We start from the raw sequence: 54,326 nt of genomic DNA, 5'->3' as shown, positions 1-54,326 counted from the left end.
CTATCCATTATTCAGCCGCTGCGGCGGTCGGGCCGCAGCGGTATTACCACTACTTGCCTAGCCGTCGATCAGCGCCGGATCCCAGGCGTGGACGGTCTGGTTCTGCTGGCCCAGGCCTTCGATGCCCAGCGCCATACGGTCGCCCGCGCGCAGGTAGACCGGGTCCGGCTTCTGGCCCAGGCCCACGCCCGGCGGCGTGCCGGTGCTGATCACGTCGCCGGGATTGAGCGTCATGAAGCGGCTGATGTAGCTCACCAGATGCGCCACCGTGAACACCATGGTGCGCGTGTTGCCGGTCTGGTAGCGCTTGCCGTTCACGTCCAGCCACATGTCGAGGTTCTGCGGATCGCGCACCTCGTCGGCGGTGACCAGCCACGGGCCCACCGGGCCGAAGGTGTCGCAGCCCTTGCCCTTGTCCCACTGGCCGCCGCGTTCGAGCTGGTACTCGCGCTCGGACAGGTCGTTGACCACGCAATAGCCGGCCACGTAGTCCAGCGCCTTGTCTTCGTCGACGTAGCGCGCGCGGGTGCCGATCACCACGCCCAGCTCCACTTCCCAGTCGCTCTTGACCGAGTCGCGCGGCAGCACCACGGCATCGTTGCAGCCGATGATGGAGCTGGTGGCCTTGGCGAACAGCACCGGCTCGGACGGCACGGCCATGCCCGATTCGGCGGCGTGGTCGGAATAGTTCAGGCCCACGCAAATCAGCTTGCCGATGTCGGCCACGATGGGCGCGTAGCGCACCGGTTCGGCGACCAGCGGCAGCTGCGAGGCGTCGATCGACGCGAGGCGGTCCAGGCTGGCGCGGCCGAGGTGGGCCGAGGTCAGGTCCGGCAGCACGCCGGACAGATCGCGCAGCTTGCCCTGCGCGTCGAGCAGGCCTGGTTTTTCATTGCCCTTGGGGCCAAAGCGTAACAATTTCATCGATATCCCTTATACGTCACTTCAAAAAATTCAGGTGCCTTGCGGCGTTGGTGCATTACGGTCGACCAGGCCCTGTTCGATCAGGGCTTGCCACAACCCGGCGGGCAGCGGCTGTGCGAACCACTCGGCATTCTGGCGCAGCTGCGCCGGGTTTTGCGCGCCGGGGATGCAGGACACCACCGCCGGATGCGCCATCGGAAACTGCAGCGCGGCCGCCTGCAGCGGCGCGCCGGCCTGCGCGCAGACTGCGGCGATGGCCTCGACGCGGGCGATGATGTCGGCCGGCGCGTCTTCGTAGTTGAACTTGCGGGTGCCGGCCAGGATGCCGGAATTGAACGGCCCGCCGATCACGATGCCGATGCCGCGCTGCGCGCAGCGGTCCAGCAGCGGCGCCAGCGCGGCTTGTTCCAGCAGGGTGTAGCGCCCGGCCAGCAGCGCGCAGTCGATATCGCAGGCTTCGATGGCGTCGGCCACCACTTCCCATTCGTTGACGCCCAGGCCGATGGCGCCCACGCTGCCCTCCTCGCGCAGCTGCGTCAGCGCGCGGAAGCCGCCGCCTTCCGTCAACTGCTGCCAGTAGTGCGCGTGCATGTCGCCATGCGTGACGCGGCCGATGTCGTGCACGTACAGGATGTCGACCCGGTCCATGCCGAGGCGCTGCAGGCTGTCCTGGTGCGAGCGCATGACGCTGTCGTACGTGTAGTCGAAATGCGGCCGCAGCGGCAGCGGCCGCGCCCAGCCGGATTCGCCGGGCCGCACGCCGGCGTCGGGCCGCATCAGCCGCCCGACCTTGGTGCTGACCACGAAGCTGTCGCGCGGACGCTCGCGCAGCGCGGCGCCCAGCCGGTGCTCGGACAGCGTGTAGCCGTAATATGGCGCGGTGTCGAAATAGCGGATGCCCAGGTCCCACGCGGCATCGACGATGGCGCGCGCCTCGGCGTCGCTGACCGCCTCATACAGGCCGCCCAGCTGGGCGCAGCCCAGTCCCAGGCTGCTCAGCGCTATGCCGCTGCGCGGCAGTGTGCGCGGGTCGTTGACATGCATGTCAGGCCGCTTTCAAGGGGAAGCATCCGGGGCCGGACGCTTCGAATTGTTTATAGGTGAGGATGAACTCCTGGTGCCCCAGCGCCTCCGAACAGCTTTGCGCGCCGTTGGCCACCTGCGCCACCAGCTGCACGATCTCGGCGCCGACCTGCTCCAGCGTGGCGTCGCCGCTCAGGATGCGGCCCGCGTTCACGTCCATGTCCTCGGACAGGCGCTCGAACGTGGCCGGGTTGGCGCACACCTTGATCACCGGCGAGATAGCCGAGCCTACCACCGAGCCGCGCCCGGTGGTGAACAGCGTGACATGGGCGCCACAGGCGATCAGCTCGACGATTTCGGCGTTGTCGGAAATGTTAGGGAAGCCAAAGCGCACCTCGCCGTCCGGCACCACGTCCAGCAGGTACAGGCCGCCGGTGTCGGGCTGGTCGCCCGGCTTGAGGATGCCGCTGATCGGCGAGGCGCCGCTCTTGGCGTAGGCGCCCAGCGATTTTTCTTCCTGCGTGGTCAGGCCGCCGTCCGCGTTGCCGGGGGCGAAGCTGCCGTGGCCCAGCACCGTGTAGTAGTGCGCGGCCTTGTTCACGCAGGCGACGATGGCCTCGCCCAGCTCGGGCGTGGCGGCGCGGCGCTTCATGTGGAATTCGCAGCCTACCAGTTCGCCCGTCTCTTCGAAGATGCAGGCCGCGCCGGCCGCCACCAGCTGGTCGAAGGCGACGCCGACGGCCGGGTTGGCGGTGATGCCGCTGGTGCCGTCCGAGCCGCCGCAGATGGTGGCCACCACCAGTTCATCGAGGCCCATCGGCACGCGCTGCTGCGCGTCAAGCGCTTCGCGCGCCCAGCGCACCCATTCGATGCCGTCGGCCACGCTGGTGCGGGTGCCGCTGTTCTGCTGGATGGTGATGGTGTGAACCGGCCGGCCGCTGGCCGCCACGTCCTCTTCCAGGCCGCGGCGGTTGAAGCTCTCGCAGCCCAGCGAGACGATCAGCGCGGCGCCGACGTTCGGGTGGGTGGCCAGGCGCTTCATCATGCGGTCGGCGTAGTCGTTCGGATAACAGCCGGGGAAGCCGATCAGGTGCACCTCCTGGCCGGGGAAGGCGTTGACGATCAGGCGCGCCACGTGGTGCGCGCACTCGACGGTGTAGGCAACGGCGACGACGTTGCGGATGCCTTTGCGGCCATCGGCGCGCAAGTATCCCGACAGTGCGGGCAGTGCTGGGTTGGACATCAGTGGGTGCTCCCGATGAAGGAATGGGCGTCCGACGCCAGAGTATAGGTCGGGATGTAGTCGCTGACGAGATTATGCGTGTGCAGCATGGCGCCGGGCGCCACGTCGACCGTGACGGTGCCGATGATGGCGCCGTAGCGCAGCACCTTGTCGCCGGCCTTGAGCGCGCGGCGCGCCACCTTGTAGCCCAGCGGGACGTCTTCGGCCAGGATCACGGCCGCGCCGTCGACCTCCAGCGCCTCGCCGGCCGCCAGCGGCAGGCGGGCGATCAGGCAGTTGTCTTCGGGCGCCATCAGCAGCAGGCACGGGGCCGAAAAGTGGGTGGGTGTGGACATGGATCGTTCCCTTACGGATAAAAGTCGGCAGCAACCTCTCGATTGTATGCGATATATCACGTACAATACAAGCACAACCAACCTCGATACGGAAAAATCCATGATGAAAACTGTTGTTTGCCTATCCCCCGGCGATCTGCAACTGGTGGAGCGTCCGGTGCCGCAAGCGGCGGCCGGCGAAGTGCTGGTGCGCGTGCGCCGCATCGGCCTGTGCGGCACCGACATGCATATCTTCCGCGGCACCCAGCCCTTCCTGCAGTATCCGCGCGTGATGGGTCACGAGCTGTCGGGCGAGATCGTCACCGCGCCCGAGGGTAGCGAGCTGAAAGCCGGCGACCAGGTCTATGTGATGCCCTACCTGTCCTGCGGTACCTGCATCGCTTGCCGCCAGGGCAAGACCAATTGCTGCACCAACATCCAGGTGCTGGGCGTGCACCGCGACGGCGGCATGACCGAATACCTGACGCTGCCCGAGCGCTTCGTGTTCAAGACCGACGGCATTTCGCTTGACGACGCAGCGATGCTGGAGTTCCTGGCCATCGGCGCCCACGCGGTGCGGCGCGGCAGCGTGCGGGCCGGCCAGAACGTGCTGGTGGTGGGCGCCGGCCCGATCGGCATCGCCGCCGCGCTGTTCGCCCGCCTCAAGGGCGGCAACGTGACGGTGCTGGACGGGCGCGAGGACCGCCTGGCCTTCTGCCGCGACGCGCTGGACATCCCGCGCACGGTGACGGTGGGCGAGCAAGACAAGGCGCAGCTGTCGGAACTGACCAACGGCGAGTTCTTCGACGTGGTGTTCGACGCCACCGGCAACGTCAAGGCCATGGAGCGCGGCCTGGAATTCGTCGCGCACGGCGGCACCTATGTGCTGGTGTCGATCGTGCTGGACCGCATTTCCTTCGCCGACCCGGAATTCCACAAGCGCGAGACCAATCTGCTGGGTAGCCGCAACGCCACCGCCGACGACTTCCGCGAAGTGCTGGCGGCGATGAAGGCGGGCCTGGTGCCGACAGGCCTGATGAACACGCACCGCACCACGCTGTCCGATTTCGTATCGGTGCTGCCGCAATGGATGGACCCGGCCGCCGGCGTCATCAAAGCCATCGTCGAGGTGTAAATGGCCTCGCCTATTCTGCAATTCGGCACCAGCCGCTTCCTGCAGGCGCACGTGGACCTGTTCGTCCACCAGGCGCTGGAAAGCGGACAGGCGCTGGGCCGTATCACCGTGGTGCAAACCACCGGCAACGCGCAGAGCGCGCAGCGGGTGGCGGCGTTCAACGCGCCGGGCGGCTATCCGGTGCGCATCCGTGGCCGCGCGGACGGCGCGGTGGTAGAGCAGGAACACCGCGTGACCGCCATCGAGGCCGCGCTGCAGGCGGACCGCGACTGGGCGGCGGTGCGCGCTCTGGCCGCCGGTCCGGTGCGGGTGATCGTCTCCAACACGGGCGACCGCGGCTACGAGCTGTCGGAGCAGGACGGCCCGGCGCTACTGGACGCGGACACGCCGCCGCGCAGCTTCCCCGCCAAGCTGCTGGTGCTGCTGCATCAGCGCTACCGGCAAGGCGCCGCGCCGGTCACGCTGTATCCGTGCGAACTGGTGGCCAACAACGGCAGCGTGCTGCGCGACCTGGTGTGCCGGCTGGCGCGCGACTGGCGCACGGACGACGGCTTCGTCGACTATTTGAATACCGCCTGCGTGTGGGTCAATTCGCTGGTGGACCGCATCGTCTCCGAGCCGATCGAGCCGGCCGGCGCGGTGGCCGAGCCTTACGCGATCTGGGTGATCGAGGCGCAACCGGACATGGTGCTGCCTTGCAGCCATCCACAAATCGTCGTCACGGACCAGCTGGAACCGTATGAGCGGCGCAAGCTGTTCCTGCTGAACCTGGGCCATACCTTCCTGGCCGAGCAGTGGCTTCAACAACGCCGCTCGCCTGACGAGACGGTGCTGCAGGCGATGGTCGATCCCGCACTGCGCGCGCCACTGGAAGCGCTGTGGGAAGAGGAAGTGCTGCCTGTGTTCGACGCGCTGGACGAGGCCGACATCGCGCGCGCCTACCTGGCGCAGGTGCGTGACCGCTTCACCAATCCCTTCCTGGCGCACCGGCTGGCCGACATCGCCCAGAACCACGAGCAGAAGAAGCAGCGCCGCCTGCTGCCGGTGGTGGCGCTGGCCTCCGAACTGGGCCTGACGCTGGCGCAACCGCGCCTGCGCGCGGCGCTGCAACAGGAAGCGGCATGAGCGGCGCCTTCTGGTCGGTGGGCGAATGCATGCTGGAGCTGCGCCCGCAAACGAAAAGCACCATCGCCCACGCGGCGGCCGGCGACAGCTACAACACGGCGGTCTACCTGAAGCGGCTGGCGCCGGCCATGCCGGTGCGCTACGTCAGTGCGCTGGGCGACGATGCGATGAGCGGTTTGATCCGCGAGCACATGCTGTCCGAGCACATTGACGACAGCCTGGTCGACATCCGCGCCGGCGGCACGGCGGGGCTGTATGCGATCGCCACCGACGGCAGCGGCGAGCGCCGTTTCACCTACTGGCGCGCGCAGTCCGCGGCGCGGTCCATGCTGTCGGGCGCGCACCTGGCGCGACTGGGCGCGCAGCTCACCGGCTGCCGCGTGCTGCTGCTGACCGGGATCACGCTGGCCATCCTGGACGACCAGCGGCGCGCCGCCCTGCTGGCGCTGGCGGCGCAAGTGCGCGCGGCCGGCGGCTGGGTCGCGCTGGACAACAACTACCGCGCCGCGCTGTGGGATGTGAAGACCGCGCGCGAGTGGATGAACCGCGCGGCGCAGGTCTGCACCCATGCCCTGTTCAGTTTTGACGACGAGGTGCTGCTGCATGGCGACCGCAGTCCGGCGGAGGCGCTGGCGCGCATAGGCGCCCTCGGCGTGCCGGAAGTGGCGCTCAAGCTGGGCGCAGGCGGCTGCCTGGTCGGCGGCGCGGCGCTGGAGGCGGTGCACGTGCCCGCGCTGGAAGTGCGTGCCGTGGACACCACCGCCGCCGGCGACAGCTTCAACGCCGGTTACCTGGTGCAGCGCCTGCGCGGCGCATCCAGCGTCAAGGCGGCGGAATTCGGTTGCGCAGTGGCCGCCGCCGTGGTGACGCATCCGGGCGCTATCATACCGTCGGCAGCCCTTCCCTCTTTGAACACGGAGTCATGATGCGCATCGACGCCCATCAGCATTTCTGGCAACTGGCCGCGCGCAAAGGCGCATGGCCGCCGCCGGAGCTTACCCCCATCTACCGCGATTTCCATCCCGTCGACCTGAGCGCGCTGCTGACGGAAAACGGCGTGGCCGCAACGGTGCTGGTGCAGTCCATGCCCAACGAGGCCGATACCCGCTACATGCTGGATCTGGCCGACCGTCACAGTTTCATCCGAGCCGTCGTCGGCTGGACGGACTTGAAGGCGTCCGACGCGCCCGAGCGCATCGCCGCCCTGGCCACCCATCCCGCGCTGCGCGGCCTGCGGCCCATGCTGCAGGACCTGGACGACAAGGACTGGATCGACGATCCGGCCCTGGCCCGGGCGGTGGACGCGATGCTGCGCCATGGCCTGAGCTTCGACGCGCTGGTACTGCCGCGCCACCTGCCGGCGCTGCTGGCCTTCGCGCGCCGCCACCCGGAGCTGCCGATCGTGATCGATCATCTGGCCAAGCCGGCCATGGATGGCGCGCCGCACGCACAGTGGCTGGACGATATGAGCAAGCTGGCGGCGCTGCCGCAAGTGGAATGCAAACTGTCCGGCATGGTCACGGAGGCTGGTGCCGGTTGGACGCTGGAGCAGTTGCGTCCCTACGCGCAGCATGTGCTGCAAGCCTTCGGGCCGGAGCGCGTGATGTGGGGCAGCGACTGGCCGGTGCTCACGCTGGCTTCCGACTACGCGGCATGGATCGGTGCCAGCGAGGCGTTGCTGGCGCATCTGGACGAGCGCCAGCGGAAAGCGGTATTCGGCCTGAACGCCCGCCGCTTCTACCGGATCGACTGATATGCAACCAGCCACTCTCACCGAATCCCAGGCATCGGCCAACCGCCAGTCCGAGCCCCGCACGTACCGTGTGGTCGCCGAGCGGATACAGGAGCTGATCGCCCGGCAAGGCATCGCCGCTGGCGAGCGCCTGCCCGCCGAGCGCGAACTGTCCGCATCGCTGCACGTCAGCCGCGCTGCGGTGCGCGAGGCGCTGGTCGCGCTAGAGCTGGGCGGTGTGGTCGAAGTGCGCGGCGGTTCCGGCGTGTACGTCTGCGTACCCGGGGCGTCGCCGGCCGCCGTGCCGGAAGCGGGGCCGGGCCCGTTCGAGGTCCTGTCCGCCCGCAGCCTGATCGAAACCGAAGTCGCCGCCATGGCCGCCAAACACGCCAGCGCCGCCGCGGTGAGCGCCATCCTGGCGGCGCTGCTGGAGATGGAGCGCAGCCATGAAGACCGCTCCAGCAACGAGCAGGCGGACCGCAACTTCCACCTGGCCATCGCGCGCGCCAGCGGCAACACGGCGCTGGTGGGCGTGGTCGACTACCTGTGGCGTCAGCGCAGCAGCCTGTGGCACCGGCTCAAGGAACACTACCGGACCGAGGAACTGCGCAAGACCACACTGCTGGATCACCGCGCGATCTTCGACGCCATCGCCGGCAGCGATCCGGTCGCCGCACGAAGCGCCATGCGCGCCCACCTGCAGCGCGTGAACCGCACCTTGGCGGGCGGCAGCTGAATCAGGCGCCGGCCAGTTGGTTGAAACTCGGCCCAGCCAGTCTGTAGCTGAGCCGGTCCTCCACCTGTCTGGCGCCCAAGCCTCGGTAGAAAGCGATGCCGCCGGCATTGCCTGCCTGGACCGGCCAATCGATGCGGCAGCATCCGTGCTCCACCGCATAGCGCGCCACCCATGCCATGAGCGCCCTGCCCACGCCCTGGCTTCTGCCGGACGATAGCACGTACAGCTCCTTGAGCCAGCATTGCCGGCGCTTCTCGGGAGCGAATTCAACCAGCGACCACGTCAGCGAGATCGCCGCCAAGCCCAGCACTTGGCCGTCGTCGCGGACGGCCACGGCAAGGCACAGCGGCGATTCGGCGGCAAGCAGGTGCTCGAGCAGATGGCTGCGCACCGCCTCGTGCGACGGCGGGATGCCCTGGTTGTAGTAGCTGTGCAGTTCGCACAGCAGGTCCAGCAGCGACTCGTGCAGCGGCTCGGAGACTAGTTCGACTCGCATTGATGACTTGGGAAAATGGTGAGTAAGCCAGCAATAATATACGAAGCCGGCGTGGCGGGCGCCAGCGGCAACGCGGCGCTGGTCGGCGTCATCGATTATCTGTGGCACCAGCGCAGCAGCCTGCGCACCGGCTCAAGGAGCATTACAGGACCGAAGAGCTGCGCCTGACCACACTGGTGGATCACCGCGCGATCTACGACGCCATCGCCGCGCGCGCCGCGGCCGGCGCGCGCCGCCATGCGTACGCACCTGCAGCGCGTGAGCCGCACCCTGGCTGGAGGGACTTGATCGTCCACTCCCCTCATGCGTAGCGGTTGTCGGAGTAATCGTTACGTGCCGATCTCAAGCCGAGTCACCCCTTTAAAATGAGCGATCACGTTCTCTTCTTCATACTCAGAAATCAAGTCGTCAAAAGCACTACCACCGCTCACCAACGCATCCTGTACGCGTTTTGCGTCTTCTTTTATCTGCGGCATGATCGGCGAATCGTCCGGCATGGCGAGAATCCGGCTAAGTCCAACTCGCCCTTCCTCCAGACGTCCAGCCAAGCAATGCGCAATAACATAGTCAAGTGCTACGTTTGGCCTAAAGAAATCACCTTTCGGCTCAAACTCACGTAAGAACGCATCCGGATCAGACATGTTTTTCAGATAGGGAAGATGTTCACGAACAATAGGTTCAAGAATCTCCCGAGCGGAATGTTCAAAAACAATAGGTTCGAGAATGCCTCCAACGACTGCGGCCCTGTCGCCGTCAATAGCCACCTTCGCATGCACGCGACCATCCAACGAAATGCGTTCGCTATAATTTAGCGTCATATTAGTCATTGCAGGGCTAAATAGAGGCACTACAATACGCCATATGTAAAAAACGCCCTTAACCGATGTTCTGTCAAGCAAAATTCCGCGAATGAGGTGCTTGGTCGGAACCACAATGACCATTCCTTTCACCTCTTCGGTGCCGCCTACTGCATCTGCAATAGATTTAGAAATTTTAGATAATAACTTCGACATTTTTTCTTCCCTCACTCGCCAGGAGGTTGCGGATACATAGCCATGATTTATCCCCAAAATTTGAGAAAATGGAACCACTGATCCGCTTGGATTTATTGGAGACTTTATGGTCACTAATCTAGTCTATACATTTCTGATCAGTCACCCGTTTTGCCGACACTACCCCGCCTACACTGCTGAACCAACTGTGCGATTCGAATCGGAGTATCTATTTCGCCAAATACTCCAAGTACCTCGGCTGAGGGAGCATCAATATCAAGACGCCGGAAAATTCCGAGAATCAGGTCCTCATCGAGTTCCTCTTCCGCAATCCCATAGATTTGGCTCAACTTGTCGCCAGGGTACGGTGTAAAACCAGAAACATACACCCAATCGAGCAGTTCTGCCCAGATTAGAGAGGCCGCAGCTTCGTCGCCACCAGCGCCACTGATCTGTCGCACAAATTCACCTTCGTCTATAGCAAGCCGCTGTGTTAAAAGACGTCGTTGCTGCAAGCTAAAAGGTAGTGCGAGCGCTGTTTGCAAAATACCATGTCCCATATTAGTCTTCATTGATAGTGCAACCGGTGATCATCGCGGCATCATAAGCATTCCCCATCCGAGGACTGGCATGGCTCGCCAACTTAACAACCCGGAGTCGGCGCGCGGCTTCCTGCTGCACTACCCGGCCGAAATGATGCGGGAATACCAAATGACCCGCACCAAGCCGGAGGGGGCTGATAGCCCAGCCCTCCCCCGAGGCTCTTTTCAGTGATCCGTTTCCGATGGTAGAAACAGTGATACGCCCTTCGATTACTCTTTGTAATTATCGTTGCAAAAAATAGAAACCACCTTCCCAGCTTCAAACCAAACTTGTACGCCGAGTTCAAAAAATTCGTAGGTTATTTGTTGAGTTCTGTCATCGACCCAAAGAGGATCGCCGATCTCATCGGGGGTACCAAGAATAGCCACGAGCTCTTCATGCACTTTTCCGATCAAATCATATCCCCGGAAATAACAGTTATTGAAACATTTAATGCAAACAAGTTTATGCTCTTTAACATAGCAATGTAACCCTTCGTACTTCGTGTAAGTGTGCCATCGCAAGATATCATTAAAACCGTCGATATCCTCAATATAGCCGAGCATTTCAAGGGCTTTATCTGTTGACCCAAACAAGACATCGCCGACACGCTGCAGAGGAACAATTTCATTGATTTTCATATATATTTCACCTCATCCACTCGCGCCTTCTCTTCGACTGTCACACAGGCCTCATGAATATTCAGGCCAGCATTCAGTAGGGCTAGCAATTCTTGGGTAAACTGCAGCACAGGAAAATGTCGCCAGCTTGAATTCGTGCCGCCGCTTTCGGACTAGCCTGCGTTCGCATTTCAACGACAGCCCATCCAAACGAACGGGCTAGACCGAGCACATCGGACTCGGAGTCCCCCATCAGCTTAATAGTCGTTCGCTCCGGTGAGCTTCCTTTTTGAACGACCAGGCGGCATTCCATTTACGGATCCTGCTGTATTTGGCAGAATTAGTATAAGCACAATACCCACACACATTCTCACACATACTCACCACCTCAAAATTAACGAGCCAGGAGCAGCAACGGCAATGCCGCCGAACGGGAACTGGCCGCGTCGCTGCGCCAAGCGCTGATCGCGCTGGAACTGGGCACGCCATCACCGCGCGCGACGCTGCCGGCGCGAGCACCTGCAGCATGTGACCCGTGCCCTAGCCGGCGGCTGACTGCGCAGCGCTTGGCAGGCGCTTACCTGGTGCTGGTTGACACCTGGCCCAGTGCCTGCTGCAGCGGTTGCGCCTGCGGATTGCTGACCGTGCCGGCGGCGATATCCTGCGGCGACAAGGTGCGGCCGTAATAGGCGTTGGTCAGGTCCTGATTGAAACGGATGTCGTTCAGCCCGACCGCCACAGCGTCGCCGAACAGGCCCTTGGTGCCGCTCCAGGCCACGATGTCGCCGCTGCCGGCCGTGCCCTGCGCCAGCTTGGACCAGTTGAGCACCGTCAGGCCGGCGTCCGCGCTCAACGAAAAATTATTCTTCTTCATGAACTCGCTGACGGCCTTGTCGTTGTTAAGTATCATCGCGATCGGCCCGCCCTCGGCGCCGATCTGAAGGCCCAGCGTCAGTCCGCCCAGGTCATAGAACGCCGGGCCGGTCCAGGCGCCGTCGGCGCGCTTGAGCAGCAACAGTCCGGCGCCGCCGTGGGCGCCGACACCCAGCGCCGCCTTGCCGTACGAGGGCACGATCAACACTCCCTTGGCCTGCTGCAGCAACTGCTTCATGCGCGGCTCGGCCTCCAGCTGCCGCACCACCGCCAACGCGTCGCTGACGCGCTGGGTCGCGCTTTGAGCCGGCTTGGCGGACATACCGCTCTGGGCGGTACGGCTGCCGGTATCCTGCGCCGTGGCGCCGGCGCTGGCCATCAACGCAATCGCGCAGGCCAGCGCGGCTCTCCTTGCTTGGTATTTGAAAGGCATGACATCCTCCTTCTAAGCGTGATCAGGCGTACGCGCGGGATGGCGTACCACACGATGCTAGCGCCGCGCGCCGGCGAGCAGCTCTGACTTGCATCAAGCGTGTGCGCTTGCGCTCCACATGGCCGGCGACTGGGCAGAACCACGCGGCGCGCAGCCTGTCCAACCCGGATTGACAGCAGAGGGAGAACAGCCATGAACACAACCACCAGGCTGGAGCAACACGTCTGGAAATCCTACTTCGACAAGGTATCCAGACTGCTGGAAGGAAAACGCGTTGAAATCGAGGTGGCCTCGCTCGCCATCGGCAGCCAGATCGCCGCCGAGTGGCTGCCGCTGCTGGGCGTGACCTACGACGAGAAAAACGATCTGCTGGCCATCATGGCCGATGGCCTGGACCACATGATCCGCCATCCGCGCGAGGTGTTTGTCCAGACCGAGGGGACGGATCTGCAAACCATCAGCGTCACCGACCAGGACGGCACGATCCAGATTATCCGTTTCGGGGAAGCGCCGGCGCTGCCGGCGCCATGAGCTGAGGCGCGGCCGTCACCGTTCGAGGTACTGTCTTCCCGAAGTGTGATCGAGACCGAGGTCGCGGTGGTTAGAGTGTTTACGCAAGCGGTAACTTTTTTAATTAGGCTGCGCGGGCTTATTCGCTGCCCCAGATATCCTTGATGCGCGTGGCGCTGTACTTCAGATCGGAAAAAGTGACGCTAGCCCCCGGACCTTCCGGGCATTGCGTGATCAGGCCGACCTGAAGCGGGCCCCGGTGCGGGAAACGGAAGATCCTGACCAGATACCAGCCCTTGCCTGCCGGCGCGGCATACAGTGCAAAGGCGTCGCCCATGCGCGCCACCCGCAAGTAGGCCGTGTCCGCCGCGACTTCGACCGAGTTCGCGTCGTCGGAAAACTCATTGGTTACCACCGATACGATGCGATGGGCGCCAGTGTAATCGCGCTCGAACTCGAACTTGAACCAGTGCTGGGGATCGGCCTCGACATACACTCCTCCGGCATCGTACTTGCTCGCAAACGGATGCGTGACGGCAGTGCTGAAAACAAAATCACTGTCGGCGGTGGTGAAGACCAGCCGTGGCGCGTTGTCCGGAGCGTGGCCGCCGCCCGACCAGACATAGCGGTCGGTCCTGGAGCCAGTGGAGATCCTGATGCCATTGCCGGTGAGCTGATAGTCCAGCGGCGCCGGCGCCCAGTGCAGCGTGGCGTCGAGGCCTGACACCCGCACCGCCTGCCCCATGTCGGGCGCGGCATGGACTGGAGGCAGGCACGAGACGGCCAACGCGCCAAGTACCGATATCATGATTCGTCGCATTCTTCCTCCAACAGGCGTTGTGGTTCGGCGTTCGCTCGATGCCGAGGCCATTATATTGCCGCCCGTTGAGGCCGAAAGTATCAATATCCGCCAATCCCACTAGCGAAATTTCGGGACTGTAACGCGGCGCGCCAAGCTCGGAGTGTGGCCCCTGGTAGCAACGGCTCAGCGCACGTCCAGCAGCTCGACGTCGAAGATCAGGTTGGCGTTCGGCGGAATCGGGCCGGCGCCGTTTTCGCCGTAGCCCATGCTGGCGGGCACGATCAGCGTGCGCTTACCGCCGACCTTCATGCCCTGCACACCTTCATCCCAGCCCGGGATGACCCGGCCAGCGCCCAGCGGGAAGCTGAAGGGATCGCGTCCGATCGAGGAATCGAACTGCGCGCCGTGCTGCAGTGGCGCGTTCGGCTCGTACAGCCAGCCAGTGTAATGGACCACGGCGGTGGCGCCGGCAACCGCTTCCTTGCCGGTGCCGGCCACGGTGTCGATCTTTTGCAGGGGTGCGGCGTTGGCGACGGCGGGAGCTGGCGCCTTGGCGCGGTCGCAGCCGGCCACGACCAAGGTGAGGGTCAGGCCTATAACACAGGAGGACAGCAATTGTTTCATGGTGTGCTTTCGTGGATGGTGGCGACAAAGCAAAAAGGGCAGCCACATCGGCTGCCCTTCTACATACTGGAGCGGGAGAAGAGTCTCGAACTCTCGACCTCAACCTTGGCAAGGTTGCGCTCTACCAACTGAGCTACTCCCGCTTGGAGTTCAAATTGTCTGGAGGCGAGGATCGGAGTCGAACCGACCTAGACGGCTTTGCAGGCCGCTGCATAACCGCTTTGCTACCTCGCCAGAGGAAACTTTTGACCAAGATGCACAGCGGGGTTACGCGCTGCGATCCGAAATTCTGGAGCGGGAGAAGAGTCTCGAACTCTCGACCTCAACCTTGGCAAGGTTGCGCTCTACCAACTGAGCTACTCCCGCATTGGAGTTACTGATTTTTACTGCGCCAGCCAGTCCCGGAGAAACTGGAGCGGGAGAAGAGTCTCGAACTCTCGACCTCAACCTTGGCAAGGTTGCGCTCTACCAACTGAGCTACTCCCGCATTTGGAGTCCAACATCATAGCAGCTAGCGGTCATTATTGCCAGTGCTACTTGGTTCTTGATAACTTGGAGCGGGAGAAGAGTCTCGAACTCTCGACCTCAACCTTGGCAAGGTTGCGCTCTACCAACTGAGCTACTCCCGCGTCGCTGTCATCAACAACAGGCCAGCATTGTATAGATGATCCACAGCATCTGTCAATGGCCTTGATGCCAATCTTATCGGTTCCACTCCAAAGCCGGCGGCCGGCCCTGGTCCGGCTGGCTGTAATCGCAGACGCCATGCGGGAAAATCCGCTGCATCCAGGCCTTTTGCTGCGCCGTCCAAACCACGCCAGCGGGATAGCTGCCGTCACCCAGCGCCTGGGCGACTGGCTTCAACGCGCACTTGAAGACGTCGCCCCTGATGGACTCCCCCGCCACCATGCGCGGGCTGGAAAACAACGGGAAGGCCTTGGTACATGCGCCCGGCGGCCTGGCGTCCAGGATGCCGTCCCAGACGGATGGCCCGGACGCGATGACAGCGCCACCGGTATCGATGCAGCGGTCGGTGAATTCGGCCGGCGCCGCGCCGCCGCCCAGGACCCGGTCCATCACCGACAAGGCTTCCAGCACCCTGCCCGGCATGTCGGCGTCGGAGCGGGTGAACCAGATCACCTGGCGCCTGGCCTCCGCGCGGTTGGCATGCAGCAGGCGGGCCCGCACCGAGAAGGCCTGACGCGCGTTGTGCATGTTCAGCTCCGGCTCCAGATAGGGCCGCAGATCGATCATCGGGATGCCGAGACGCTGGCCGGTGAATACCTGGCCTGAGCTGTAGGCTTTGCGCATCGCCTCCACGCTGCCGCTGCGGCGCGGCGCCGGCGCGCCGTCCGGATCGCGGCAGGTGGCGCTGCGCAGTATGTTGCGGCTGTCGTAGGGATCGTCCTTGCCCTGCCAGTCCACGAAGTCGGCCTGCTCCTTCCAGCCGCCCACGCAGGCGTTCAAACGCAGGAATTCGTCGACGCCGATGCTGCCCTGCCCCAGCGCTTTCAGGCCGTACTGCACGCCCTCGTTGTCGATGGAGATGGGGGCGTAGCCCTGGCTGTCGGTGCCGTAGATATCCGCCAGGTCGTTCCAGTGCGTCCATTTGACTTTATCAAACGCGCCGGCGGGATAGCGGTAGAAGGCCGCGGCAAGGTCGTAGCGGTCATCCTTGTAGCGCGGGTTCAGCACCGTCACGATCGCCATCTTCCAGCCGTTGATGCACTCGGTCGATCCGGCGCCGCCGGTCCAGGCGTGGCGCGCAGTGTCGCTGGCGTTCATGCCTTCGATCGCAATTTGGTTGGTCCACCTGGCCCATGGCGACGCGGGATTGAGCGCCACCTCGTCCTTGAAGTACTGGCTCAGTAGCGGGCAATCCGAGATCGGGATGGTCTGCGTGATCATGTCCGGATAGGACTGCAGCGGAATGCCGCCATCCAGCAGGCCGGGATGGTTTTGCGCGAACAGGTACTGCTGCACCGCGCCGCCCGATCCACCCAGGCCGATGGTGGACAGCGGCGCGCCATAGGCTTCGACAAAGCGGGCCTTGGTCAGCATGGCGGTCTGCCCGGCCAGGCGCATGTTGTAATGGACGCCGGCCTCATTGCCGGACGAGCTGACGATGGCGTAGCCCTGCTCCAGCAGGGGGATCATCAGCTGGCGCTCGTTGCCGCTCAAGCCTCCGGACTTGAACCACAGCGGCAGGCCTTGATGATGGCCGATGCCGACACCGCCGCCCAGCCAGTACACCAGCTTGCGGTTCCAGGCCGCCGGCTCGGGCGCGGCCGCCGGCGCCAGCATGGCGATGGTGTAGACGAAGCGGTTGATGGTCCCAACTTCAACCCGCACCACGAAGGGCACGACGGCGCCGTTGCGCTGAATTGTCGTCAGGTCTGTTGGAGGCGCCGCGTAACCGGTGGCGGGATCGAAGGGTTTAAAGCGGCTGCCGGCAAGGTAGAAGTACTGCACCCGTGTCGCGATGGCGCAATTGCGGCTGTAGCCGACGATGGCGCCGCTGCTTTCATCGACCACGGGGTGGCCGATACCGTCCTGGTTGTCGACGCTGGGCTGGCCCAGGCCGGATTCCTGCGTGCGGCAGACGAAGGGTTGTTGTTGCTGCGCCTGCGCTGCCAGGCAGATTGCGGTTGCCGCGCAAGCGGCCAGGAATCTCCAAAGCGCCATGGCGTATGCTCCTGATCTGGTGGGGTGAGCTTCACCAGATCATAGCATTTTGCCATTAGTTCAGCGTGCCCGCCTTTTCCTTGATCAGCGGCCACGCCAGGCGCAGGTAATAGAACATCGACCACACCGTCAGCACGGCCGCCACTTCCAGCAGGCGCGAGCCCCAGAACTGGGTGTCGATAGCGCCCCACAGCACGTCATGGAACAGCAGCAGCGGAATCGCCATCATCTGCGCGGTGGTCTTGATCTTGCCCAGCGAGCTGACCGCCACCGATTTGGAGGCGCCGATCTGCGCCATCCATTCGCGCAGCGCCGAGATGGCGATCTCGCGGCCGATGATGATGAACGACAGCACGGCGTTGGCGCGGTCAAGCTGCACCAGCACCAGCAAGGCGCCCGCCACCATCAGCTTGTCCGCGACCGGGTCGAGGAAGGCGCCGAAGGCCGAGGTCTGGTTCCAGCGGCGGGCCAGGAAACCGTCAAACCAGTCGGTCACGGCGGCGACGATGAACACCAGCGTGGCCGCCAGGTTCTGATCCGCCACGGGCAGCACGGTGGTGGGCAGGTAGTAGACGCCTACCACCAGCGGAATCAGCGCAACGCGCAACCAGGTCAACAGTATCGGTATATTGATGGGCATAAGCTAGGAAATAAGTGCGGCCATGAAAATTGTTAATGCGCCGCTAGTCTACCTTGCCGCAGCACATTAAACCAGCGCACTGTTGTTGTGCACGTTTTGAGGGAAGCTGAGCGCGGTCATTCCCGCGCAGGCGGGAATCCATGCTTCAGGGCTGAAGTCGGCGAGCTATGGGTTCCCGCCTTCGCGGGAACGACGGCTTTTCGAACTGCCTTTAGTGCAGTTGGCGGTAGATTTCTTCTGCTAATGCGCTGGAGATGCCCTCGACCTGCTTCAGATCCTCGATACTGGCGTCGACCACGCCGCGCAGTCCGCCGAACCGCGCCAGCAGGCGCTGGCGGCGCTTGGCACCAATGCCTTCGATCTCCTCCAGGCGCGAGGTCTGGCGGGTCTTGGCGCGCTTGGCGCGCATGCCGGTGATGGCGAAGCGGTGCGCCTCGTCGCGGATCTGCGCCACCAGCATCAGCGCCGCCGATTCCTTGCCCAGCTCCTGCGCCGGCCGGCCGTCGACGAACATCAGCGTCTCCAGGCCGACCCGCCGCCCCTCCCCTTTGGCGACGCCGACGATCAGGCTGATGTCCAGCCCCAGCTCGGCGAACACCTGGCGCGCCATCTCGATCTGGCCCTTGCCGCCGTCGATCAGCACCACGTCCGGCATGACGCCGTCGCCGTTGGCGACCTTTTCGTAGCGGCGCATCAGCACCTGGCGCATCGCCGCGTAATCGTCGCCGGGGGTGATGTCGTTGATGTTGTAGCGGCGGTATTCGCCGTTCTGCATCTGGTGGTGATGGAACACCACGCACGAGGCCTGCGTGGCCTCGCCCTGCGTGTGCGAGATGTCGAAGCATTCCACGCGCAGCGCGTCGATGTCTTCCGGCTCCAGCTGCAGCGCCTCGACCAGCGCGCGCGTGCGCGATTGCTGCGAGCCCTGCTCCGACAGCAGCCGCGCCAGCGAGATCTCGGCGCCCTTCTGCGCCAGCTCCAGCCATTTGCGACGCTGGTCCTGTGGCTGGAAGATCAGGTTGATGCGGTGGCCGCACTGATCCTGCAAGGCCTGCATCAGCGCCGGATGGTCGAATTCGATGTTGAGGATCAGCGTGCCGGGGATGAACTTCTCGGTGTAGTGCTGGACCAGGAAGGCGGCCAGCACCTCGACTTCGATCGCCTCTTCCGCGATGGCGGCGGCGTCGCCGATGTGGTTGGGGAAGTAGGCGCGGTCGCCCAAATGGCGGCCGCCGCGCACCATCGCCAGGTTGACGCAGGCGCGTCCGCCCTGCACCAGCACGGCGATGATGTCGACGTCGGCGTCGCCGGTGGTTTCCATGCTCTGCTGGTGCAGCACGCGCGACAGCGACTGGATCTGGTTGCGCACGCCGGCAGCCAGCTCGAATTTGAGCTCGCCGGCGTAGGCGTGCATTTTCTTTTCCAGGTCGGCCATCACTTCGCTCTGGCGGCCGCGCAGGAAGCGCGCGGCGTTTTCGACGTCGGCCTTGTAGTCTTCCTTGCTGATCAGGTCCACGCAGGGCGCGCTGCAGCGGCCGATCTGGTGCAGCAGGCACGGGCGCGTACGGTTGGAGTAGACGCTGTCTTCGCAGGTGCGGATCAGGAACACCTTCTGCAAAATCTGCATCGATTCCTTGACCGCCCACGAGCTGGGGAACGGGCCGAAGTACTGGTTCTTCTTGTCCACTCCGCCGCGGTAGTAGACCATGCGCGGCGCGTCGCCGCCGGTGATCTTCAGGTAGGGATAGGATTTATCGTCGCGGAACAGGATGTTGAAGCGCGGGCTGAGGGCCTTGATCAGGTTATTCTCAAGGATCAGCGCTTCGGCTTCGCTGTGGGTGACAGTGGTCTCCAGCCGCGCGATGCGCTCGACCATCATGGCGATGCGCGGGCTGCTGAGGTTTTTCTGGAAGTAGCTGGAGACGCGCTTCTTCAGGTCGCGCGCCTTGCCGACGTAGAGCACCTTGTCTTCGGCGTCGAAATAGCGGTACACGCCCGGCAGGTTGGGCAGCTTGGCCACAGTGGCCAGCACTTGTTCGCGCGGATCGGGCGCGGAGATTACTTCGTCGGTCAATTCTCACCTCTAGCAGCCGCCCCGTCGTTCCCGCGCAGGCGGGAACCCATGCTGAGTGTACTCATGCGGCGCATGGATTCCCGCTTTCGCGGGAATGACCGGGTATTTCTTGTTCGACGATGACGAAGGCGACGGCGTATTCTTCCTCGTCGCTGACCGTCACCTGTGCAGACAGCTTATTCTTTTCCATGAATTCCTTCAGCACGCCACTGCACACGATCACCGGCTTGCCGCTGGGGGCGTTGAGCATCTGCGCGGCCGGCCAGGTCATCGGCATGCGCATGCCCAGGCCGATGGCCTTGGAGAAGGCTTCCTTGGCGGCGAAGCGCGTGGCGACGAAGCGGATGCCGCGCGCCGCGTTCTTGGCCTTGCGCGCCAGGTACTTCTCCATCTCCTGCGGGCCGAGGATCTTGGCGGCGAAACGGTCGCCATTGCGCGCCAGCGCCTCCTCGATACGCGGAATCTTGCAGATGTCGGTGCCTATGCCGTAGATCACTTGGCCCGTCCCAGGCGGGTGGAGACCATGATGGCCTTCATCTCGCGCACGGCGTTTTCCCAGCCGACGAACACCGAGTGGGCGACGATGGCGTGGCCGATATTGAGCTCGGCGATTTCCGGGATGGCGGCGATGGCTTGCACGTTGGTGTAGTGCAGGCCGTGGCCGGCGTTGACCTTCAGACCTTTCGATACGCCATACAGCACGCCGCGATGGATGCGCTCCAGTTCAGCGGCCTGCTCGGCGCCTTCGGTGTCGGCGTAGCGGCCGGTGTGCAGCTCGATCACCGGCGCGCCGATTTCGGCGGTGGCGTTCATCTGCGCTTCGTCAGCGTCGATGAACAGGCTGACGCGGATGCCCTCGGCCTGCAACTGCTTGACGGCGGCCTGCACGGCGTTGAAATGGGTGACCACATCGAGGCCGCCTTCGGTGGTGACTTCGGTGCGCTTCTCGGGCACCAGGCAGACGTCGGCCGGCTTGATGCGGCAGGCGAAGTCGATCATCTCCTGCGTGACGGCCGCTTCCAGGTTCATGCGGGTCAGCAGCTGGGGCGCCAGCGCGATCACGTCGGCATCCTTGATGTGGCGGCGGTCTTCGCGCAGGTGCAGCGTGATGCAGTCGGCGCCGGCCTGCTCGGCCAGCAGCGCGGCGCGGATCGGGTCCGGATACGTGGTGCCGCGCGCGTTGCGCAAGGTGGCGACGTGGTCGATGTTCACGCCGAGGTCGATGATGGTGCCGGAGGGTTGCAGGAAGCTCATTGGTTTATACCGTTTATCTAGTTATAACTGCATCAGGTCGATCAGGATCTGGCGCGTGTTCAGCGGCGCGCCGCCCAGGTGGTGCGCCAGCAGAAAGCGCATCAGCTGCTTGCTCTGCGCCTGGGTGGCGGCGTCCTGGTAGTCTTCGCGCTCCATGTCGAGCAGGGTCTTGCCGGCCACGCGCGGCCACGGGTCGGCGGCGCGCTCGGGGCGCGGGCCGCGTTCCGGGTCCACCACGTAGACCACGTCGGTCTGCACGGCGCGGCGGGTTTCGGTGCAGCGGGTCAGGTCGGCGGAGACGCCTGTCTCTTTAAGTAGGGCCCGTTCGAATTTTCTCAAGACGATGGGCGCAGGTTCATTGTGCGCCAGCTGGTTCAGCGTGGCGACGTAGTGGTCGAACAGGCGCGGGTGGGCGTCGTCGCGCGCCAGCAGCTTGACCAGCAGCTCGTTCAGGTAGAAGCCGCACAGCAGCGCGGTTTTCTCCAGCGGCAGCATGCCGCCCACCCATTCGGCGTCGGTCAGCGTGCGCAGTTCGGATTTGCCGACCCAGCTGGAGGACAGCGGCTGAAAGGTTTGCAGCACGCCGCGCAGCTGCGAGTGCGGCCGCTTGGCGCCCTTGGCGATCAGGGCCACGCGGCCGAAGTCGCGCGTGAACAGGTCGATGATGAGGCTGGTTTCTTTGTAGGGATAGCTGTGCAGGACGAAGGCCGGCTGGCCGGCGACCTTGGTGCCGAAGGTGCGCTCGCGCGACGGTGCGCGCGGGCGTTTGGATGTTGTGACTGGTGGTGCTGGTGATGCCGGCACCGGGACGGGCACCACTTCACGCTCCGCTTCAGTTACGGCCTGCTGCGGTGCCGCTGCGATGTCGGCGTCTAGCGTGGTGGTGGACATCGCCCCTCTTCTTTATTCGTAGCCGTAGGCGCGCAGACCCGCTTCGTTGTCGGCCCAGCCGGATTTGACCTTGACCCAGATCTCCAGGTACACGGGGCCGCCGAACAGTTTTTCCATGTCCAGGCGGGCCTGGGTGGAGACTTCCTTCAGGCGCGCGCCCTTGTTACCGATGATCATGGACTTGTGCGTGTCGCGCTCGACCAGGATGGCGGCGAACACGCGGCGCAGGTCGCCCTCCTGCTCAAACTGCTCGATCAGCACGGTGCTGGTGTAAGGCAGCTCGTCGCCGACGAAGCGGAACAGTTTTTCGCGGACGATTTCCGACGCCAGGAATTTCTCGCTGCGGTCGGTGATGTCGTCCGGTCCGAAGATGGGCTGGTTCTCCGGCAGGAATTTCTTGATCTCTTTTTCCAGGCCGTCCAGCTGGAAGCGCAGCTTGGCCGACACCGGCACGATGGCGGCGAAGTTGAACTTGGCCGCGACCTGCTGGGCGAACGGCAGCAGCACCGCCTTGTCCTTGACGCGGTCGGCCTTGTTGATCACCAGGACCACCGGCACTTCGGTCGGCAGCAGGTCCAGCACTTGCTGGTCGGCCGGGCCGAAGGTGCCGGCCTCGATCACGTACAGGATCAGGTCGGACGAGATCAGGGTGTTGGTGACGGTCTTGTTGAGTGTCTTGTTCAGCGCGTTCGCGTGGCGGGTCTGGAAGCCCGGCGTGTCGACGTAGATGAACTGGGCGTCGTCGTGGGTCTGGATGCCGGTGATGCGGTGGCGCGTGGTTTGCGCCTTGCGCGAGGTGATGCTGACCTTGGCGCCAATCAGCGTATTCATCAGGGTCGATTTGCCCACGTTCGGGCGGCCCACGATGGCGATATAGCCACAACGGAAGTTGGCGGAGGTCGTTTCGGTATTCATTTCAGTTCTCTTTTTACTTGTTTGCTGCTTTGGCAGGCGGTGGCGACGGTTCGTTACCGGCCTCGGTCGTCTGCACGGTGGCGATGCCGGCCAGCTTGAGCTGGGCGGCGCGCGGTTTGGACTTGCGGCCGGCGGCCGGGGTCTTCACCAACGCTTGTTCGGCCACTTCCAGCGCCAGCTTGGCGGCGGCCTGTTCGCCGGCGCGACGGCTGCCGCCGCGTCCGTAGACCTGGATGCCCAGCTTGGGCACCAGGCATTCGATTTCGAATTCCTGGCTGTGCGCGGCGCCATGGGTGGCAACCACATTGTACAGCGGCAGCGAAATCTTCTTACTTTGCAGGAATTCCTGCAGCAGGGTCTTGGCGTCCTTGCCCAGGGTTTGCGGGTCCACCGATTCCAGGATGGGAATATAGAAGGCCCGGATCACGTCGCGCGCGGGGTTGAAGCCGCCGTCGAGGAAGATGGCGCCCAGCAGCGCCTCCAGCGTGTCGGCCAGGATCGAGGGACGGCGGAAACCGCCCGACTTCAACTCCCCTTCGCCCAGCCGCAGGAACTGCGACAGCTCCAGCTTTTGCGCGATCTCGTACAGCGACTGCTGCTTGACCAGGTTGGCGCGCAGGCGCGACAGGTCGCCCTCGTCGATCGCCACGAAGCGCTCGTACAGGATGGACGCGACCACGCAGTTCAGGATCGAATCGCCCAGGAACTCCAGTCGTTCATTATGCAAACTGCTGTGGCTACGGTGCGTCAAGGCTTGCTGCAACAGGCCAGCATCCTGGAACGTATAGCCTAAACGGGTTTGCAATAACTGAAGATTCATTGTTCTGTTCGGTTCTGTCTGAGCTGTTTATTTAACTTATTGATCGGTCTTGGCCGGGGACTGGACGCCGCCCTTGGCCGTGGTGCCCTGGTATTCCAACAGCAGGCTGGCCGGCCCGACCAGCGGGATTTTCTTTTCGTAGGCGAAGCTGATTTCAAATTCGCCGTTTTCCTTGGCAATCAGCAGATCGTGGCTGGTGATCGAGCTGATGTAGCCGGTGGTCGCGTTGGCGTCGAACGACTTCTGCATCTCCAGCACGGAACCGCCGGTGGCCTTGGCCGTGACGATGGCGTTCTGGATCGCCCGGTACTCGGTGTAGGTCGGCACGATCTTCAGCGCCAGCACGCCGATGAAGCCCAACGCGGCCAGCACCACGATCAGTCCGACCAGGGAAACGCCCTGCTGCTGTTTCAGGCTTGCTTGCATCTTAGTCCCTTTCACCATGGTCCGCCGTCAGTGGAGGCTTAGTGGATGCTGCCGATACGGCGCAGGTTACCCAGGTTCATCCACACGAAGAATGCTTTACCAACAATGTTCTTGTCCGGCACAAAGCCCCAGTAGCGGCTGTCCGCGCTGTTGTCGCGGTTGTCGCCCATCATGAAGTAATTGCCCTGCGGAACTACGCAGGTGAAGCCTTCATACTTGTAGGTGCAGTTTTCGCTGTACGGGAACTTCTTCACACCATCCAGGCTCAGCGTAGGCGCCGCCTCGTTGTTGAGGATGCGATGGCTGACGCCGGTCAGGTCTTCCTGGAACTGTTTGTTATATTGCAAGTGCTCGTCGTCAAGGTAGTCGTCCAGCGGCGTGTACTTCACTTCCACGCCATTCACCGTTAAGCGCTTGTTTTCATATGTGATTTTATCACCCGGCACGCCAATGACGCGCTTGATGTAATCCTGGCTCATATCCAGCGGATATTTGAACACCATCACGTCGCCGCGCTTGGGGTCGTTGATCTGCACGATCTTCTGGTTCAGCACCGGCAGGCGGATGCCGTAGGTGAACTTGTTCACCAGGATCAGGTCGCCCACCAGCAGGGTCGGCACCATCGACGACGACGGGATCTTGAACGGCTCGTACAGGAAGGAGCGCAGGAAGAACACCAGCGCGATCACCGGGAAGAAGCTGCCCGAATATTCGATCCAGGTCGGCTGGCGCAGGATGCTGGACTCTATCTCGGCACGCTTGCCCTGGTTGTCGAGCTTGATGCCGTCGGCGGTGGCCCTGGCGGTGCGGGCGTCGTACTCGGCCAGCGCACGGTCGGCGGCGGCACGGCGCTGCTTGGCCAGGTAGAACACATCCAGGAACCAGATCACACCGGTGATCACCATCAGTACGAACAGGATTAAAGCAAAATTACCTAAGATCACTTGCAGGTTCATTTGTCGTCCACTTGTAAGATTGCCAGGAACGCTTCTTGTGGAATCTCAACCGAGCCCACTTGCTTCATGCGTTTTTTACCTGCTTTTTGCTTCTCCAACAGCTTCTTCTTACGGCTGATGTCGCCGCCGTAGCACTTCGCCAGCACGTTCTTGCGCAAGGCCTTGACGTTCTCACGCGAGATCACGTTGACACCGATGGCCGCCTGGATCGCCACGTCGAACATCTGGCGCGGGATCAGCTCGCGCATCTTGGCCGCCACCTGGCGGCCGCGGTAGGCGGAGTTGGATCGGTGCACGATGATGGCCAGCGCGTCGACCTTCTCGCCGTTGATCAACATGTCGACCTTGACCACGTCGGAGGCGCGGTATTCCTTGAACTCGTAGTCCATCGAGGCGTAGCCGCGCGAGGTGGACTTCAGCTTGTCGAAGAAGTCCAGCACGATCTCGCCCATCGGCATTTCATAGACCAGCTTGACCTGGCGGCCGTGGTAGGCCATGTCCATCTGCACGCCGCGCTTGCCGATGCACAGCGTGATCACCGAGCCCACGTACTCTTGCGGCATGTACAGGTTGACCGTGACGATGGGCTCGCGGATCTCGTTGATCTTGGTCGGCTCCGGCATCTTCGACGGATTGTCGACCTTGATGATGCTGTTGTCGCGCATGACCACTTCGTACACCACGGTCGGGGCCGTGGTGATCAGGTCCATGTCGAATTCGCGCTCCAGGCGCTCCTGGACGATCTCCATGTGCAGCAGGCCGAGGAAGCCGCAGCGGAAGCCGAAGCCCAGCGCCTGCGATACTTCCGGCTCGTACATCAGCGCGGCGTCGTTCAGCTTGAGCTTTTCCAGCGAGTCGCGCAGCGCGTCGTACTGGTTGGCTTCGACCGGGAACAGGCCGGCGAACACTTGCGGCTGCACTTCCTTGAAGCCCGGCAGCGGCTCCGCCGCCGGACGGTTGGCCAGGGTGACGGTGTCGCCAACCTTGGCGGCCTTCAGTTCCTTGATGCCGGCGATGATGAAGCCCACCTGGCCGGCCGACAGCTGCGGCAGCGAGACCGAGCGCGGCGCGAAGATGCCGACGTCCTCCACCAGCTGCAGCGAGTCGGTGGCCATCAGTTTGATCTTGTCCTTCGGCTTGAGGGTGCCGTTGATCACGCGCACCAGCATCACCACGCCGACGTAGGGGTCGTACCACGAGTCGACGATCAGCGCCTGCAGCGGCGCATCCGGGTCGCCCTTCGGCGGCGGGACTTTGGCGATGATCGATTCCAGCACGTCTTCCACGCCCAGGCCGGTCTTGGCCGAGCAATGGACGGCATCGCCGGCTTCGATGCCGATCACGTCTTCGATCTCGGCGATCGCGGTCGGCGGGTCGGCGTTGGGCAAGTCGATCTTGTTCAGGACCGGCACCACTTCCACGCCCAGGTCGAGCGCGGTGTAGCAGTTGGCCACGGTCTGGGCTTCCACGCCTTGCGAGGCGTCGACCACCAGCAGCGCGCCTTCGCAGGCCGACAGCGAGCGCGACACTTCGTAGGAGAAGTCGACGTGGCCGGGGGTGTCGATCAGGTTCAGGTTGTAGACGATGCCGTCGCGGGCCTTGTATTGCAGGGCTGCGGTCTGCGCCTTGATCGTAATGCCGCGTTCGCGCTCCAGATCCATCGAATCGAGCACTTGCGACTCCATCTCGCGTTCGGACAAGCCACCGCACAATTGAATGATGCGGTCCGCCAGGGTCGATTTACCGTGGTCGATGTGGGCGATGATGGAAAAATTGCGTATGTTGTTCATTAACAAATATTCAAAAACGGGTTTGAAACGACGGGGCGCGGAAAATGCGCGCAATACGAAAAAAGCGCTCCGAGCGGGGCGGTAATGCCCTGGCGAGCGCCTTGATGACAGCCACTAAAAGCAAAACGGAAGCTTTTCTACCCCCGCATTTTACCGGATTTCAGAGGGGAAAGGCCGACTTATGCGGTGCGAAATGCATATTGCTTAAGGTCTTGGGGTAAAAAATGTCGGGGGAATGCTTATTTATTAAGCAGACCTGAGCAGTTGCAGCACTTTTGCTTCGTCCAGGAAGTAGTGGCACAGCTCGGGCTGGGACAGGTCGGCGTACAGCACCGGGACCAGTTCGTCGAAACGGGCCACCAGGGCGTCGTCGGCGTCGACGTCGATCACGTCGACGGTGATCGGCCGTTCCGGCGTTTGCAGGCGCATCAGGGCGTCCAGCATGTCCTGGCAGAGGTGGCAGTAACTGCGGGAGTAGAGGGTGAAGTGCATCGTATCCGGGAACCGCCCACCCCGCACTGCGGCGACTGGGGTCTGACCCCGGACGGGGTCAGACCCCGCCTTTACGGGGTCAGCGCGGTTCAATCAGCCTGTTACTTGGCGCTGGGACGCACGGAAACGAACTGCGCGACGTCGCCGCGGCGCACCAGCAGCACCGAGGCCTTCTTCGGGTCGAGCTTGGCCACGGCCGCGTTGAACTGCTTGGCGTCCTTGACTTCGACGTTGTTCAGCTGCAGCAGCACGTCGCCCTCCAGCACACCGGCGCGGCCCGCCACGCCTTCGGCCGAGTCCACCACCACGCCGCCGTCCACGCCCAGGTCCTTCTTCTGGTCAGCCGACAGGTCGCTGACCTTCAGGCCCAGTGCGTTGGCCTTGACCACCGCCTCCGGCTCGGCGCTGCCGCCCTTGCCCTTGCCTTTGCCGGCCTTGGCGGTCTTGTCCGCTTCCAGTTCGGCCACGGTCACCGGCAGGTCCAGTTGCTGGCCCTTGCGCCAGACGGTCACCACAGCCTTGCTGGCCAGCGCGGTGCCGCCCACCAGGCGCGGCAGGTCGGACGAGCGGGTCACCGGCACGCCGTTGAATTTGAGGATGATGTCGCCCGCCTTGATGCCGGCCTTGTCGGCGGGACCGCCCGGCTCCACCAGCGACACCTCGGCGCCCTGCGCATTCTTCAGGCCCAGCGATTCCGCCACTTCCTTGCTGACTTCGCCGATCTGCACGCCGATGCGGCCGCGCGTGACCTTGCCGTTTTTCTTCAGCTGCTCCGACACGCGGATCGCCTCGTCGATCGGCACCGCGAAGGAAATGCCGTTGTAGCCGCCGGACAGCGTGGCGATCTGCGAATTGATGCCGATGACTTCGCCGCGCATATTGATCAGCGGGCCGCCGGAGTTGCCGGGGTTGACCGCGACATCGCTCTGGATCAGCGCCAGGTAGTCGCCGGTGTCGCGCTGCTTGGCCGAGATGATGCCGGCGGTGACGGTATTTTCCAGGTTGAACGGCGAGCCGATCGCGATCACCCATTCGCCGACGCGGATCTTGTCCGAATCACCCATGATCAGGAACGGCAGCTTGTCGCCCTCGATCTTCAGCACGGCGACGTCGGTGCGGGCGTCGGCGCCCAGCACCTTGGCCTTGAACTCGCGCTTGTCGGTCAGCGTGACGAACACCTCGTCGGCGCCGTCGACCACGTGGGCGTTGGTCATCACATAGCCGTCGGCCGACAGGATGAAGCCGGAACCGACGCCGCGCTGCACCGGCTCGTCGGACGGCGCCTGGCGGCGGCCGCGCGGCGTGCCCTTGCCGCCGGGATTGCCCGGCTGCGGCAACGCGCCGCCAAAGAAGCGGCGCAGGAATTCCTGCATCTCTTCTTCGCCGGGCTGGCCGTCGGCGCCGCCGCGGTTGCCCAGCTTGAGGCGTTCGGTGGTGCGGATGTTGACCACGGCCGGACCGACGCGGTCGACCAGGTCGGCAAAATCCGGCAGGCCGATGACGGCGCCGGTGACCGGCGCGGCGGCCGCTGCGGTCGCCATGCCGAACACGGCGGGCGAGATCCATACGCTTGCGCTGACCAGCAGCGCGGAAAGAGTTTTACTACCAGCAGAGAAATTATTTTTCATGGAAAGTATCGGTCTTTATAAAGTTCTGGAACGCAAATACCCCTCGGGCGAAGTTGCGCGAGGCTGGGGCTAGCGTATGGTAAGCGAAAACTCGCCCGATGGTGCGCGCGAAGATGTTAAAAGCGTATGCGCTTCACGGCAAGATGACGTCCGCCGGCGACTCGGCCGGGTCCGGCGCCGAAGGGTCGGCCGCACGCGGCGCCGGGGCGGCGGCAGGGCCATGGGCAGGCTCGGCTGCCAGGCGGGCCGCCAGCGACGCGCTGAAGCCGTCGCTCAGCTCGCCGTGGGCCTGATCGCGCAGCACGTCGCCGGCCAGGTGGTAGGCGCGCCAGGCCGCCCGCCCTTCCGCCGTGCCGAGCGCCGCCAGGGCCAGTTCACGCTCGCTGTCCGCCAACTCGCCGTCAGCCAGCGCCGAGATGTTTTCGTGCAGTCTTTTCTGGGTATCCATCGCGCATCCCGCCATGTCAAAACAAGTCCGCCGCGCCCGCATTTCCAGACGCCAATAACAGTTGCCATCATTCGCCCCTTACCAACGCTTGTCAACTGGCAAATCCAGCAAGGGTCGTAATTTCTCGGCGATGACTTCGCGGGCGCGGAAAATGCGGCTGCGCACCGTGCCGATCGGACAGGCCATGATGTCGGAAATTTCTTCATAGCTCAGTCCCTCGATCTCGCGCAAGGCTATCGCGGTGCGCAAATCCACGGGCAAGGCATCCATCGCCGCATTGACGGTTTGGGCGATCTGCTTGCTAGCCAGCATGGACTCCGGCGTATTGATGTCGCGCAAATGCTCGCCATCGCTAAAGGCTTCGGCTTGTTCGGCGTCTGCTTCGGTCGACGTAGGCGTGCGGCGGCCTTGCGTCGCCAGGAAATTCTTGGCGGTATTGATGCCGATGCGGTACAGCCACGTATAGAAGGCCGAGTCGCCGCGGAAATGCCGCAGCGCGCGGTAGGCCTTGATAAATGTCTCCTGCACCACATCCTCGGCTTCGGCCGGATCGTGGACGATACGCGACAGCAAGCGCATCAGCCGGCGTTGGTACTTCGCCACCAGCAGATCAAACGCCTGCTTGTCACCATCCCGCACCCGGTCGACCAGTACCTGGTCGCACTCACGTTCTGTCGTCACTCCTGCATTCCTCGGTGGCATGCAGCGTGGCCGAATAATATAGCCATATGCTATAGAGTTAGCCCGCTGCAAGAAGTTCACAGTGTTCGCGTTTTTATTTCGGCCCGTGCGGCGATGGCTCGGCAGGCCAGCGACATGGCGCGCCAGTCGGCGGGCGTCACGCTGTCAGGCAGTACCGTCACCACCTGCACATCGCCGTGGTCGCCGCCCAGCCGCAAGAGCAGCAAACCCGGCCATATGGTCGAGCCCTCCAGCAGGCGCAGCGCCATCCCCGTCTCCCGGTATACCGTCAGCCGCAGCTGGCCGACACCGGAAATATCAAGGTGGCGTGCAATACGATACGGACGCCCGCGCCACAGGCCGAATAGCCCGGCAAGCACGCAACACAATGGCGCGCACCAGCCGGGACAGGCAGCGGCAGACGCCATCGCGCAGCAGCACACGCCGGCATGCAGCAGGCGCAAGCCGGATGAGGGGCGAACGATGACAGAGACCGCAATCGACATGACAGCAGCGCGCGCTCAACAACGGTTCAACAAAATAGGGAGTTACAGTCGGAAGCGCCGGCCGCGAAGGCCGGGCAATTCTGGCGCCGGCGAATGCCGGCGCCGAATCCACGCTCACCCTGTTTGGACAAGGCTGGCGCGGATTAGTTCAACGCGGGGTCGAACTTTTTTGCGGTCTTTAGATCTTGCCGAACACCAGGCTACCGTTGGTGCCGCCGAAGCCGAACGAGTTCTTGACTGCATACTCGATCTTCATCGGACGGGCCACGTTAGCGCAGAAGTCCAGGTCGCAAGCTGGGTCCTGGTTGAAGATGTTGATGGTCGGTGGCGACACCTGATGGTGGACCGCCAGTACCGTAAACACCGCTTCCAGGCCGCCGGCGCCGCCCAACAGGTGACCGGTCATCGACTTGGTCGAATTGATCACCATGTTCTTGGCGTGCGCGCCGAAGGTGCGCTTGATGCCCTGCACTTCCGCCACGTCGCCCAGCGGGGTCGACGTGCCGTGTGCGTTCAGGTAGTTCACCTGGTCCGGATTGATGCCGGCGTTGGCCAGCGCTGCAATCACGGACTTGCTGCCGCCGCTGCCATCTTCCAATGGCGAGGTCATGTGATAAGCGTCAGCGCTCATCCCGAACCCCAGCAGCTCGGCGTAGATCTTGGCGCCGCGTGCCTTGGCGTGTTCGTACTCTTCGAGCACCATCACGCCGGCGCCCTCGCCCAGCACGAAACCGTCGCGGTCCTTGTCCCATGGGCGGGACGCGGTCGCTGGGTCGTCGTTGCGGGTCGACAGCGCACGGGCCGAGGCGAAGCCGCCCAGACCCAGTGGCGATACGGTCGATTCCGCGCCGCCGGCCACCATGACGTCGGCGTCGCCGTACTCAATCATGCGGGCAGCCGCGCCGATGCAGTGCAGGCCGGTGGTGCAGGCCGTGACGATCGACAGGTTAGGACCACGCATGCCGTACTTGATCGACAGGTTACCCGAGATCATGTTGATGATCGAGGCAGGCACGAAGAACGGCGAAATACGGCGCGGACCGCGCTTGTCGTACTCTTCCTTGGTTTCTTCGATCAGCGGCAGGCCGCCGATACCGGAACCGATGATGACGCCGATGCGATCGGCGTTCTCTTCGGTGACGACGATGCCGGAGTCTTGCACCGACTGGATGCCGGCCGCCATGCCGTAATGGATAAAGGTATCCATGTGGCGCGCTTCCTTAGCGGGGATGTAATCCTCGATATTGAAGCCTTTGACTTCACCGGCGAACTTGGTGGTGAAAGCTTGCGCATCAAACTTGGTGATGGTGGCAATCCCGGATTTACCCTCGGTGATCGCGGCCCACGATTCGGCAACAGTATTGCCAACCGGAGTCACGGCGCCCAGGCCGGTGATGACAACACGACGGTTTTTAGAACCTCTCAAGCGATTCTCCTAAAGTCGATCGGGCAGCAATTACGCCTTGACGTGGGCGGTAGCGTAGTCGATCGCTTGCTGTACGGTGGTGATCTTTTCTGCTTGTTCGTCAGGGATTTCCATTTCGAATTCGTCTTCCAGGGCCATCACCAGTTCCACGGTGTCCAGGGAGTCAGCGCCGAGGTCGTCGACGAACGAGGATTCGATCTTGATGTCTGCTTCGGCGACGCCCAGTTGCTCAGCGACGATTTTCTTAACGCGTTGTTCGATATCCGACATGTTATGGCTCCATTTTGTTTGTTACGGAAAGCGCGCATTTTATCAGGTTTGCGCACTGAAAAACTAATTTCGGCAGCTGCTGCGAATTTCACTGCAACTAATCCGAAATCACTGCTAAAAGACGAGAACCGGTGGTTTTACGCCACCGGAACACATCAGTTCATATACATCCCGCCGTTCACGTGCAGGGTGGCACCGGTAATATACGACGCCTGCGGCGACGCCAGGAAGGCGACCGCCGCCGCGATATCCTCAGGCTTGCCCAGGCGCGCCAGCGGAATCTGCGTCAGCAGGGCGGCGTGATGATCTTCGCCCAGCACCTTGGTCATGTCGGTATCGATAAAGCCCGGCGCCACGCTGTTGACGGTGATGTTGCGGCTGCCGATTTCACGCGCCAGCGCGCGGCCCATGCCTTCCACGCCGGCCTTGGCGGCGGCATAGTTCATCTGGCCAGCATTGCCGGAGGACGCCACCACCGAAGTGATGTTGATAATACGCCCAGTCTTCGCTTTCATCATGCCGCGCAGGACGGCGCGCGACAGGCGGCCGACCGAGCTCAGGTTGGTAGCGATGACGTTGTCCCACTCTTCGTCCTTCATGCGCATGGCCAGCTGGTCCTGCGTGATGCCGGCGTTGTTGACCAGGATGCCGATGGTGCCGTAGGCCTTGCTGATGTCGTCGATGACGGCGGCGCAGCGCTCGGCGTCGGTGACGTTGAGGACCACGCCCTTGCCTGCTTCAGCGCCGATCTCGGCCAGATAGGCGGAAATCGCCTCGGCGCCGGCTTCGGTGGTGGCGGTGCCGATCACGCGCGCGCCTTGACGGGCCAGTTCCTGGGCAATGGCTTTGCCGATGCCGCGCGATGCGCCCGTTACCAGGGCAACTTGATTTGCTAAATTCATTTGTATCCTTAAACGTTTAGGGAGTGTGCCTGATGATACGGCAGCTTATTTGAGCAGGGTCAACACGCGTTCCAGCGAGGCCTGATCGGTGATGGCGTCGCCAACCAGGGTGGCGTCGATGCGCTTGGTCAAGCCCATCAGCACCTTGCCCGGACCGCACTCGACCACTTGCGTGATGCCTTCGGCGGCGACCTTCTGCATGGTTTCGACCCAGCGCACCGGCGCGGCGGCCTGGCGCACCAGCGCATTCTTGATGCTGGCCGGATCGTTCAGCACGGCGACGTCGACGTTGTTGATCAGCGCGATCTGCGGCGCCGAGAACGTCAGGTCGGCCATGTAGTCGCGCAGGCGGTCCGACGCCGGCTTCAGCAGCGACGAGTGGAACGGCGCCGACACCGGCAGCTTCATGGCGCGCTTGGCGCCCTTGGCCTTGGCGATTTCGCAGGCGCGCTCGACCGCGATGGTGTCGCCGGCGATCACCACTTGCAGCGGCGCGTTGAAGTTGACGGCCTCGACCACCGCACCGACCACGCCGGCAGCGGCTTCGGTGCAGGCGGCGCGGACGTCGTCGTCCGACAGGCCCAGCACCACGGCCATGGTGCCCATGCCGACCGGCACGGCTTCCTGCATGGCTTGCGCGCGGAAGCGCACCAGCGGCACGGCATCCTTGAACGAGATCACACCGGCCGCGACCAGCGCCGAGTACTCACCCAGGCTGTGGCCGGCAACGATGGACGGCAGCGGACCGCCGGCGGCGATCCAGGCGCGGTAGGTGGCGACCGCGGCGGTCAACATCACCGGCTGGGTGTTGGTGGTCAGGTCCAGCTCTTCCTTCGGGCCTTCGGCCATCAGCTTGCCCAGGTCGAACTGCAGCGCGTCCGATGCCTCGGCGATGGTTTGCGCCACCACCGGATTGCCGGCAAAGCCGTCCATCATCGCGATCGCTTGCGAACCCTGGCCTGGAAATACAAAAGCAAATTTAGTCATACTTCATCCATCTCATTTTTATTGAACGCTACGCTAGCATGCCATCGTGACAGCTTTGCTACCGACGAGCCCGTTAGAACTCTAATTCTAATTCAGCCCGTTAAAACCTAGCCAAAACCGCGCCCCACGTAAAGCCGCCGCCCACACCCTCCATCATGATGTGCTGGCCTTTCTTGATGCGGCCATCGCGCACGGCGACGTCCAGCGCCAGCGGGATCGATGCGGCCGAGGTGTTGCCGTGCTGGTCGACGGTGACCACCATCTTCTCGGCAGGCAGGCCCAGCTTCTTGGCGGTGCTGTTCATGATGCGGATGTTGGCCTGGTGCGGGATCAGCCAGTCGATCTGGTCGGCGGTCATATTGGCCTTGTCCAGCGCTTCGTGCGCGACTTTCTCCAATACCGACACGGCCAGCTTGAACACGGCCGGACCATCCATGTACAGGAAGGCGCTGCCGGCAACCGCGCCGCCATCGACCGAACCGGGCACGCTGAGGATGTCCGAATGACGGCCGTCCGCATGCAGCTTGGTGGCCAGGATGCCCGGCTCTTCCGATGCGCTCAGCACGATGGCGCCGGCGCCGTCGCCGAACAGCACGCAGGTGGTGCGGTCGTCGAAATTGAGGATGCGCGAGAACACTTCCGCGCCGATCACCAGCACGTTCTTGTGCACGCCGGCGCGGATGAAGGCGTCGGCGGTGGAGACGGCGTAGACGAAGCCGCTGCACACGGCTTGCACGTCAACTGCCGCGCTGTTGTTGGTGATGCCCAGTTTTTTCTGCACGATGCAGGCGGTGCTGGGGAAGCTGCCGAAGAAGTCCGGCGTCGAGCTGGCCAGCACGATGAGGTCGATGTCGTTCGGCTCCAGGCCGGCCATCTCCAATGCCTGCTTGGCGGCATTGACCGCCAGGTCCGACGATTTCTGCTCAGGCTCGGCGAAGTGACGCGCCGAAATGCCGCTGCGGCTGACGATCCATTCGTCCGACGTCTCGATGCCCTTGGCGGCGAGTTGATCAGCCAGATCCTGGTTGGTCACCCGCTTTGCCGGCAGATAGCTGCCGGTGCCGATAATTTTGCTGTACAAAGTCATGCCGTCTACCGTCCACTAAATAGTTGAGCCAGGTACTTCCGGGGTTTCGGTGTTACGCGGCATCAGCTCGGCGATCAGCGTCGAGATATGCGGCAACACATCATTTTTTGCAGCATCATACGCCCGCTTGATCGCCCATTCAAAGGAATATGCATCGGCGCCGCCGTGACTCTTGAAGACCAGGCCGCGCAGGCCCAGCAAGCTGGCCCCATTGTAACGCGACGGCGACAGGCGGTTCTTGATGGCCTTCAGTGCGCCGCTGCCCAGCAGTGCGCTCAATATCGTCAGCGGATTGCGCTTGAATTCGGTCTTCACGGTGTCGGCGAAGAAGCGCGCCACGCCCTCCACCGCCTTCAGCGTGACGTTGCCGACGAAGCCGTCGCAGACCACGATATCGGTCGTGCCCTTGAAGATGTCGTTGCCCTCGACGTTGCCGTAGAAGTTCAGCGCGCCGCGCTCGTGGTCGGCCTGCAGCAGCTTGCTGGTGGCCTTGACGACGTCGTTGCCCTTGATGTCTTCGGTGCCGACGTTGAGCAGGCCCAGCGTCGGACGCGCGATGTTTTCCATGGCCGACACCAGCACCGAACCCATGATGGCGAACTGGTGCAGGTGATGCGGTTCGCAATCGACGTTGGCGCCCAGGTCCAGCATATAGGTCGGGCCGCCCTTTTGATTGGGCATGATGCTGCAGATCGCCGGACGGTCGACGCCGGTCATGGTCTTGAGCACGTAGCGGGCCACCGCCATCAGCGCGCCGGTGTTGCCGGCCGAGACCGAGGCTTGCGCCTGGCCGTTCTTGACCTGCTCGATGGCCACGCGCATCGACGAATCCTTCTTGCGGCGCAGGGCCACTTCAAGCGGATCGTCCATGGTGACTTGTTCGGAGGCGTGCACCACGCTCAGGCGCGGATGGGCATCGGCATGGTGTTTTTTGAGTTCCGCGCGGATAACGTCTTCCAAACCGACCAGTATCAGTTCAGCATCAGGCTCGTGTTTGACGAAGGAAATAGCTGCGGGGATAGTGACCGAGGGGCCGTGATCTCCGCCCATGCAGTCGATAGAAATTTTGATTGTCATTTGTTTTGATTCAGTACCACGCTCCAGCCTTTACAAGGCAAGCTGCGGCAAGCTGCGGACCGACCAGTTCCAGGTCTACGCGTTTCAAAATGACGGTGTGCAAAAGAGGATTGCAGCCGATGATAAAGAAAAAGCGATGCTTCGCGACTTATCCACGTAGCACCGCCTATTTCCGGGTCCAGCAAAAGCGTCGATTACTCGTCGTTTTTGGTTTTCAGGACTTTACGACCACGGTAAAAGCCGTTAGGGCTGATGTGGTGACGCAGGTGGGTTTCACCGGTGGTTGGCTCGATGCCCAGTTGTGGAGCAACCAGGAAATCGTGCGAACGGTGCATACCGCGCTTCGAAGGGGACTTCTTGTTCTGTTGAACTGCCATGTTAATGACTCCTAATACATAAGTTCTAAAATTTTAACACATTCGACCAGCAAATACATGCGAATCGAGTATCCTGCCGGCAAAACTGAACCGGCATAGTTAAACTGAGATTTACTACATTTCACTGCTGACTTGCCATACTCGATTTACTACACGCGTTTGACACGTTCTTTACAACACTACTTATTCGGATTTGAGGCCCTTGAGGGCGTCGAACGGCGACAACTTCACGCTCTTGGCCTTGTCCAGCAGGGCGGCATCGGGGCAGACATCGTGTTTCGGCGTATGCGGCAAGGCCAGCAGCGCTTCGTCTTCCACCAGATCCATCAGCTCCATGCTGCGGCTGCCGACGATCACATCGATCGTCTCGTCGTTGATCATTTCTTCAATCTCGTCCGCCTGCTCATCGTCCTTACCCAGCATCAAGACCGTCGAAGCATCGATGGTGTGCGCGTAAGGCGTCAGGCAGCGCTGGCAGACCAGTTGCACGGTGCCGGCAACCGACAGCGTCATCTGCGGGAAGCCCATCTTGCTGGTGCCCCCTACTGCTTTCCAGGCGATCGTGCCCGACGTATCGGCGCAATCCCGGGTCAAACGGGTCATTTCGGCAACAGGCGTCACGCCTTGCTGGCTGCCGTTGCTCCGACAAAAATCAAAGGCGTCGATCACAATAGCATTCATTACAGAAATTTCCCCGGAAAACCTGCGATAATAACAGGGTTTTCATCGCCAAGTCAAAGCCTTAGCGTATTTTTCGTTCTTTTTGTGCCGCTGGCACTACCGGCGACAGAGCATATAACATTCCCCTCATGACATCAAGTTTACTCGTACTCGCCTCCAGCTCCGCCTACCGCAGGGAACTCTTATCACGGCTGCAACTGCCGTTCGACGTCGCGGTGCCGGACATCGACGAAAGCCCCCTTCCCGGCGAGACGCCCAGCGCCACGGCGCTGCGCCTGGCGCGCGAAAAAGCCGCCGCCGTGGCCGCCAAGATGCCGGGCCGCGTCGTCATCGGCTCCGACCAGGTCGCCACGCTGGACGACGAGCAGATCGGCAAGCCGGGCAACCACGCCAACGCCCTGGCCCAGCTGCAGAAAATGCGCGGCCGCGAGGTGATCTTCCACACCGCGCTGTGCGTGTGGGATGGCCGCGACCAAAGCTGCCAATTGGAAGACATCCGGACCGTCGTCAAGTTCCGCGACCTGCCGGACGCCGAGCTCGACGCCTACCTGCGCATCGAGCAGCCCTACGACTGCGCCGGCAGCGCCAAGAACGAGGCACTGGGCATCGCCATCCTGGAACGCATCGACAGCAGCGACCCGACCGCCCTCACCGGCTTGCCTTTGATCGCGCTGACAGGCATGCTGCGCCAGATCGGCGTTTCCTTTTTTAATACCTGACTGTTTTTATGACCGGCACCCTCTTTTTAATACCGAACACCCTGGGCGAGACTGAAGCGCTCGCCTCCGTGCTGCCCGAACAGGTGCAACAGATCACCTCGCAGCTCGACTATTTCGTCGCCGAGAACGCCAAGACCGCGCGCGCCTTCCTCAAGCTGGTCAACGCCCGCCATCCGCTGGCCAAGCCGCTGCAGGAGATCAAGATCTCCGAACTCAACGTCAACACCCCGGCGGCCGCGCTGGCTGGCCTGCTGGCGCCGCTGCTGGCGGGACAGGATGGCGGCTTGGTGTCGGAGGCCGGCGTGCCGGCGGTGGCCGATCCCGGCGCCGACCTGGTGCGGCTGGCGCACCAGCACCACATCCCGGTGCGGCCGCTGGTGGGGCCGTCGTCGCTGCTGCTGGCCGTGATGGCGAGCGGGTTGAACGGACAGAGCTTCGCCTTCAACGGCTACCTGCCGACCGATGCCGCGCAGCGCGCCACCCGCATCAAGGAATTGGAGCAGCGCTCGCGCAAGGAAAAGCAAACGCAGCTGTTCATCGAGACGCCCTACCGCAACGCCGCCATGCTGGAAGCGCTGGTGGCGGCCTGCGCGCCGGGCACGCTGGTGTGCGTGGCGACCGACCTCAGCCTGCCGTCGGAAACCATCCGCACCATGAGTGCGTCGCAATGGAAGAGCGCGAAGGCGCCGGACTTCCACAAGAAGCCCACCGTGTTCCTGCTGCTGGGCCAGTAAACCGGCGTCATGCCCGCGCAGGCGGGCATCCATGGAACGCCTCCGCAGCTGGCACCGCATGGATTCCCGCCTGCGCGGGAAGGACGCTCAGACGTTGCGGGTGTAGTCGGTGACCCACTCGATCGCCGCCAGCTGGATTGCGTACAGCTCGGCCGGGGTCAGCTGCAGCTGGTGCAGCATCTGCGCCAGCAACTGGCCGTCGCGGTTGCGCTCGAGGTGCTCGATCAGGCTCAGCATGCTGCCGTAGTCGCCGCTGCGGTGCAGCAGCGCGGCGCGCACCTCGTCCAGCACGTTGACGCTTTCCAGCACGTCGCGCATGTGGATGGAGAACAGCGTATCCATCAGCGACATCACGCCCACCGTGAAGCCGATGTCGGCGCTGACGCGCTGCCCCGGCCGCAAATGCTCGACCATCAGCTCCAGCGTCTTGCCGCGCGTGGTGGCCAGTTGCAGCAAGGGCGAGGTGAATTCCTGCGCTCCGCCGTTCTTCACGTACAGCAGGATCTGCAGCCAGCGCCTGAGCTGGCGCCGCCCCAGCACCATCAGCGCGTGGCCGACCGAGTTGATGCGGTAGCGCGCGCCCACCGCCGGCGTGTTCACCAGCCTCAGCAGATTCAGGGTGATCAGCGCGTCATGCTTGACGCTGCGTTCGATCTCGTGGCTGCTGGCGTCGGTGTTGAGCAGGTCCAGCAGGTGCAGCACGCTGCGCTGCGAGGGCGAAATCTTCTTGCCGCTGAGGATGACGGGACGCGCGAAATAATAGCCCTGGAAATATTCGAAGCCCAGCTCCATGCATTGCTGGAACTCCTCCATCGTCTCGACCTTTTCGGCCAGCAGCTTTTGCTTGGGGTTCTTCAGCACGCGCGTCAGCGCCGGCAAGGTGCCGGGCTGCATTTCCTTGATGTCGACCTTGATGACGTCGCACAGCGGCTGGAATTTTTGCACGTCCTCGGACTGGCCGATCACGTCGTCCAGCGCGAACTTGAAGCCGGCCTGCTTCAGCTCGCGGATGCGGTCGAGGATTTCCGGCGTGGCCTTGACGGTCTCCAGGATTTCCAGGATGACCTTGTCGTTCGGCAGAAAACGGATGAAGTCGCTCATCAGGCCGATGGCGTCGACGTTGACGAAGGCCATCTGGTCGCCCACCACGTGCTCCATGCCCAGCTCGGAAGCGTGGGCGATCACGGTGGCGGTGGCCTCGGCGTCGTCGGTGACGCTGGCTTCGTTGCGGGTGCGGGCGTCGCGAAAGAGCAGCTCATAAGCCACCAGCCGCTGTCCCCGGTTGAGGATGGGCTGGCGCGCGAGAAAGAAATTATCGGCTAGCTTGGATGGCATCGTGGACGGCGCGATCATCATGGGAAGCTCCCAATCCGCAATCTGCTTTATTTCGGGTTGCCGTCTCAAGCGGCAATCCGCTAATCACCAGACTATACCCAGCTATACCGTCCTGACAACATTTTTCTAGCGCGTAACGGGCCGCCGCGCCGCATTGTTGCGCGCAGCCGTCGGTTTGCCGCTCTCCAGCGTGAAACGGGCGCCGCTATCCTTGCCCAGCACCTTGACCAGGTAGGGCATGACCTGCTTGAGCATCGGCTCCAGCGTGTACGGCGGATTCAGGATGAACATGCCGCTGCTGTGCAGGCCGAAGCCGTCCGGCATCGGCGTGTTGGTGGTCAGCACGACGTTGAGCCAGTCGCTGCATTGCAGCTGCTTGAGCTTGTCGGCGAACTGGCGCGACTCCATGCGCTGCAGCAGCGGATACCAGACCGCGTAGGTGCCGGTCGGGAAGCGCACCAGTGCTTCGGCCAGCGTGTCCTTGACCTTCTTGTAGTCCTGCTTGTCCTCATATGGCGGATCGATCAGCACCAGCGCGCGGCGCGACGGCGGCGGCAACAGCGCCTTCAGCGCCTGGAAGCCGTCGCCGCGGGTGACCAGCACGCGCTTGCCGCGGGTGGTCGGGCGGATGCCCTGCTGCGCGGCGTGCTCGTCGAGCTTGCGGAAGTTATCGGCCAGCAGCTTGGAGTCGGCCGGATGCAGCTCGAACAGGCGCAGGCGGTCCTGCTCGCGCGCGACCTGGTCGGCGATGTAGGGCGAACCGGGGTAGTAGCGCATCTTGCCGCTGGGGTTCATGGCGCGCACCAGGTCGACGTATTCCTTGAGCGGCGCCGGCATGTCGGTGCGCTCCCACAGCGGGCCGATGCCGGTGTCGTACTCGGCGTTCTTGGAGGCGAAGGTGCCGTCCAGCGCATAGACGCCGGCGCCGGAATGGGTGTCGATATAGCTGTAGGCGGTATCTTTCTGATTCAGATACTGCATCAACTGGATGGTCACGAAATGCTTCAACACATCGGCGTGATTACCCGCGTGAAAACCGTGGCGGTAACTCAACATAAGCTTGGTACTTCCTAAATGAGATGGTGCGGAACAATCCGGCATTATCCACTAGAAAGCGTGCTCCGCCAAAAAAGCGCCCATATCGTTTACGTCAAAGCGTGCACCAGCATGGTGACTAAGATGGTAGAGCCGGGCTGCATCCGCAGGCGCGGCGATCTTTCATGGAGGAGATTATGGCATTCAATAACGTAGGTCCGCTGACCTTCCTGGCGCCGGGGCAAACGGCGTTCTGGAGCTACAGCTACCCCAGCGACCATGGCACGCAGTTCGCCTCGGCCGACGTCAAGGCCCCCAACCTGGGCGCGGTCCACATGGCGGACCAGCAAAGCAAGCGCAAGGAAAACAACGGCAACGCCACCTATTTCGTCCAGATCCACAACAAGGGCATAGGCGGCGCCTTCCACAACCTGCAAGGCGGAGGCATGGTATGAAAATGACGATCATTACGGACGACCAGAACAACATTCTGGGCGCAGTCCAAGGCCACTCGCTGACCGACAAACAGGGTCAGGTGGAAGCCAGCGTGTCGTTCGCGCCCGGCCACTCCACCCACATGCTGGAGGTTGACGACGACCTGGGCACCATCAACGACATCGACGACTTCCAGGGCCGCCTGAAGCAGCACCTGGACCAACATCTGGCCGGCAAGCCCTGAGGCAGCAACGCGGCGCAAGCAAGCTGCCTTGCGCCGCGTCTCCCCGCTCAGGCAACCTTCTTATCGAAAAATTGTTCGTCCTCGGTCGAACCATGCAGCGCGGTGGTCGACGACTGGCCGTTCTGGATGCACTGGGTGACCGCGTCGAAATAGCCGGTGCCGACTTCACGCTGGTGCTTGACGGCCGTGAAGCCCTTCTCGGCAGCGGCGAATTCCGCTTCCTGCAATTCCACAAAGGCCGACATCTGGCGCCGCGCATAGCCGTGCGCCAGGTTGAACATGCCGTAGTTCAGTGCATGGAAGCCGGCCAGCGTGATGAACTGGAACTTGTAGCCCATGGCGCCCAGTTCCTTCTGGAACCTGGCGATGGTGGCGTCGTCCAGGTTTTTCTTCCAGTTGAATGAAGGCGAGCAATTGTAGGCCAGCATCTTGCCGGGGAAGCGCGCGTGCACGGCTTCGGCGAACCGCTGGGCGAAGGCCAGGTCGGGCTTGCCGGTCTCGCACCAGACCAGGTCGGCGTATGGCGCGTAGGCCAATGCGCGCGAGACCGCCTGGTCGATGCCTGGCCTGACCTTGTAGAAGCCTTCCACAGTGCGCTCGCCGGTGCAGAACGGCTTGTCGTTGTCATCCACGTCCGAGGTCAGCAGGTCGGCCGCCTCGGCGTCGGTGCGGGCGATCACCAGCGTCGGGGTGCCCATGACGTCGGCCGCCAGGCGGGCGGCGGTCAGTTTTTCCACGGCCTCGCGCGAGGGCACCAGCACCTTGCCGCCCATATGGCCGCATTTCTTGACCGACGCCAGCTGGTCTTCGAAGTGCACGCCGGCGGCGCCGGCGTCGATCATGGATTTCATCAGCTCGTAGGCGTTCAGCACGCCGCCGAAACCGGCTTCCGCGTCGGCCACGATGGGCGCGAAGAAATCGATGTCGTCCTTGCCTTCCGACCACTGGATCTGGTCGGCGCGCTGGAAGGTGTTGTTGATGCGCTTGACCACCATCGGCACCGAATTGGCCGGGTACAGCGACTGGTCGGGATACATCTCGCCGGCCAGGTTGGCGTCGCCGGCCACCTGCCAGCCGGACAGGTAAATCGCCTTCAGGCCAGCCTTGACCTGCTGCATGGCCTGATTGCCGGTCAGCGCGCCGAGGGCGTTCACGAAAGGCTCGTTATTGACCAGGTGCCACAGTTTTTCCGCGCCGCGCTTGGCCAGGGTGTGCTCGATCTGCAAGGAGCCGCGCAGGCGCACCACATCTTCGGCGCTATAGGTGCGGGTCACACCCTTCCAGCGGGGATTGCTGTCCCAGTCTTTTTGCAAAGCTGCGATTTGCTGTTCACGAGTTGCCATGGTGCTCTCCTATTTAAAAACGAAATCCGTTAAATAAATAGTAGCCCTCTTTGCGCCATGCGCCAATAGTCTTATATAAGACACATAACTCAATATTATTCGTTTAAAATCAACAACATAAACACAATTTTTTATGATACGAAATGAAATTTCTTAAAATGGGAGAGATGAACGTATCCACCAGTCATTCATTTCCGCATTGTGAAATGGATGTCTCGCCAGATGAAAACCCGCGAAGCTCAGGCAAGCATCTGCTGCGCCACCAGGATGCCGTCGGCATCGGCATAGATCCAGTCGCCGGGCTGCACCGGCACGCCCTGGATATGCACCCGCACATTGCGCTCGCCGACGCCCTTCTTGCCGCTTTTTTGCGGATGGGCGGCCAGCGCGCGCACGCCGATCTCGCAGGAATTGATCTCGTCGGTGTCGCGGATGCAGCCGTCGACGATGATGCCGGCCCAGCCATTGTCCTGCGCGAGCAAGCCCAGCTGGCCGCCGACCAGCGCGCGCCGCAGGCTGCCGCCGCCGTCGATCACCAGCACGTTGCCGCCGCCCTGGGTTTCCAGCACCGCGCGCACCAGCGCATTGTCCTCATGCACCTTGAGCGTGGTCACGCGGCCTGAAAAACGCCGCTGCTTGCCAAAGTGCAGGAACACCGGGGGCAGCACGGCCAGACGGCCGTCCTCCAGCAGAGTGGCGTTGTCGTCGCATAAATCAGTGGTTGCAAAGCTCATGGTGGTCCCGTGCGTTGGATTAAGGTAGCAAGGATTCTATGCTGTTTTGGGCACGCCCACCATGCGGGTCTTGCCGCCGACGCCGATCGCGGTCAGTATCACCAGCGCCTGGAACACGGCAATACCGATGAACACGCCGGCGGGATGATGGCCGTCCATCAGCGCACCGAACAGCAACGGCCCCAGCGCCAGCCCGCTGTCCAGGCCGGAATACACGACGCCAAACACGCGGCCGGTGGCGTTGGCCGGCGCCGCGCCGCGTATCATCAAATCGCGCGACGGCCCGGCAATGCCGGTCACCAGGCCGATCAGCCCCATCAGGACAACCGCCAGCCAGGCCGGCAGCACGGCGGCGGCCAGGACTAGCGCCAGCAGCGCCGCCGTGCCGAACGCCAGCATGATGATGCGGTCGTGATGACGGCTGCCGGCACCCAGGAAGCCGCCGTACAGCATGCCCGCCGCCGAGGCCAGCATGTAGGCGGTATAGGCCGTGGTGGCCCACGCCAGCGACATGCCGTACAAGCTCACCAGGCTGGTGGCGGCAAAGCTCTGGATGCCGGCCAGCGCCACCGCCGAGATCAGGAAGAAGGCAAAGCACATCCACACCACCTGCAGCCGCAGGAAGCTGAACGCACCACTCCTGCCGCCCGCAGCAGCAGCCGCCGTCGCCGCGACCGGTTCCGCCCGCAGCGCATGGCGGTTCCAGACCAGCAGCGCCAGCACCGCCAGCGGCAGCAAGGCCGCGCTCAGCAGCGCCGTGCGCCAGTCCGTGCGGCCGGCCACGAAGGTCAGGAACAGGGGCGAAACCGCCCAGCCGATATTGCCGCTGATACCGTGCACCGAAAAGCCGTGTGCCAGCCGCGCCTTGGACACCCGCTGGTTCAGCAAGGTGTAGTCGGCCGGATGAAACACGCTGTTGCCGCAACCGGCCAGGACAGCCCCCAGCATCAGCTGCGCGTAGCTGTGCGCGCCGGACAGCATCACCGCCGACAAGCCCAGCAGCGCGATGCCGCTGAACAGCACCGTGCGCGCGCTGTAGCGGTCGACCACGAAACCGGCCATCGCCTGCCCCACGCCGGAGACGGTGAAGAACACCGTCATCAGAAAGCCCAGTTCGGCATAGGAAAGATGGAATTCCGGCTTCAGCCACGGAATCAGCGCCGCCAGGATCACGTGGTAAAAATGCGATGTGCCATGCGCCAGCCCGACCAGGCCGATGACCCTGGCGTCCTGCCGCAGCAACGATGTGTGGTTCATGCCGGCTCTCCGTTTCAAAAAAAGAAAGGACAGTGTAAGCATTTGCCGCCAGACCGATTTAAGATAGCGGGTCAACATTTATCGAAAATCCGCCATGCCGATACCAGTCGTCACGCATACGCAATTCAACTGGCACTGCGACTTTCCCACCGAGGCCAGGCCGCTGACCATGTCCGGCCGCGACCTGCCGGCCGACGCCGTGCTGCTGCCGCACCACCATCCGTGGGGCCAGTTCACCTACGCGATGCAGGGCGTGATGCGGGTGACGGCCAACCACAGCAGCTGGATCGTGCCGCCGCAGCGCGCCGTCTGGATCGCGCCGGACATCGAGCACGCGATCACGGTGCTGGAGCCGACCCGGCTGCGCCCGCTGTGCGTGCACGCCAGCCGCTCGCCCTTCCCCGACGCCTGCAAGGTGGTCGAAGTGTCCAGCCTGTTGCGCGAGCTGATGGCCGCGCTGGAGCAGCACGACCAGGCCGAGCAGTCCGGGCGCGAGCAGCTGCTGGCCGACATGATCCTCGACGAACTGCCGCGCTGCGCCGGCCGTGCGCTGCGCGTGCCGCTGCCGCACGACAAGCGCCTGAAAACCCTGTGCGACGCGCTGATCGCCGATCCCGGCGCCGAGCACACGCTGGAGGGCTGGGCCGGCCGGGTCGGCGCCTCCGAGCGCACGCTGACGCGCCTGTTCGAGCGCGAGCTGGGCATGAGCTTCAGCCAGTGGCGCCAGCAGGTGCGGCTGGCGCACGCGGCGCCGCTGATCACGCGCGGCGTGCCGCTGTCGCAGGTGGCGGCGCAGCTGGGCTATGCCAGCCAGTCGGCCTTCTCCGCCATGTTCAAAAAGACCTTCGGCAGCACGCCGACAGCTTTTTTTGCTGAAAGATAGATAAACGGTCAAGTTTTCGGTCAATGCACCGTTAACGTTGTCTTGGACGAAAGTACGGTACATTAGTGGAAATTCAACAACTGGAAAAGCGGTATCGCATGACGGACGTGTCTCTCTTCTCGAGCGAGCAGATCGCAGCGCTGCTGGCCGCGCTGCCGGACCCGGCATTTATCCTGACGCGCAGCGGCGTCTACGCCGCCATCTTCGGCGGCACCGACGCCCGCTACTACCATGACGGCAGCACGCTGGTCGGCAAGCGCATCGCCGAGGTGCTGAACACCGAGAAAGCGGCATGGTTCCTGGCGCAGATCGCCGTCGCGCTGGCCAAGAAAGGCTTGCACGTGGTCGAGTACCGGCTCGACCGCAAGGATGTGATAGGCCTGGACAGCGACGGCCCGGAAGACACCATCTGGTTTGAAGGCCGGCTGCAGGCGCTGGAATACCAGGTGCTGGGCGAGGATGCCGTGCTGTGGGTGGCCAGCAATATCACCGCCAGCAAGAAACTGGAGGCGCTGCTGCGCATGCAGAGCGAGACCGACTCGCTGTCCGGCCTGGCCAACCGCCGCAAGCTGATGCAGGCGCTCAGCGACAACCACGAGCGGCACGCCCGCTACAAGACACCGGCCTCGGTGCTGATCTTCGACATCGACCACTTCAAGGACATCAACGACAAGTATGGCCACCTGAGCGGCGACAAGGCGATCCAGACCACGGCCGAGGTCTGCCGGCACGAGCTGCGCAGCACCGACTTTCCGGCCCGGCTGGGCGGCGACGAGTTCGTGATCCTGATGCCGCACACCAGCTGGGAGCAGGCGGTGCCGATCGCCGAGCGGCTGCGGCTGCGCATCGCGGAACAGTTGCGGGAGCTGGGCACGCTGGGCAGCGGCGCCACCATCAGCGGCGGCCTGAGCGAAATGCTGCCCGGCGATACCTCAAGCGAGGACGTGTTGAAGCGGGCGGACGATGCGCTGTACCGCGCCAAGCGCGACGGCCGCAACCGCATCGTCCACCACGGCGCCTAGCGCCGCGATCAGCTGAAGCTCAACTCGCCATTCACGGCGTCGACGTGGATGGTGTCCTTGGGGCCGAAGCGGCCTTGCAGGATCAGCTTGGACAGCGGATTTTCGATCTGCTGCTGGATCGCCCGCTTCAACGGCCGCGCGCCATACACCGGATCGTAGCCCGCCTCGGCGATCTTGTGCAGCGCCGCTTCGGTGACGGACAGCGTCATCTCCATCTTGGCCAGGCGCTGCTCCAGGATCGCCAGCTGGATCTTGGCGATGGCGCCGATGTTCTTCTCATCGAGGCCGTGGAACACCACAATCTCATCGATACGGTTGATGAACTCCGGCCGGAAGTGCGAGCGCACCTCGGCCATCACCGCCAGCTTGACCACGCCCGGATCGGACTCCTCCATCGCCTGGATCTTGTGCGAGCCCAGGTTGGAGGTCATGATGATGACCGTGTTCTTGAAGTCCACCGTGCGGCCCTGGCCGTCCGTCATGCGGCCGTCGTCCAGCGCCTGCAGCAGCACGTTGAACACGTCCGGGTGCGCCTTCTCCACCTCGTCGAGCAGGATCACGCTGTACGGCTTGCGGCGCACGGCCTCGGTCAGGTAGCCGCCCTCGTCGTAGCCCACGTAGCCGGGCGGCGCGCCGATCAGGCGGGCCACCGAATGCTTCTCCATGAACTCGCTCATGTCGATGCGTATCATCGATTCCTCGGTGTCGAACAGGAAGCCTGCCAGCGCCTTGGACAATTCCGTCTTGCCGACCCCGGTCGGCCCCAGGAACATGAAGGAGCCGTACGGACGGTTCGGGTCCGACAGGCCCGCGCGCGAACGGCGGATGGCGTCGGAGACGGCGTCGATCGCCTCGTCCTGGCCCACCACGCGCTCGTGCAGCTTCTCCTCGATGTGCAGCAGCTTGTCGCGCTCGCCCTGCATCATGCGCGACACCGGGATGCCGGTCGCGCGCGACACCACCTCGGCGATTTCCTCGGCGCCGACTTCGGTGCGCAGCAGCTTGGGCTTGGCGGCCTCGCCGGCGTTCAGGTTGGCGCTCTCGGCCTGCTTGAGCTGCGCCTCCAGCTCGGGCAGGCGGCCGTACTGCAGCTCCGACACGCGCTGCCAGTTGCTCTCGCGCGTGGCCTGCTCCATCTGCAGCTTGATGCGGTCGATCTCTTCCTTGATGTGGGTGCTGCCCTGCACCACCGCCTTCTCGGCCTTGAGGATTTCCTCGTAGTCGTTCAGCTCCCGGCCCAGCTTGACGATCTCCTCGTCGATCAGGTCCTGGCGGCGGCGCGAGGCCTCGTCCTTCTCCTTCTTGACGGCTTCCTTTTCGATCTTCAGCTGGATCAGGCGGCGTTCCAGCTTGTCCATCACCTCCGGCTTGGAATCGATCTCGATCTTGATCTTGGACGCCGCCTCGTCGATCAGGTCGATCGCCTTGTCGGGCAGGAAGCGGTCGGTGATGTAGCGGTGCGACAGCTCGGCCGCGGCGATGATGGCGGCGTCCGAGATGGCGACCTTGTGGTGCAGCTCATACTTGTCCTGCAAGCCGCGCAGGATGGCGATGGTGGCCTCGACCGACGGCTCGTCGACCAGGATCTTCTGGAAGCGGCGCTCCAGCGCGGCGTCCTTCTCGATGTACTTGCGGTACTCGTCCAGCGTGGTCGCGCCAACGCAATGCAGCTCGCCGCGCGCCAGCGCCGGCTTGAGCATATTGCCGGCGTCCATGGCGCCATCGGCCTTGCCGGCGCCGACCATCGTGTGCATCTCGTCGATGAAGACGATGGTCTGGCCCTCGTCCATGGCCAGCTCCTTGAGCACCGCCTTCAGGCGCTCCTCGAACTCGCCGCGGTACTTGGCGCCCGCCACCAGTGCCGCCATGTCCAGCGACAGCACGCGCTTGCCCTTGAGCGAATCGGGCACCTCGTTGTTGACGATGCGTTGCGCCAGGCCTTCGACGATGGCGGTCTTGCCGACGCCGGGTTCGCCGATCAGCACGGGATTGTTCTTGGTGCGGCGCTGCAGCACCTGGATCGCGCGGCGGATCTCGTCGTCGCGGCCGATCACGGGATCGAGCTTGCCGGCGCGGGCGCGCTCGGTCAGGTCCAGCGTGTATTTTTTCAGGGCTTCGCGCTGGCCTTCGGCCTCGGCGTTGTCGACCTTGGCGCCGCCGCGCACGGTGTCGATGGCCGCCTCCAGCGATTTGCGGACCAGGCCGTTCTCGCGCGCCAGCTTGCCGGCGTCGGACTTGTCCTCGGTCAGCGCCAGCAGCACCATCTCGCTGGAGATGAACTGGTCGACGCGCTTTTGCGCCTCCTTGTCCGCCAGGTTGAGCACGCCGACCAGCTCGCGGCTGGCCTGGACATCGCCGCCGGTGCCGGACACCTTGGGCAGGCGCTCCAGCGAGGCGCCCAGCGCCTTGCTCAGGCCGCCGACATTGACGCCGGCGCGCTGCAGCAGGGAGCGCGCGCTGCCGTCGTTCTGGTTCAGCAGCGCGGTCAGCAGGTGGACCGGCTCGATGTATTGATTGTCATTGCCCACAGCCAGACTCTGCGAGTCCGACAAGGCTTCCTGGAGTTTGGTGGTGAGTTTGTCTTGCCGCATGGAATTGCTCCGATCAATTTAACTTATCGCATACATAGGGATATGCGATCCGTTTTCAAGGAGACACCTTTTAAATACACAAATCCATGACCTGCATCAATTACGGCACGGTGCTCCATTTTTTCAAGGCGTCATCGTCGCTGACGCGGGCGTCCACCCAGCGCGCGCCGGCCGGGGTTTGCTCTTTTTTCCAGAACGGCGCTTCGGTCTTCAGGTAATCGATGATGTACTCGCAGGCGGCGAACGCCTCGCCGCGGTGCGCCGACGTCACCGCCACCAGCACGATCTGCTCCATCGGCTTGAGCGGCCCGACCCGGTGGATCACCAGCGCGCCGAACACCGGCCAGCGCTGGCGCGCCTGTTCGATGATGGACAGGATGGATTGCTCGGTCATGCCGGCATAGTGCTCCAGCTCCATCTCCGCCACGCTGGCGCCCTCGTTCAGGTCGCGCACGGTGCCGACAAACGTCACGATAGCGCCAACCTTGGGATCGGCGGCGCGCAGTTGCGCCAGCTCGGTGCTCAGGTCGAAGTCCTCGGTCTGGATGCGGACCTGGCAGCGATCGCCCCCGCTCATGCACGCTCCGCAGCGCCGATGCGGCGGAACAGCTGTTCGATGCGGCTGGCGGTGCGGTCGTCGGCCAGGGCCGGCATCGCGCACAGCTGCAGGTAGGCGGTGCCGGCGCTCTGCGGCTTCTGGCCGGACTTCAGCGACGATTGCAGCACCTCGACCTGCATCTTCAGGCGCTCGCGCGCGAACTCGGCGCCGCTGTCGACGCCGGCCACGATCTCCAGCCGCAGCACCTCATCGAGCAGCTTGGCGCGGTTGCGCTCCAGCTGCTCGGCGTAGGCGCTGCGCTTGCCGTCCAGCGCGCCCAGCGCCGCGTTGAAGCGGCCGTGCAAGGCGCGTTCGTACTCGGCGGCCAGCGGCGGCAGCGCCGACCAGCGCGCCTGCCAGTCCGCGCCATCGATGGCCGCGCCGTCGGCCGGCGCGCCGATCGCGCTTTCCAGCGCCTGGCACAGGCGCAGCTTGTCGCGCAGCGCGTTGGCCTGGGCGGCGCCGGCGCGGCGCTTGATCGCATCGGCCTGGCCCTGCACCGCTGCCACCGCCGCCTGATAGCGCTGCGTGATGCGCGCCTCGGACGCGCGCGGCACCGCACCGGACGCATGCCAGGCCGCAGCCGTGTCGCGCAGCAGCTTGGTGATGGCCGCCAGCTGCGCCTTGTCCTCGCCGCTGAAGGTGGCCGTTTCCAGCTCGTTGCACAACGCTTCGCGCGCGTGCAGGTGGGCCTTGCGTTCGTGGTCGGCGGCGTGCGCGGACTCCTTGCGCTTGGCGAAGATCGCATCGCAGGCGGCGCGGAAGCGTTGCCACAGCGCCTGCTCGGCCTTGCGCTCCAGCGGCAGCGCCTTGGCCTGCTCCTGCCAGCGTTCCTGCAGGCGGCGCAGATTGTCCAGCGTGTGACGGTCGCTGGCCTGCATCTGCTCCGCCTCGGCGATCAGCTGCTCGCGTTTGGCGGTTTCAATCTTGCGCTGTTCGGACAACGGCGCCAGCATCTGCGCCAGCGCCTTGTCGAAGGCTTGATCGAGCTTGCGCTTTTCCTTGCGGTCGATGGTGCCCAGGCGGCCCCACATCTGGCGCAGGCGCTGGCCGGCGGCGGCCACGTTCTTCAGGTCCGCGCCCTCGCCAGCTGCGGTGGCGGCCATGTTGCGGGTTTCGTCGATCAAGGCCTGCGCCTTGGCGGCGTTGGCATGGCGCTCGTCGGCCAGTTGCTTGAAGTGGGCGGCGGCCGGCGCGTAGGCGGCGGTGCAGGCGCTGTCGAAACGCTCCCACAAACTCTTGGGTGCGTGGCCGGATACCGCGTCCAGCGACTTCCAGCGCTCGCGCATGCTGCCGACCTTCTTGGCCAGCTCGCTCATCGCCAGGCCCAGCGCGGGCAGCTCTTCCACGGCCTTGACCAGCTCCTCGCGCGAGACGTTGCCGCCCCAACGGGCCCAGTCGCCCAGACGCTTCAGCTCGGCGCGGACGTGGTTCAGGCGGTCGGTCTGGGCCGGCGTCAAGCGGGTCTTGTGCTCCTTGAGCCATTTGTCGTGATCGGCGGCGGCATGCAGCAAGCCCTGCGCCAGCGCGGCTTCCATCGCGTCCAGCGTTTCGAGGAATTTCTTGTCGGTTTCCCTGGGCGCGGCCGGCTTCTTCGGCTCGCGCGCGGCGGGCGCGGGGGCGGCGGCTGGTGCGGCGGCCGATGAGTCAGCCACAGGCGCGGCTTCCGGCACCGCGGCCGGACGCTGGCTGGCGGCCGTCAACGCGGCGCGGCTCTGCTCCAGCGCCTGCGCGAAATCGCTCAGCAGATGCTTGGGCAAGGCGTTGTGTTCGGGCGCCTGCTGGTATTCGGCCTGGGCGGCGGCGTGGCGCTCCAGCGCCTGCTGCGCTTGCTCGGCAGGTAAGCCGGCGGATGGCAGCTGGCGCACGGCCGCCATCGCATCGATGATGGTCCGCTGCAGATTGACTTGCGCCTCCAGCCGCGCAGCCAGCGCGGCGCGCGCGGCGGCGTACGGCTCGGCCAGCGCCGGCACGGCGGCGGTGACTTGCCATTGGCGATCCAGGTCGGCCACTTGATTGGGGGTCAGCTTCTCATCCTGCAACAGGCGCTGGGCCTGGTCCAGGCAGGCTTGCGCCTTTTGATGCTCGGCCTGCTGATAGCGGATCGCATCCAGCCGTCCCTGCATCAGCTTGGCGACGCGGCGGTCGGTATTGCGCATCGCCTGCAGCACCTGTTCCAGCCGGGCCTGGGACTGGACATGCTCGGCGGCGGCCAGGCGCACGCCGGCGAATTCGCTATGCAGGATCAGCTCGACGGCGGCGGCCTCGTCGCCCGCCAGCGCGGCGGCCCGCTGGGCCTGCTCCTCGCGGCGGCCGGCCGATGCGGCGGCGGCTGCGCCCTGGTCGAGAGTCGCCACGGCGGGCTGTTGATCGGCCGCCTGGTCGGTAGTGCGCTTGAAGATGAAATCGAACATGGTGCGCTATGAGATGGCTAAAACCACCATCATAGCAAAGCGAGGGGAATTTGCCCGATGCGTATGCTATTTGGGCGGCTATTTCATCGCCGGCAACTGCCGGGTCGATCGGACCTGAGGAGCCGGCGCCGCTTGCGCCTCGCTTTCCTCGATGCTTACTATCGGCAAAACCTGCAAGCCGGGGATGCTGATCTGGCCGTCGTCCACCGTGCGGACTGCACCGGCCAGGTTGCGCGCGGCCACCGCCTTGGGCTTGGCCGCCTCGACCGACTCCACCGGCGTCATGCCGGCACGTTTCATTTCTTCCAGATGCTTGTCATGCATCATCAATTGATTCGCAATGGAAAACCACGTCTCGCCGGCGATGGCGTTGCGGGCGATGGCGAACAGTTCCTGCTCTTCCTTTTCCAGCCGCTTCAGCAGCGACGCGCAAAACGTCTCGATGCTGTCGCAAATCAGGTTGACCTGGTCGTCGCGCACTTCGGCCACCGAACCCAGCTTGTCTTGCAGCATGCGGATCGACAACAGTGCCGCCTGGTTCAGGCGGTTGAGCTCCTCCAGCAGCTGGTCGGCGCGCTCGGTTGCCTCGCGCAGCGCGGGGATCAGATACATCTCGGTCTTGCGCCAGTGGCAGGCCTGGTACAGATTGTTCAAATTCTCGCAGGCATATTCCAGCTGCGACAGCGTGATGCTGTTCTGATGCATCAGTGTCGAGCGCACATACTTTTGGAACGATAACAAACTGAGGCGGACACTTGCGTGTTCCACCGACAGTGCTACCAGAGTATATGTGGCAGTTAACATTCTGACTCCCAAAACTGAAGTTGCGCGCGCCCGGGCGGGCGGCAAGAGCGGAAGTGAAAGTGTAAATAAAGCCGACAAACACGCTTTGAGCTAGAACAAACCAAGGCCGCAGCGCTATACCTATAAATATATAACAACCCGGCCGCGAATGCTATCGTAACGACAATTGCAGGCGCACCATACCTGCTTCAGGATGCGGCAAAACCACGCCGCCGAAATGGCGCACCAGTTTTTGCACGCCGAGATTTTCCGACAAGGCGTCGCCGACGATTTCCGCCGTGCCCCGGCTGCGGAAATAATCGACCAACTTCTGGAACAGGATGTAGCCCAGTCCCTGCCCTTTCAAATCGGAACGCACGATGATGGCAAATTCAGCGGACTGATTGTCCGCGTCGGCCACGGCGCGCACCACGCCCAGCGTCTCCGGCTCGCCGGCGGGGCCGTTGCGGGTGGCGATGAAGGCCATCGCGCGGTCGTAGTCGATCTGCGTCAGGCGCGCCAGCTGCGACGGCGGCAGCTCGCGCATGGCGGTGAAGAAGCGCAGCCGCACATCGTCCGGATCGAGCGCGGCGAAGAACACCTGGTGCTGCGGCGCGTCCTCCGGCCGGATCGGCCGCAGCAGGATGCGGCCGCCGCGCCAGTCCAGCTCCTGCTCCAGCTCCAGCGGGTAGGGGCGGATCGCCAGCGCACTGTCGCTGCGGGCCGGCGCCAGCCGCACGCGCGCGGCCAGCGCCACCACGCCGCCGCCAAGCGCCAGCAGCGGATTGAGATCAAGTTCCGCCAGCTGCGGCAGGTCGGCCACCATGTCGGCCACCTGCACCAGCGTGCGGCACAGCGCGTCGGCGTCGGCGGCGGTCTGGCCTTGCGCCAGCAGGCGCGCCACGCGCGTGCGGCCGACCATGTCGCGCGCCAGCACCATGTTCAGCGGCGGCAGGCCGGCGGCGCGGTCGGCCGCCACCTCCGCCGCCAGGCCGCCCTGGCCGAAGAACACCACCGGCCCG

At 63.7% G+C, this 54,326-nt stretch carries 58 protein-coding genes and 5 tRNA genes (1 of these 63 running past the window's edge); 13 read left to right on the top strand and 50 right to left on the bottom strand.

What is annotated here, in order from left to right; translation table 11 throughout:
• Positions 1–57: 57 nt before the first annotated feature.
• The 4 genes from ACEN9O_RS19785 to ACEN9O_RS19770 are packed head-to-tail and all read right to left on the bottom strand — an operon-like array spanning position 58 to position 3,525.
• Positions 58–924, bottom strand: coding sequence for a fumarylacetoacetate hydrolase family protein (locus tag ACEN9O_RS19785; RefSeq protein ID WP_495613524.1), 867 nt, complete (start codon positions 922–924; stop codon positions 58–60).
• 30 nt (positions 925–954) lie between these two features.
• Positions 955–1,968: an aldo/keto reductase gene (locus ACEN9O_RS19780; RefSeq protein ID WP_495613523.1), complete on the bottom strand. Its 1,014-nt coding sequence runs from the start codon at positions 1,966–1,968 to the stop codon at positions 955–957.
• A 1-nt stretch (position 1,969) separates the two neighbouring features.
• On the bottom strand, positions 1,970–3,190 hold the full coding sequence (locus tag ACEN9O_RS19775; protein ID WP_495613522.1) for a UxaA family hydrolase: 1,221 nt from the start codon (positions 3,188–3,190) through the stop codon (positions 1,970–1,972).
• A complete protein-coding gene (locus ACEN9O_RS19770) occupies positions 3,190–3,525 on the bottom strand; it encodes a UxaA family hydrolase (protein ID WP_495613521.1) in 336 nt (111 codons plus the stop codon). Before ACEN9O_RS19770 ends, ACEN9O_RS19775 begins: the two co-directional genes overlap by 1 nt.
• Before the next feature lie 103 nt (positions 3,526–3,628).
• On the opposite strand from ACEN9O_RS19770, the gene ACEN9O_RS19765 reads away from it, so the two are divergent.
• From ACEN9O_RS19765 to ACEN9O_RS19745, 5 genes are read left to right on the top strand one after another with little or no spacing between them, the layout of a single operon-like run.
• On the top strand, positions 3,629–4,639 hold the full coding sequence (locus ACEN9O_RS19765; RefSeq protein ID WP_495618505.1) for a zinc-binding alcohol dehydrogenase family protein: 1,011 nt from the start codon (positions 3,629–3,631) through the stop codon (positions 4,637–4,639).
• Positions 4,640–5,764, top strand: a complete 1,125-nt coding sequence (locus ACEN9O_RS19760; protein ID WP_495613520.1) for a mannitol dehydrogenase family protein — start codon at positions 4,640–4,642, stop codon at positions 5,762–5,764.
• Positions 5,761–6,690 (top strand): sugar kinase, encoded by a 930-nt coding sequence (locus ACEN9O_RS19755; protein ID WP_495613519.1) that lies wholly within the window; start codon positions 5,761–5,763, stop codon positions 6,688–6,690. Before ACEN9O_RS19760 ends, ACEN9O_RS19755 begins: the two co-directional genes overlap by 4 nt.
• Positions 6,687–7,517 (top strand): amidohydrolase family protein, encoded by an 831-nt coding sequence (locus ACEN9O_RS19750; RefSeq protein WP_495613518.1) that lies wholly within the window; start codon positions 6,687–6,689, stop codon positions 7,515–7,517. The genes ACEN9O_RS19755 and ACEN9O_RS19750 overlap by 4 nt, the downstream gene beginning before the upstream one ends.
• 1 nt (position 7,518) lies before the next feature.
• Complete coding sequence (locus ACEN9O_RS19745) at positions 7,519–8,232, top strand: FadR/GntR family transcriptional regulator (RefSeq protein WP_495613517.1); 714 nt, start codon at positions 7,519–7,521, stop codon at positions 8,230–8,232.
• A gap of 1 nt (position 8,233) precedes the next feature.
• Here ACEN9O_RS19745 and ACEN9O_RS19740 read toward each other — a convergent pair whose 3' ends face one another.
• Positions 8,234–8,728, bottom strand: coding sequence for a GNAT family N-acetyltransferase (locus ACEN9O_RS19740; RefSeq protein WP_495613516.1), 495 nt, complete (start codon positions 8,726–8,728; stop codon positions 8,234–8,236).
• An 18-nt stretch (positions 8,729–8,746) separates the two neighbouring features.
• Here ACEN9O_RS19740 and ACEN9O_RS19735 point away from each other — a divergent pair, with 18 nt between their 5' ends.
• Positions 8,747–8,896 carry a hypothetical protein gene (locus ACEN9O_RS19735; protein ID WP_495613515.1) on the top strand — a complete coding sequence of 50 codons (150 nt, stop codon included), beginning with the start codon at positions 8,747–8,749 and terminating at the stop codon, positions 8,894–8,896.
• A gap of 161 nt (positions 8,897–9,057) precedes the next feature.
• Here the strand turns inward: ACEN9O_RS19735 and ACEN9O_RS19730 are convergent, their stop codons facing one another.
• The 4 genes from ACEN9O_RS19730 to ACEN9O_RS19715 form a co-directional block, all read right to left on the bottom strand.
• Positions 9,058–9,741 (bottom strand): hypothetical protein, encoded by a 684-nt coding sequence (locus ACEN9O_RS19730; protein WP_495613514.1) that lies wholly within the window; start codon positions 9,739–9,741, stop codon positions 9,058–9,060.
• A 137-nt stretch (positions 9,742–9,878) separates the two neighbouring features.
• On the bottom strand, positions 9,879–10,292 hold the full coding sequence (locus ACEN9O_RS19725; RefSeq protein WP_495613513.1) for a hypothetical protein: 414 nt from the start codon (positions 10,290–10,292) through the stop codon (positions 9,879–9,881).
• Positions 10,293–10,532: 240 nt separating this feature from the next.
• Positions 10,533–10,943, bottom strand: a complete 411-nt coding sequence (locus ACEN9O_RS19720; RefSeq protein WP_495613512.1) for a hypothetical protein — start codon at positions 10,941–10,943, stop codon at positions 10,533–10,535.
• Positions 10,944–11,499: 556 nt separating this feature from the next.
• Positions 11,500–12,228: a lipid-binding SYLF domain-containing protein gene (locus tag ACEN9O_RS19715; RefSeq protein ID WP_495613511.1), complete on the bottom strand. Its 729-nt coding sequence runs from the start codon at positions 12,226–12,228 to the stop codon at positions 11,500–11,502.
• Between the two features lie 192 nt (positions 12,229–12,420).
• Here ACEN9O_RS19715 and ACEN9O_RS19710 point away from each other — a divergent pair, with 192 nt between their 5' ends.
• Positions 12,421–12,759 carry a DUF5335 family protein gene (locus tag ACEN9O_RS19710; RefSeq protein WP_495613510.1) on the top strand — a complete coding sequence of 113 codons (339 nt, stop codon included), beginning with the start codon at positions 12,421–12,423 and terminating at the stop codon, positions 12,757–12,759.
• Positions 12,760–12,877: 118 nt separating this feature from the next.
• Here the strand turns inward: ACEN9O_RS19710 and ACEN9O_RS19705 are convergent, their stop codons facing one another.
• The 31 genes from ACEN9O_RS19705 to ACEN9O_RS19555 all read right to left on the bottom strand — a co-directional run bounded on the left by ACEN9O_RS19705 (position 12,878) and on the right by ACEN9O_RS19555 (position 37,177).
• On the bottom strand, positions 12,878–13,546 hold the full coding sequence (locus ACEN9O_RS19705) for a DUF1349 domain-containing protein (protein WP_495613509.1): 669 nt from the start codon (positions 13,544–13,546) through the stop codon (positions 12,878–12,880).
• 177 nt (positions 13,547–13,723) lie between these two features.
• On the bottom strand, positions 13,724–14,164 hold the full coding sequence (locus tag ACEN9O_RS19700; RefSeq protein WP_495613508.1) for an FKBP-type peptidyl-prolyl cis-trans isomerase: 441 nt from the start codon (positions 14,162–14,164) through the stop codon (positions 13,724–13,726).
• 67 nt (positions 14,165–14,231) lie between these two features.
• Positions 14,232–14,307: transfer RNA gene (locus ACEN9O_RS19695), tRNA-Gly, on the bottom strand.
• 17 nt (positions 14,308–14,324) lie between these two features.
• A tRNA-Cys gene (locus ACEN9O_RS19690) sits at positions 14,325–14,398 on the bottom strand.
• Between the two features lie 56 nt (positions 14,399–14,454).
• Positions 14,455–14,530, bottom strand: a tRNA-Gly gene (locus ACEN9O_RS19685).
• Positions 14,531–14,575: 45 nt separating this feature from the next.
• Positions 14,576–14,651 (bottom strand) — tRNA-Gly (locus ACEN9O_RS19680).
• A 66-nt stretch (positions 14,652–14,717) separates the two neighbouring features.
• A tRNA-Gly gene (locus ACEN9O_RS19675) sits at positions 14,718–14,793 on the bottom strand.
• Positions 14,794–14,866: 73 nt separating this feature from the next.
• Positions 14,867–16,849 carry a DUF6351 family protein gene (locus ACEN9O_RS19670; RefSeq protein WP_495613507.1) on the bottom strand — a complete coding sequence of 661 codons (1,983 nt, stop codon included), beginning with the start codon at positions 16,847–16,849 and terminating at the stop codon, positions 14,867–14,869.
• Positions 16,850–16,904: 55 nt separating this feature from the next.
• Positions 16,905–17,489, bottom strand: a complete 585-nt coding sequence (gene pgsA / locus ACEN9O_RS19665; protein WP_495613506.1) for a CDP-diacylglycerol--glycerol-3-phosphate 3-phosphatidyltransferase — start codon at positions 17,487–17,489, stop codon at positions 16,905–16,907.
• A gap of 211 nt (positions 17,490–17,700) precedes the next feature.
• Positions 17,701–19,563 carry an excinuclease ABC subunit UvrC gene (gene uvrC, locus ACEN9O_RS19660; protein ID WP_495613505.1) on the bottom strand — a complete coding sequence of 621 codons (1,863 nt, stop codon included), beginning with the start codon at positions 19,561–19,563 and terminating at the stop codon, positions 17,701–17,703.
• A 61-nt stretch (positions 19,564–19,624) separates the two neighbouring features.
• Positions 19,625–20,059, bottom strand: a complete 435-nt coding sequence (gene acpS / locus ACEN9O_RS19655) for a holo-ACP synthase (RefSeq protein ID WP_495613504.1) — start codon at positions 20,057–20,059, stop codon at positions 19,625–19,627.
• Complete coding sequence (gene pdxJ / locus ACEN9O_RS19650; protein WP_495613503.1) at positions 20,056–20,817, bottom strand: pyridoxine 5'-phosphate synthase; 762 nt, start codon at positions 20,815–20,817, stop codon at positions 20,056–20,058. Before pdxJ ends, acpS begins: the two co-directional genes overlap by 4 nt.
• Before the next feature lie 21 nt (positions 20,818–20,838).
• On the bottom strand, positions 20,839–21,708 hold the full coding sequence (gene recO, locus ACEN9O_RS19645; protein WP_495613502.1) for a DNA repair protein RecO: 870 nt from the start codon (positions 21,706–21,708) through the stop codon (positions 20,839–20,841).
• 12 nt (positions 21,709–21,720) lie between these two features.
• Complete coding sequence (era, locus tag ACEN9O_RS19640; protein ID WP_176651599.1) at positions 21,721–22,623, bottom strand: GTPase Era; 903 nt, start codon at positions 22,621–22,623, stop codon at positions 21,721–21,723.
• A gap of 13 nt (positions 22,624–22,636) precedes the next feature.
• Entirely contained in the window at positions 22,637–23,443 is an 807-nt protein-coding gene (gene rnc / locus ACEN9O_RS19635; protein ID WP_116988252.1) for a ribonuclease III, read from the bottom strand.
• A 36-nt stretch (positions 23,444–23,479) separates the two neighbouring features.
• Positions 23,480–23,869 (bottom strand): DUF4845 domain-containing protein, encoded by a 390-nt coding sequence (locus tag ACEN9O_RS19630; protein ID WP_495613501.1) that lies wholly within the window; start codon positions 23,867–23,869, stop codon positions 23,480–23,482.
• 38 nt (positions 23,870–23,907) lie between these two features.
• Entirely contained in the window at positions 23,908–24,825 is a 918-nt protein-coding gene (lepB, locus tag ACEN9O_RS19625) for a signal peptidase I (RefSeq protein WP_495613500.1), read from the bottom strand.
• Positions 24,822–26,615, bottom strand: a complete 1,794-nt coding sequence (lepA, locus tag ACEN9O_RS19620) for a translation elongation factor 4 (RefSeq protein ID WP_495613499.1) — start codon at positions 26,613–26,615, stop codon at positions 24,822–24,824. The genes lepB and lepA overlap by 4 nt, the downstream gene beginning before the upstream one ends.
• 246 nt (positions 26,616–26,861) lie before the next feature.
• The gene (locus tag ACEN9O_RS19615; protein WP_495613498.1) at positions 26,862–27,107 is read right to left on the bottom strand and encodes a glutaredoxin family protein; all 246 of its coding nucleotides are present in this window, start codon (positions 27,105–27,107) and stop codon (positions 26,862–26,864) included.
• Between the two features lie 101 nt (positions 27,108–27,208).
• The gene (locus tag ACEN9O_RS19610) at positions 27,209–28,735 is read right to left on the bottom strand and encodes a Do family serine endopeptidase (RefSeq protein WP_495613497.1); all 1,527 of its coding nucleotides are present in this window, start codon (positions 28,733–28,735) and stop codon (positions 27,209–27,211) included.
• 133 nt (positions 28,736–28,868) lie between these two features.
• Positions 28,869–29,183 (bottom strand): sigma-E factor negative regulatory protein, encoded by a 315-nt coding sequence (locus ACEN9O_RS19605; RefSeq protein WP_495613496.1) that lies wholly within the window; start codon positions 29,181–29,183, stop codon positions 28,869–28,871.
• 78 nt (positions 29,184–29,261) lie between these two features.
• Complete coding sequence (gene rpoE, locus ACEN9O_RS19600) at positions 29,262–29,885, bottom strand: RNA polymerase sigma factor RpoE (RefSeq protein ID WP_495613495.1); 624 nt, start codon at positions 29,883–29,885, stop codon at positions 29,262–29,264.
• 56 nt (positions 29,886–29,941) lie between these two features.
• A complete protein-coding gene (locus ACEN9O_RS19595) occupies positions 29,942–30,370 on the bottom strand; it encodes a protein YgfX (protein WP_495613494.1) in 429 nt (142 codons plus the stop codon).
• A gap of 178 nt (positions 30,371–30,548) precedes the next feature.
• The gene (gene fabF / locus ACEN9O_RS19590) at positions 30,549–31,796 is read right to left on the bottom strand and encodes a beta-ketoacyl-ACP synthase II (RefSeq protein WP_495613493.1); all 1,248 of its coding nucleotides are present in this window, start codon (positions 31,794–31,796) and stop codon (positions 30,549–30,551) included.
• A 30-nt stretch (positions 31,797–31,826) separates the two neighbouring features.
• Complete coding sequence (acpP, locus tag ACEN9O_RS19585; protein ID WP_008449912.1) at positions 31,827–32,066, bottom strand: acyl carrier protein; 240 nt, start codon at positions 32,064–32,066, stop codon at positions 31,827–31,829.
• 155 nt (positions 32,067–32,221) lie between these two features.
• A complete protein-coding gene (gene fabG, locus ACEN9O_RS19580; protein ID WP_495613492.1) occupies positions 32,222–32,968 on the bottom strand; it encodes a 3-oxoacyl-ACP reductase FabG in 747 nt (248 codons plus the stop codon).
• A 45-nt stretch (positions 32,969–33,013) separates the two neighbouring features.
• Positions 33,014–33,955: an ACP S-malonyltransferase gene (fabD, locus tag ACEN9O_RS19575; RefSeq protein WP_495613491.1), complete on the bottom strand. Its 942-nt coding sequence runs from the start codon at positions 33,953–33,955 to the stop codon at positions 33,014–33,016.
• A 100-nt stretch (positions 33,956–34,055) separates the two neighbouring features.
• Positions 34,056–35,042: a beta-ketoacyl-ACP synthase III gene (locus ACEN9O_RS19570; protein ID WP_495613490.1), complete on the bottom strand. Its 987-nt coding sequence runs from the start codon at positions 35,040–35,042 to the stop codon at positions 34,056–34,058.
• 15 nt (positions 35,043–35,057) lie between these two features.
• Positions 35,058–36,119 (bottom strand): phosphate acyltransferase PlsX, encoded by a 1,062-nt coding sequence (gene plsX / locus ACEN9O_RS19565; RefSeq protein ID WP_495613489.1) that lies wholly within the window; start codon positions 36,117–36,119, stop codon positions 35,058–35,060.
• Between the two features lie 194 nt (positions 36,120–36,313).
• Complete coding sequence (gene rpmF / locus ACEN9O_RS19560; RefSeq protein WP_008449924.1) at positions 36,314–36,496, bottom strand: 50S ribosomal protein L32; 183 nt, start codon at positions 36,494–36,496, stop codon at positions 36,314–36,316.
• A 183-nt stretch (positions 36,497–36,679) separates the two neighbouring features.
• Positions 36,680–37,177 carry a YceD family protein gene (locus ACEN9O_RS19555; RefSeq protein ID WP_495613488.1) on the bottom strand — a complete coding sequence of 166 codons (498 nt, stop codon included), beginning with the start codon at positions 37,175–37,177 and terminating at the stop codon, positions 36,680–36,682.
• A 128-nt stretch (positions 37,178–37,305) separates the two neighbouring features.
• Here ACEN9O_RS19555 and ACEN9O_RS19550 point away from each other — a divergent pair, with 128 nt between their 5' ends.
• Positions 37,306–37,896, top strand: a complete 591-nt coding sequence (locus ACEN9O_RS19550; RefSeq protein ID WP_495613487.1) for a Maf-like protein — start codon at positions 37,306–37,308, stop codon at positions 37,894–37,896.
• Positions 37,897–37,904: 8 nt separating this feature from the next.
• The gene (locus ACEN9O_RS19545) at positions 37,905–38,630 is read left to right on the top strand and encodes an SAM-dependent methyltransferase (protein WP_495613486.1); all 726 of its coding nucleotides are present in this window, start codon (positions 37,905–37,907) and stop codon (positions 38,628–38,630) included.
• A gap of 87 nt (positions 38,631–38,717) precedes the next feature.
• Here ACEN9O_RS19545 and ACEN9O_RS19540 read toward each other — a convergent pair whose 3' ends face one another.
• Both ACEN9O_RS19540 and ACEN9O_RS19535 read right to left on the bottom strand, forming a co-directional pair.
• On the bottom strand, positions 38,718–39,986 hold the full coding sequence (locus tag ACEN9O_RS19540) for an EAL and HDOD domain-containing protein (RefSeq protein ID WP_495613485.1): 1,269 nt from the start codon (positions 39,984–39,986) through the stop codon (positions 38,718–38,720).
• 105 nt (positions 39,987–40,091) lie between these two features.
• Complete coding sequence (locus ACEN9O_RS19535; RefSeq protein WP_495613484.1) at positions 40,092–41,021, bottom strand: 23S rRNA (adenine(2030)-N(6))-methyltransferase RlmJ; 930 nt, start codon at positions 41,019–41,021, stop codon at positions 40,092–40,094.
• A gap of 176 nt (positions 41,022–41,197) precedes the next feature.
• On the opposite strand from ACEN9O_RS19535, the gene ACEN9O_RS19530 reads away from it, so the two are divergent.
• Both ACEN9O_RS19530 and ACEN9O_RS19525 read left to right on the top strand, forming a co-directional pair.
• On the top strand, positions 41,198–41,455 hold the full coding sequence (locus ACEN9O_RS19530) for a hypothetical protein (RefSeq protein ID WP_492923629.1): 258 nt from the start codon (positions 41,198–41,200) through the stop codon (positions 41,453–41,455).
• A 2-nt stretch (positions 41,456–41,457) separates the two neighbouring features.
• Positions 41,458–41,679 (top strand): hypothetical protein, encoded by a 222-nt coding sequence (locus tag ACEN9O_RS19525; RefSeq protein ID WP_495613483.1) that lies wholly within the window; start codon positions 41,458–41,460, stop codon positions 41,677–41,679.
• 47 nt (positions 41,680–41,726) lie between these two features.
• On the opposite strand, the gene aceA is transcribed toward ACEN9O_RS19525, so the two are convergent.
• The 3 genes from aceA to ACEN9O_RS19510 form a co-directional block, all read right to left on the bottom strand.
• The gene (gene aceA, locus ACEN9O_RS19520; RefSeq protein ID WP_495613482.1) at positions 41,727–43,022 is read right to left on the bottom strand and encodes an isocitrate lyase; all 1,296 of its coding nucleotides are present in this window, start codon (positions 43,020–43,022) and stop codon (positions 41,727–41,729) included.
• Positions 43,023–43,261: 239 nt separating this feature from the next.
• Positions 43,262–43,756, bottom strand: coding sequence for a ribonuclease E activity regulator RraA (gene rraA / locus ACEN9O_RS19515; protein WP_495613481.1), 495 nt, complete (start codon positions 43,754–43,756; stop codon positions 43,262–43,264).
• Positions 43,757–43,792: 36 nt separating this feature from the next.
• Positions 43,793–45,013 (bottom strand): MFS transporter, encoded by a 1,221-nt coding sequence (locus ACEN9O_RS19510; RefSeq protein ID WP_495613480.1) that lies wholly within the window; start codon positions 45,011–45,013, stop codon positions 43,793–43,795.
• 94 nt (positions 45,014–45,107) lie between these two features.
• On the opposite strand from ACEN9O_RS19510, the gene ACEN9O_RS19505 reads away from it, so the two are divergent.
• The gene (locus ACEN9O_RS19505) at positions 45,108–45,896 is read left to right on the top strand and encodes an AraC family transcriptional regulator (RefSeq protein ID WP_495613479.1); all 789 of its coding nucleotides are present in this window, start codon (positions 45,108–45,110) and stop codon (positions 45,894–45,896) included.
• Positions 45,897–45,994: 98 nt separating this feature from the next.
• On the top strand, positions 45,995–46,918 hold the full coding sequence (locus ACEN9O_RS19500; RefSeq protein WP_495613478.1) for a GGDEF domain-containing protein: 924 nt from the start codon (positions 45,995–45,997) through the stop codon (positions 46,916–46,918).
• 8 nt (positions 46,919–46,926) lie between these two features.
• Here the strand turns inward: ACEN9O_RS19500 and clpB are convergent, their stop codons facing one another.
• The 5 genes from clpB to ACEN9O_RS19475 all read right to left on the bottom strand — a co-directional run.
• Positions 46,927–49,509, bottom strand: coding sequence for an ATP-dependent chaperone ClpB (gene clpB, locus ACEN9O_RS19495; protein ID WP_495613477.1), 2,583 nt, complete (start codon positions 49,507–49,509; stop codon positions 46,927–46,929).
• 100 nt (positions 49,510–49,609) lie between these two features.
• Complete coding sequence (locus tag ACEN9O_RS19490) at positions 49,610–50,086, bottom strand: molybdenum cofactor biosynthesis protein MoaE (protein ID WP_495613476.1); 477 nt, start codon at positions 50,084–50,086, stop codon at positions 49,610–49,612.
• Positions 50,083–52,521, bottom strand: a complete 2,439-nt coding sequence (locus ACEN9O_RS19485) for a DUF349 domain-containing protein (protein ID WP_495613475.1) — start codon at positions 52,519–52,521, stop codon at positions 50,083–50,085. Before ACEN9O_RS19485 ends, ACEN9O_RS19490 begins: the two co-directional genes overlap by 4 nt.
• Before the next feature lie 78 nt (positions 52,522–52,599).
• Positions 52,600–53,226, bottom strand: a complete 627-nt coding sequence (locus tag ACEN9O_RS19480) for a hypothetical protein (RefSeq protein WP_495613474.1) — start codon at positions 53,224–53,226, stop codon at positions 52,600–52,602.
• 250 nt (positions 53,227–53,476) lie between these two features.
• Positions 53,477–54,326 carry the end of a bifunctional acetate--CoA ligase family protein/GNAT family N-acetyltransferase gene (locus tag ACEN9O_RS19475; protein ID WP_495613473.1) on the bottom strand. It continues 1,559 nt past the right edge of the window, so the window shows 850 of its 2,409 coding nt (coding positions 1,560–2,409); its start codon lies beyond the right edge, outside the window; its stop codon occupies positions 53,477–53,479.

Source organism: Duganella sp. Dugasp78 (assembly GCF_059491455.1).
This window is presented reverse-complemented; position numbering and strand designations above follow the sequence as displayed.

Excerpts from the sequence above, each read along its gene's own strand:
- ACEN9O_RS19525 (WP_495613483.1), top strand. The coding sequence starts at position 41,458 with ATGACGATCATTACGGACGACCAGAACAACATTCTGGGCGCAGTCCAA.
- ACEN9O_RS19700 (WP_495613508.1), bottom strand. The coding sequence starts at position 14,164 with ATGAAACAATTGCTGTCCTCCTGTGTTATAGGCCTGACCCTCACCTTG.
- ACEN9O_RS19715 (WP_495613511.1), bottom strand. The coding sequence starts at position 12,228 with ATGCCTTTCAAATACCAAGCAAGGAGAGCCGCGCTGGCCTGCGCGATT.
- clpB (WP_495613477.1), bottom strand. The coding sequence starts at position 49,509 with ATGCGGCAAGACAAACTCACCACCAAACTCCAGGAAGCCTTGTCGGAC.
- ACEN9O_RS19630 (WP_495613501.1), bottom strand. The coding sequence starts at position 23,869 with ATGCAAGCAAGCCTGAAACAGCAGCAGGGCGTTTCCCTGGTCGGACTG.
- pgsA (WP_495613506.1), bottom strand. The coding sequence starts at position 17,489 with ATGCCCATCAATATACCGATACTGTTGACCTGGTTGCGCGTTGCGCTG.
- lepB (WP_495613500.1), bottom strand. The coding sequence starts at position 24,825 with ATGAACCTGCAAGTGATCTTAGGTAATTTTGCTTTAATCCTGTTCGTA.
- ACEN9O_RS19785 (WP_495613524.1), bottom strand. The coding sequence starts at position 924 with ATGAAATTGTTACGCTTTGGCCCCAAGGGCAATGAAAAACCAGGCCTG.
- ACEN9O_RS19730 (WP_495613514.1), bottom strand. The coding sequence starts at position 9,741 with ATGTCGAAGTTATTATCTAAAATTTCTAAATCTATTGCAGATGCAGTA.
- ACEN9O_RS19670 (WP_495613507.1), bottom strand. The coding sequence starts at position 16,849 with ATGGCGCTTTGGAGATTCCTGGCCGCTTGCGCGGCAACCGCAATCTGC.
- acpP (WP_008449912.1), bottom strand. The coding sequence starts at position 32,066 with ATGTCGGATATCGAACAACGCGTTAAGAAAATCGTCGCTGAGCAACTG.
- ACEN9O_RS19610 (WP_495613497.1), bottom strand. The coding sequence starts at position 28,735 with ATGAAAAATAATTTCTCTGCTGGTAGTAAAACTCTTTCCGCGCTGCTG.
- ACEN9O_RS19540 (WP_495613485.1), bottom strand. The coding sequence starts at position 39,986 with ATGATGATCGCGCCGTCCACGATGCCATCCAAGCTAGCCGATAATTTC.
- ACEN9O_RS19760 (WP_495613520.1), top strand. The coding sequence starts at position 4,640 with ATGGCCTCGCCTATTCTGCAATTCGGCACCAGCCGCTTCCTGCAGGCG.
- ACEN9O_RS19530 (WP_492923629.1), top strand. The coding sequence starts at position 41,198 with ATGGCATTCAATAACGTAGGTCCGCTGACCTTCCTGGCGCCGGGGCAA.
- ACEN9O_RS19750 (WP_495613518.1), top strand. The coding sequence starts at position 6,687 with ATGATGCGCATCGACGCCCATCAGCATTTCTGGCAACTGGCCGCGCGC.
- rnc (WP_116988252.1), bottom strand. The coding sequence starts at position 23,443 with ATGAATCTTCAGTTATTGCAAACCCGTTTAGGCTATACGTTCCAGGAT.
- ACEN9O_RS19545 (WP_495613486.1), top strand. The coding sequence starts at position 37,905 with ATGACCGGCACCCTCTTTTTAATACCGAACACCCTGGGCGAGACTGAA.
- rpoE (WP_495613495.1), bottom strand. The coding sequence starts at position 29,885 with ATGCCACCGAGGAATGCAGGAGTGACGACAGAACGTGAGTGCGACCAG.
- ACEN9O_RS19605 (WP_495613496.1), bottom strand. The coding sequence starts at position 29,183 with ATGGATACCCAGAAAAGACTGCACGAAAACATCTCGGCGCTGGCTGAC.
- plsX (WP_495613489.1), bottom strand. The coding sequence starts at position 36,119 with ATGACAATCAAAATTTCTATCGACTGCATGGGCGGAGATCACGGCCCC.
- ACEN9O_RS19725 (WP_495613513.1), bottom strand. The coding sequence starts at position 10,292 with ATGAAGACTAATATGGGACATGGTATTTTGCAAACAGCGCTCGCACTA.
- lepA (WP_495613499.1), bottom strand. The coding sequence starts at position 26,615 with ATGAACAACATACGCAATTTTTCCATCATCGCCCACATCGACCACGGT.
- ACEN9O_RS19555 (WP_495613488.1), bottom strand. The coding sequence starts at position 37,177 with ATGAATGCTATTGTGATCGACGCCTTTGATTTTTGTCGGAGCAACGGC.
- fabD (WP_495613491.1), bottom strand. The coding sequence starts at position 33,955 with ATGACTAAATTTGCTTTTGTATTTCCAGGCCAGGGTTCGCAAGCGATC.
- ACEN9O_RS19780 (WP_495613523.1), bottom strand. The coding sequence starts at position 1,968 with ATGCATGTCAACGACCCGCGCACACTGCCGCGCAGCGGCATAGCGCTG.
- ACEN9O_RS19740 (WP_495613516.1), bottom strand. The coding sequence starts at position 8,728 with ATGCGAGTCGAACTAGTCTCCGAGCCGCTGCACGAGTCGCTGCTGGAC.
- ACEN9O_RS19480 (WP_495613474.1), bottom strand. The coding sequence starts at position 53,226 with ATGCATCAGAACAGCATCACGCTGTCGCAGCTGGAATATGCCTGCGAG.
- ACEN9O_RS19745 (WP_495613517.1), top strand. The coding sequence starts at position 7,519 with ATGCAACCAGCCACTCTCACCGAATCCCAGGCATCGGCCAACCGCCAG.
- ACEN9O_RS19500 (WP_495613478.1), top strand. The coding sequence starts at position 45,995 with ATGACGGACGTGTCTCTCTTCTCGAGCGAGCAGATCGCAGCGCTGCTG.
- ACEN9O_RS19770 (WP_495613521.1), bottom strand. The coding sequence starts at position 3,525 with ATGTCCACACCCACCCACTTTTCGGCCCCGTGCCTGCTGCTGATGGCG.
- ACEN9O_RS19570 (WP_495613490.1), bottom strand. The coding sequence starts at position 35,042 with ATGACTTTGTACAGCAAAATTATCGGCACCGGCAGCTATCTGCCGGCA.
- pdxJ (WP_495613503.1), bottom strand. The coding sequence starts at position 20,817 with ATGAGCTTCCTGCAACCCTCCGGCACCATCATCGACCTCGGCGTGAAC.
- rpmF (WP_008449924.1), bottom strand. The coding sequence starts at position 36,496 with ATGGCAGTTCAACAGAACAAGAAGTCCCCTTCGAAGCGCGGTATGCAC.
- ACEN9O_RS19595 (WP_495613494.1), bottom strand. The coding sequence starts at position 30,370 with ATGTCGATTGCGGTCTCTGTCATCGTTCGCCCCTCATCCGGCTTGCGC.
- ACEN9O_RS19485 (WP_495613475.1), bottom strand. The coding sequence starts at position 52,521 with ATGTTCGATTTCATCTTCAAGCGCACTACCGACCAGGCGGCCGATCAA.
- ACEN9O_RS19705 (WP_495613509.1), bottom strand. The coding sequence starts at position 13,546 with ATGATATCGGTACTTGGCGCGTTGGCCGTCTCGTGCCTGCCTCCAGTC.
- fabG (WP_495613492.1), bottom strand. The coding sequence starts at position 32,968 with ATGAATTTAGCAAATCAAGTTGCCCTGGTAACGGGCGCATCGCGCGGC.
- ACEN9O_RS19490 (WP_495613476.1), bottom strand. The coding sequence starts at position 50,086 with ATGAGCGGGGGCGATCGCTGCCAGGTCCGCATCCAGACCGAGGACTTC.
- rraA (WP_495613481.1), bottom strand. The coding sequence starts at position 43,756 with ATGAGCTTTGCAACCACTGATTTATGCGACGACAACGCCACTCTGCTG.
- ACEN9O_RS19615 (WP_495613498.1), bottom strand. The coding sequence starts at position 27,107 with ATGCACTTCACCCTCTACTCCCGCAGTTACTGCCACCTCTGCCAGGAC.
- ACEN9O_RS19720 (WP_495613512.1), bottom strand. The coding sequence starts at position 10,943 with ATGAAAATCAATGAAATTGTTCCTCTGCAGCGTGTCGGCGATGTCTTG.
- ACEN9O_RS19505 (WP_495613479.1), top strand. The coding sequence starts at position 45,108 with ATGCCGATACCAGTCGTCACGCATACGCAATTCAACTGGCACTGCGAC.
- ACEN9O_RS19755 (WP_495613519.1), top strand. The coding sequence starts at position 5,761 with ATGAGCGGCGCCTTCTGGTCGGTGGGCGAATGCATGCTGGAGCTGCGC.
- ACEN9O_RS19710 (WP_495613510.1), top strand. The coding sequence starts at position 12,421 with ATGAACACAACCACCAGGCTGGAGCAACACGTCTGGAAATCCTACTTC.
- ACEN9O_RS19535 (WP_495613484.1), bottom strand. The coding sequence starts at position 41,021 with ATGTTGAGTTACCGCCACGGTTTTCACGCGGGTAATCACGCCGATGTG.
- recO (WP_495613502.1), bottom strand. The coding sequence starts at position 21,708 with ATGTCCACCACCACGCTAGACGCCGACATCGCAGCGGCACCGCAGCAG.
- era (WP_176651599.1), bottom strand. The coding sequence starts at position 22,623 with ATGAATACCGAAACGACCTCCGCCAACTTCCGTTGTGGCTATATCGCC.
- ACEN9O_RS19510 (WP_495613480.1), bottom strand. The coding sequence starts at position 45,013 with ATGAACCACACATCGTTGCTGCGGCAGGACGCCAGGGTCATCGGCCTG.
- ACEN9O_RS19775 (WP_495613522.1), bottom strand. The coding sequence starts at position 3,190 with ATGTCCAACCCAGCACTGCCCGCACTGTCGGGATACTTGCGCGCCGAT.
- ACEN9O_RS19550 (WP_495613487.1), top strand. The coding sequence starts at position 37,306 with ATGACATCAAGTTTACTCGTACTCGCCTCCAGCTCCGCCTACCGCAGG.
- ACEN9O_RS19765 (WP_495618505.1), top strand. The coding sequence starts at position 3,629 with ATGAAAACTGTTGTTTGCCTATCCCCCGGCGATCTGCAACTGGTGGAG.
- aceA (WP_495613482.1), bottom strand. The coding sequence starts at position 43,022 with ATGGCAACTCGTGAACAGCAAATCGCAGCTTTGCAAAAAGACTGGGAC.